This is a genomic window from Haemophilus haemolyticus (assembly GCF_001679045.1).
In the GTDB taxonomy this organism is placed as follows: domain Bacteria; phylum Pseudomonadota; class Gammaproteobacteria; order Enterobacterales; family Pasteurellaceae; genus Haemophilus; species Haemophilus haemolyticus.
Genome location: NZ_LYCK01000013.1, coordinates 173,015 through 216,353 on the forward strand (window position 1 = coordinate 173,015; position 43,339 = coordinate 216,353).

Annotated in this window: 43 protein-coding genes and 6 tRNA genes (1 of these 49 only partly in view); 27 read left to right on the forward strand and 22 right to left on the reverse strand. The window is 37.2% G+C overall.

Annotated features, from left to right (window positions below; genetic code table 11):
• The 6 genes from A8M50_RS06505 to A8M50_RS06530 form a co-directional block, all read left to right on the forward strand.
• Window positions 1-9 carry the final stretch of a histidine-type phosphatase gene (locus A8M50_RS06505; protein WP_005644370.1) on the forward strand. The gene continues 1,257 nt to the left of window position 1, outside the view, so 9 of the gene's 1,266 nt are visible here — the last part of the coding sequence; the start codon falls outside the window, past its left edge; its stop codon occupies window positions 7-9.
• A 5-nt stretch (window positions 10-14) separates the two neighbouring features.
• Window positions 15-380, forward strand: coding sequence for an endonuclease domain-containing protein (locus A8M50_RS06510; protein WP_005644426.1), 366 nt, complete (start codon window positions 15-17; stop codon window positions 378-380).
• A gap of 244 nt (window positions 381-624) precedes the next feature.
• On the forward strand, window positions 625-1,191 hold the full coding sequence (locus tag A8M50_RS06515) for a hypothetical protein (protein WP_005644355.1): 567 nt from the start codon (window positions 625-627) through the stop codon (window positions 1,189-1,191).
• A 42-nt stretch (window positions 1,192-1,233) separates the two neighbouring features.
• Window positions 1,234-3,300: a glycine--tRNA ligase subunit beta gene (glyS, locus tag A8M50_RS06520; protein ID WP_005644524.1), complete on the forward strand. Its 2,067-nt coding sequence runs from the start codon at window positions 1,234-1,236 to the stop codon at window positions 3,298-3,300.
• 86 nt (window positions 3,301-3,386) lie between these two features.
• Window positions 3,387-3,463, forward strand: a tRNA-Ile gene (locus A8M50_RS06525).
• A 268-nt stretch (window positions 3,464-3,731) separates the two neighbouring features.
• Window positions 3,732-4,556, forward strand: coding sequence for a class II glutamine amidotransferase (locus A8M50_RS06530; protein ID WP_005644310.1), 825 nt, complete (start codon window positions 3,732-3,734; stop codon window positions 4,554-4,556).
• Window positions 4,557-4,613: 57 nt separating this feature from the next.
• On the opposite strand, the gene tolA is transcribed toward A8M50_RS06530, so the two are convergent.
• From tolA to bcp, 4 genes are all read right to left on the reverse strand, one after another.
• A complete protein-coding gene (gene tolA, locus A8M50_RS06535; protein ID WP_005644459.1) occupies window positions 4,614-5,387 on the reverse strand; it encodes a cell envelope integrity protein TolA in 774 nt (257 codons plus the stop codon).
• A gap of 9 nt (window positions 5,388-5,396) precedes the next feature.
• On the reverse strand, window positions 5,397-5,840 hold the full coding sequence (gene exbD / locus A8M50_RS06540; protein WP_005644614.1) for a TonB system transport protein ExbD: 444 nt from the start codon (window positions 5,838-5,840) through the stop codon (window positions 5,397-5,399).
• A gap of 3 nt (window positions 5,841-5,843) precedes the next feature.
• A complete protein-coding gene (gene exbB / locus A8M50_RS06545) occupies window positions 5,844-6,296 on the reverse strand; it encodes a TonB-system energizer ExbB (RefSeq protein ID WP_005627854.1) in 453 nt (150 codons plus the stop codon).
• A gap of 166 nt (window positions 6,297-6,462) precedes the next feature.
• A complete protein-coding gene (bcp, locus tag A8M50_RS06550; protein ID WP_005644595.1) occupies window positions 6,463-6,930 on the reverse strand; it encodes a thioredoxin-dependent thiol peroxidase in 468 nt (155 codons plus the stop codon).
• A 101-nt stretch (window positions 6,931-7,031) separates the two neighbouring features.
• Here bcp and dapA point away from each other — a divergent pair, with 101 nt between their 5' ends.
• Together dapA and bamC are read left to right on the forward strand one after the other, a co-directional pair.
• Entirely contained in the window at window positions 7,032-7,928 is an 897-nt protein-coding gene (gene dapA / locus A8M50_RS06555) for a 4-hydroxy-tetrahydrodipicolinate synthase (protein ID WP_005644398.1), read from the forward strand.
• Between the two features lie 98 nt (window positions 7,929-8,026).
• On the forward strand, window positions 8,027-9,031 hold the full coding sequence (gene bamC, locus A8M50_RS06560; protein ID WP_005644493.1) for an NlpB/DapX family lipoprotein: 1,005 nt from the start codon (window positions 8,027-8,029) through the stop codon (window positions 9,029-9,031).
• Between the two features lie 32 nt (window positions 9,032-9,063).
• Here the strand turns inward: bamC and A8M50_RS06565 are convergent, their stop codons facing one another.
• Complete coding sequence (locus tag A8M50_RS06565; RefSeq protein WP_005644570.1) at window positions 9,064-10,107, reverse strand: glycosyltransferase family 9 protein; 1,044 nt, start codon at window positions 10,105-10,107, stop codon at window positions 9,064-9,066.
• Between the two features lie 76 nt (window positions 10,108-10,183).
• Between A8M50_RS06565 and A8M50_RS06570 the strand changes: the two genes are divergently transcribed.
• Together A8M50_RS06570 and rdgB are read left to right on the forward strand one after the other, a co-directional pair.
• Entirely contained in the window at window positions 10,184-10,909 is a 726-nt protein-coding gene (locus A8M50_RS06570; RefSeq protein ID WP_032826470.1) for a 3-deoxy-D-manno-octulosonic acid kinase, read from the forward strand.
• 11 nt (window positions 10,910-10,920) lie between these two features.
• Window positions 10,921-11,508 carry an RdgB/HAM1 family non-canonical purine NTP pyrophosphatase gene (gene rdgB, locus A8M50_RS06575; protein WP_005644308.1) on the forward strand — a complete coding sequence of 196 codons (588 nt, stop codon included), beginning with the start codon at window positions 10,921-10,923 and terminating at the stop codon, window positions 11,506-11,508.
• 91 nt (window positions 11,509-11,599) lie between these two features.
• Here rdgB and A8M50_RS06580 read toward each other — a convergent pair whose 3' ends face one another.
• The gene (locus A8M50_RS06580) at window positions 11,600-13,444 is read right to left on the reverse strand and encodes an ABC transporter ATP-binding protein (protein WP_005644345.1); all 1,845 of its coding nucleotides are present in this window, start codon (window positions 13,442-13,444) and stop codon (window positions 11,600-11,602) included.
• 78 nt (window positions 13,445-13,522) lie between these two features.
• Window positions 13,523-14,419, reverse strand: coding sequence for a cupin domain-containing protein (locus A8M50_RS06585; RefSeq protein WP_005644358.1), 897 nt, complete (start codon window positions 14,417-14,419; stop codon window positions 13,523-13,525).
• Between the two features lie 111 nt (window positions 14,420-14,530).
• Here A8M50_RS06585 and A8M50_RS06590 point away from each other — a divergent pair, with 111 nt between their 5' ends.
• On the forward strand, window positions 14,531-14,872 hold the full coding sequence (locus tag A8M50_RS06590) for a carboxymuconolactone decarboxylase family protein (protein ID WP_005627672.1): 342 nt from the start codon (window positions 14,531-14,533) through the stop codon (window positions 14,870-14,872).
• A 117-nt stretch (window positions 14,873-14,989) separates the two neighbouring features.
• On the opposite strand, the gene rnhB is transcribed toward A8M50_RS06590, so the two are convergent.
• The 5 genes from rnhB to A8M50_RS06615 form a co-directional block, all read right to left on the reverse strand.
• Entirely contained in the window at window positions 14,990-15,583 is a 594-nt protein-coding gene (gene rnhB / locus A8M50_RS06595; protein ID WP_005644582.1) for a ribonuclease HII, read from the reverse strand.
• On the reverse strand, window positions 15,576-16,748 hold the full coding sequence (gene lpxB / locus A8M50_RS06600) for a lipid-A-disaccharide synthase (RefSeq protein ID WP_005644412.1): 1,173 nt from the start codon (window positions 16,746-16,748) through the stop codon (window positions 15,576-15,578). The genes rnhB and lpxB overlap by 8 nt, the downstream gene beginning before the upstream one ends.
• A 66-nt stretch (window positions 16,749-16,814) precedes the next feature.
• Window positions 16,815-17,603, reverse strand: a complete 789-nt coding sequence (gene lpxA / locus A8M50_RS06605) for an acyl-ACP--UDP-N-acetylglucosamine O-acyltransferase (protein ID WP_005642748.1) — start codon at window positions 17,601-17,603, stop codon at window positions 16,815-16,817.
• Between the two features lie 14 nt (window positions 17,604-17,617).
• Window positions 17,618-18,022 (reverse strand): 3-hydroxyacyl-ACP dehydratase FabZ, encoded by a 405-nt coding sequence (gene fabZ, locus A8M50_RS06610; protein WP_044233196.1) that lies wholly within the window; start codon window positions 18,020-18,022, stop codon window positions 17,618-17,620.
• Window positions 18,023-18,149: 127 nt separating this feature from the next.
• Window positions 18,150-19,709: a phosphoethanolamine transferase gene (locus tag A8M50_RS06615; protein ID WP_005644314.1), complete on the reverse strand. Its 1,560-nt coding sequence runs from the start codon at window positions 19,707-19,709 to the stop codon at window positions 18,150-18,152.
• A 130-nt stretch (window positions 19,710-19,839) separates the two neighbouring features.
• On the opposite strand from A8M50_RS06615, the gene pyrH reads away from it, so the two are divergent.
• Window positions 19,840-20,553: a UMP kinase gene (gene pyrH / locus A8M50_RS06620; protein ID WP_005628053.1), complete on the forward strand. Its 714-nt coding sequence runs from the start codon at window positions 19,840-19,842 to the stop codon at window positions 20,551-20,553.
• Between the two features lie 64 nt (window positions 20,554-20,617).
• On the opposite strand, the gene A8M50_RS06625 is transcribed toward pyrH, so the two are convergent.
• On the reverse strand, window positions 20,618-22,144 hold the full coding sequence (locus A8M50_RS06625; protein WP_005644481.1) for a catalase: 1,527 nt from the start codon (window positions 22,142-22,144) through the stop codon (window positions 20,618-20,620).
• Between the two features lie 737 nt (window positions 22,145-22,881).
• On the opposite strand from A8M50_RS06625, the gene A8M50_RS06630 reads away from it, so the two are divergent.
• From A8M50_RS06630 to A8M50_RS06640, 3 genes are read left to right on the forward strand one after another with little or no spacing between them, the layout of a single operon-like run.
• Window positions 22,882-23,094 carry a helix-turn-helix transcriptional regulator gene (locus A8M50_RS06630; protein WP_010129411.1) on the forward strand — a complete coding sequence of 71 codons (213 nt, stop codon included), beginning with the start codon at window positions 22,882-22,884 and terminating at the stop codon, window positions 23,092-23,094.
• Window positions 23,087-23,365: a hypothetical protein gene (locus A8M50_RS06635; RefSeq protein WP_010129410.1), complete on the forward strand. Its 279-nt coding sequence runs from the start codon at window positions 23,087-23,089 to the stop codon at window positions 23,363-23,365. The genes A8M50_RS06630 and A8M50_RS06635 overlap by 8 nt, the downstream gene beginning before the upstream one ends.
• Before the next feature lie 40 nt (window positions 23,366-23,405).
• Window positions 23,406-25,124 carry a hypothetical protein gene (locus A8M50_RS06640; RefSeq protein WP_005644504.1) on the forward strand — a complete coding sequence of 573 codons (1,719 nt, stop codon included), beginning with the start codon at window positions 23,406-23,408 and terminating at the stop codon, window positions 25,122-25,124.
• 42 nt (window positions 25,125-25,166) lie between these two features.
• Here the strand turns inward: A8M50_RS06640 and A8M50_RS06645 are convergent, their stop codons facing one another.
• The gene (locus A8M50_RS06645; protein ID WP_005644465.1) at window positions 25,167-25,754 is read right to left on the reverse strand and encodes a hypothetical protein; all 588 of its coding nucleotides are present in this window, start codon (window positions 25,752-25,754) and stop codon (window positions 25,167-25,169) included.
• A 229-nt stretch (window positions 25,755-25,983) separates the two neighbouring features.
• Between A8M50_RS06645 and merR the strand changes: the two genes are divergently transcribed.
• From merR to A8M50_RS09035, 4 genes are all read left to right on the forward strand, one after another.
• Window positions 25,984-26,376 carry a mercury resistance transcriptional regulator MerR gene (gene merR / locus A8M50_RS06650; RefSeq protein WP_005644354.1) on the forward strand — a complete coding sequence of 131 codons (393 nt, stop codon included), beginning with the start codon at window positions 25,984-25,986 and terminating at the stop codon, window positions 26,374-26,376.
• A 28-nt stretch (window positions 26,377-26,404) separates the two neighbouring features.
• A complete protein-coding gene (merA, locus tag A8M50_RS06655) occupies window positions 26,405-28,045 on the forward strand; it encodes a mercury(II) reductase (RefSeq protein ID WP_001031935.1) in 1,641 nt (546 codons plus the stop codon).
• 225 nt (window positions 28,046-28,270) lie between these two features.
• Window positions 28,271-29,194: an ISL3 family transposase gene (locus A8M50_RS06660; protein ID WP_005644441.1), complete on the forward strand. Its 924-nt coding sequence runs from the start codon at window positions 28,271-28,273 to the stop codon at window positions 29,192-29,194.
• A gap of 31 nt (window positions 29,195-29,225) precedes the next feature.
• Window positions 29,226-29,486, forward strand: a complete 261-nt coding sequence (locus tag A8M50_RS09035) for a hypothetical protein (protein WP_005644566.1) — start codon at window positions 29,226-29,228, stop codon at window positions 29,484-29,486.
• Window positions 29,487-30,008: 522 nt separating this feature from the next.
• Here the strand turns inward: A8M50_RS09035 and A8M50_RS06670 are convergent.
• The 3 genes from A8M50_RS06670 to gltX form a co-directional block, all read right to left on the reverse strand.
• Window positions 30,009-31,208, reverse strand: coding sequence for a tyrosine-type recombinase/integrase (locus A8M50_RS06670; RefSeq protein WP_005644386.1), 1,200 nt, complete (start codon window positions 31,206-31,208; stop codon window positions 30,009-30,011).
• Between the two features lie 239 nt (window positions 31,209-31,447).
• Window positions 31,448-31,523 (reverse strand) — tRNA-Ala (locus tag A8M50_RS06675).
• Between the two features lie 80 nt (window positions 31,524-31,603).
• Complete coding sequence (gltX, locus tag A8M50_RS06680) at window positions 31,604-33,046, reverse strand: glutamate--tRNA ligase (protein ID WP_005644447.1); 1,443 nt, start codon at window positions 33,044-33,046, stop codon at window positions 31,604-31,606.
• A 170-nt stretch (window positions 33,047-33,216) separates the two neighbouring features.
• Between gltX and A8M50_RS06685 the strand changes: the two genes are divergently transcribed.
• From A8M50_RS06685 to lpt6, 5 genes are all read left to right on the forward strand, one after another.
• Window positions 33,217-33,292: transfer RNA gene (locus A8M50_RS06685), tRNA-Val, on the forward strand.
• Between the two features lie 43 nt (window positions 33,293-33,335).
• Window positions 33,336-33,411 (forward strand) — tRNA-Val (locus tag A8M50_RS06690).
• A gap of 58 nt (window positions 33,412-33,469) precedes the next feature.
• Window positions 33,470-33,545: transfer RNA gene (locus tag A8M50_RS06695), tRNA-Val, on the forward strand.
• A 52-nt stretch (window positions 33,546-33,597) separates the two neighbouring features.
• Window positions 33,598-33,673: transfer RNA gene (locus A8M50_RS06700), tRNA-Val, on the forward strand.
• A gap of 121 nt (window positions 33,674-33,794) precedes the next feature.
• Window positions 33,795-35,450 carry a phosphoethanolamine transferase Lpt6 gene (gene lpt6 / locus A8M50_RS06705; protein ID WP_005644285.1) on the forward strand — a complete coding sequence of 552 codons (1,656 nt, stop codon included), beginning with the start codon at window positions 33,795-33,797 and terminating at the stop codon, window positions 35,448-35,450.
• 43 nt (window positions 35,451-35,493) lie between these two features.
• Here lpt6 and A8M50_RS06710 read toward each other — a convergent pair whose 3' ends face one another.
• The 3 genes from A8M50_RS06710 to A8M50_RS06720 are packed head-to-tail and all read right to left on the reverse strand — an operon-like array spanning window position 35,494 to window position 37,435.
• Entirely contained in the window at window positions 35,494-36,291 is a 798-nt protein-coding gene (locus tag A8M50_RS06710) for a virulence factor BrkB family protein (RefSeq protein WP_005644271.1), read from the reverse strand.
• On the reverse strand, window positions 36,288-36,770 hold the full coding sequence (locus A8M50_RS06715; RefSeq protein WP_005644286.1) for a YchJ family protein: 483 nt from the start codon (window positions 36,768-36,770) through the stop codon (window positions 36,288-36,290). The genes A8M50_RS06710 and A8M50_RS06715 overlap by 4 nt, the downstream gene beginning before the upstream one ends.
• 8 nt (window positions 36,771-36,778) lie before the next feature.
• Window positions 36,779-37,435, reverse strand: a complete 657-nt coding sequence (locus tag A8M50_RS06720) for an MOSC domain-containing protein (protein ID WP_005644279.1) — start codon at window positions 37,433-37,435, stop codon at window positions 36,779-36,781.
• A gap of 123 nt (window positions 37,436-37,558) precedes the next feature.
• Here A8M50_RS06720 and A8M50_RS06725 point away from each other — a divergent pair, with 123 nt between their 5' ends.
• Complete coding sequence (locus tag A8M50_RS06725) at window positions 37,559-39,058, forward strand: helicase HerA-like C-terminal domain-containing protein (protein ID WP_005644273.1); 1,500 nt, start codon at window positions 37,559-37,561, stop codon at window positions 39,056-39,058.
• Between the two features lie 102 nt (window positions 39,059-39,160).
• On the forward strand, window positions 39,161-39,919 hold the full coding sequence (gene udp / locus A8M50_RS06730) for a uridine phosphorylase (RefSeq protein ID WP_005644288.1): 759 nt from the start codon (window positions 39,161-39,163) through the stop codon (window positions 39,917-39,919).
• A gap of 74 nt (window positions 39,920-39,993) precedes the next feature.
• Here the strand turns inward: udp and pssA are convergent, their stop codons facing one another.
• Window positions 39,994-41,361, reverse strand: a complete 1,368-nt coding sequence (gene pssA / locus A8M50_RS06735) for a CDP-diacylglycerol--serine O-phosphatidyltransferase (protein ID WP_005644278.1) — start codon at window positions 41,359-41,361, stop codon at window positions 39,994-39,996.
• A gap of 146 nt (window positions 41,362-41,507) precedes the next feature.
• On the opposite strand from pssA, the gene A8M50_RS06740 reads away from it, so the two are divergent.
• On the forward strand, window positions 41,508-42,563 hold the full coding sequence (locus A8M50_RS06740) for a tRNA/rRNA methyltransferase (RefSeq protein WP_005644287.1): 1,056 nt from the start codon (window positions 41,508-41,510) through the stop codon (window positions 42,561-42,563).
• Between the two features lie 31 nt (window positions 42,564-42,594).
• On the opposite strand, the gene A8M50_RS06745 is transcribed toward A8M50_RS06740, so the two are convergent.
• On the reverse strand, window positions 42,595-43,293 hold the full coding sequence (locus tag A8M50_RS06745; RefSeq protein ID WP_032826467.1) for a tRNA1(Val) (adenine(37)-N6)-methyltransferase: 699 nt from the start codon (window positions 43,291-43,293) through the stop codon (window positions 42,595-42,597).
• Between the last annotated feature and the right edge of the window lie 46 nt (window positions 43,294-43,339).

Here is a 43,339-nt window from a genome sequence, read left to right on the forward strand (position 1 = left end):
AAAAAGTAGCTTTTATGCAACCCTATGAAAAATACTTAAAAGAGAATTCGCAGAAATTGCGAGTGGATCAAACGGATGCGGAAAGAAAACTATGGCAACGCATCAATCGAGATCAATTATTAGGATTTCGATTTAATCGACAAAAGCCACTTTTAAGTTATATCGTTGATTTTTATTGTGCAAAAGCAAAGCTGATTATCGAATTAGACGGTAGTCAGCACTATGAACCTGATTATCAGGAAAAAGACGCATTGCGAGATGCAGAATTAAATTCACTTGGTTTTACGGTGATGAGATTTAGCAATGATGAAGTAATGCGTGAAATTGAAGCGGTAGTAGAGAAGATTTATTTGTTTTTAGAGAATGTAAGGGCTGATTGAGTATGAGGTTGGATTAACTTGTGCCAAATCTCCCCTACCCCTCTTTGCTAAAGAGGGGGATTTCTTGAGTAAATTGATAGTAACTGACTCATTTACATTTTAATTTCAATAGAGATTAAATTATCTGCTTTCAAAAAACGTTAAAGTAGAACATAAATATTTAATTCTCCAAAGATCCAATCCCCTCTTTAGCAAAGAGGGGTAGGGGAGATTTGGCAGAAGTGAAAACAGAGAAATATAAAAGATGATTAAGAAACCATATTCAATAATTTTTATTTGCGTATTGTTAATAATAGGTTGTACGAATAGTAATTCCGTTGTTCAAAAACAAATAACACATATACGTTTTTTTGATAATTCTATTCATGTTCAGATAAATGAAAAACTGTATCATTTAAAGAGCAAAGATAAGAAAACAATACAACAATTTAAAGAATTTTATGATAGTTACCATTATAAAGTATCTAAACAAGCTTTAAACCTGCAAATACTAACGCAAAGTTCTAATGAGTTTATATACTCACTTTTTATTGATAAAAATCTATTAAGTGATGATGACTTAATCAAATTAAAAAAAGTATATCAATCTGAAGCTTATGAAAAACAATATATAAAAGTAACATTCTTAGCTGATGCTGAGACTTTTTATGGTTTAAATAATTTAACTGATGAATATAAATTAGATACCCCACTACCAATAGTAGTAACTGACAAAAGACCTTTTTTTGAAACTGGTAACGGTCAATTGTTATTTATTTTAACAATGCCAGTTTGGGTACCATTTGCATTAGTATTTGGTTTAAAGCCTTAATATTTATAATGATATAAATTATGTTTACATAGAGACTCCAAAATGACAACCCAAAACTTCCTAGTAGAAATCGGCACAGAAGAGCTGCCACCAAAAGCTCTCAAAACATTAGCGACCTCTTTTGCGGATAACGTTGAAGCGGAATTGAACCAAGCGGGTTTAACCTTCGACAAGATCGAATGGTTTGCGGCGCCGCGTCGTTTGGCGGTAAAAGTATTAAACTTAGCAACACAGCAACCGAGCAAAGAGATCGAAAAACGCGGGCCAGCAGTATCTGCAGCCTTTGATGCAGAAGGTAAACCAACTAAAGCGGCAGAAGGCTGGGCGCGTGGTTGTGGAATTACCGTTGATCAAGCAGAACGCATTGCAACTGATAAAGGCGAATGGTTAGTTCATCGTGCAAAAATTGAAGGTCAGCCGACCAAAAACTTGCTAAACGACATTGTGGCTAATGCCTTAGCAAAATTGCCAATTCCAAAACCAATGCGTTGGGCGGACAAAACCGTGCAATTTATTCGTCCAGTTCACACCGTGACTATGTTGTTAGGTGATGAGTTAATTGAAGGCGAAATTTTAGGTGTAGCAAGTGCGCGTACTATTCGAGGTCACCGTTTCTTAGGCGAGAAAGAATTTGAAATTCAACATGCCGATCAATATCCGCAATTATTACGTGAAAAAGGGTCTGTGGTAGCGGACTTCAACGAGCGTAAAGCAGAAATTCTTGCAAAATCTCAAGCAAAAGCGACCGCACTTGGCGGCGTGGCTGATATTGAAGAAAGATTACTTGAAGAAGTGACTTCGTTGGTGGAATATCCAAACGTATTAGCGGCAAAATTCGAGGAACGTTTCTTAGCAGTGCCTGCGGAAGCACTGGTTTACACTATGAAAGGCGACCAAAAATATTTCCCAATTTATGACAAAGACTGCAAATTATTACCGCACTTTATTTTCGTATCGAACATCAACCCAGAAGATCCAACCGCGATTATCGAAGGGAACGAAAAAGTGGTTCGTCCTCGTTTAACCGATGCGGAATTCTTCTTCAAAACCGACTTAAAACAAAAACTGGTTGATCGTTTACCACGTTTAGAAACCGTGTTGTTCCAACAACAATTGGGTACATTGAAAGATAAAACTGATCGCATTGAGCAACTTGCAGGCGAAATTGCAAAACAAATCGGTGCAGATGAAGCGAAAGCAAAACGTGCGGGCTTACTATCAAAATGTGACTTGATGACCAACATGGTATTCGAATTCACCGATACGCAAGGCGTAATGGGCATGCACTATGCTCGTCATGATGGTGAAGATGAAGAAGTGGCAGTAGCATTAAATGAGCAATATATGCCACGCTTTGCGGGTGATGAATTACCTAAATCTTTGGTAGCAAGTGCGGTCGCTTTAGCGGATAAATTTGACACCTTAACGGGGATCTTTGGCATTGGGCAAGCTCCGAAAGGCAGTGCAGACCCGTTCGCATTACGCCGTGCAGCATTAGGTGCATTGCGTATTATCGTTGAGAAAAACTTACCGCTGGATTTGGAAGATTTAGTGAAAAAATCAGCCGCACTTTTCGGTGATAAACTCACCAATCAAAATGTGGTTGCTGATGTGGTGGACTTCATGCTAGGCCGTTTCCGTGCATGGTATCAAGATGAAGGCATTGCGGTAGATGTGATTCAAGCCGTATTAGCGCGTCGTCCAACTCGTCCGGCTGATTTTGATGCGCGCGTGCGTGCGGTATCACACTTCCGTACTTTAGATTCAGCAGAAGCGCTAGCAGCAGCAAACAAACGTGTAAGCAACATCTTAGCGAAAGCGGATGCTGCAATTGGCGAAATCAATTTGACCGCTTGCGTAGAACCAGCAGAAAAAGTCCTTGCTGAAGCAGTACTTACATTACGCACTGAAGTACAACCGCTTATCGCACAAGGTGATTACACAGCAGTATTAGATAAATTAGCGAACTTACGCGCACCGGTAGACAGTTTCTTTGATAACGTAATGGTAAATGCTGAAGATCCAGCATTACGCCAAAACCGTTTGGCGATATTGAACACACTTCAAGGGTTATTCTTACAAGTAGCTGATATTTCAGTGCTTCAATAATGATAAAAAGGGATGATTGATTTTTCATCAATCATCCCTTCTTTTATAGACTTCAAGTGATTATTTCTCTATAATCACCGCACTTTCCCCCCTTAGCTCAGTCGGTTAGAGCAGGCGACTCATAATCGCTTGGTCGCTGGTTCAAGTCCGGCAGGGGGGACCATTTTCCCTTTCTATACCCTTTAAATTTCCTTAGATTAATTTCTTTTATCAATATTTATTACTTTAATTATAAATCTTATTTTTTGAATAGGACTCTCATTAGAAATAATCGGTAATGATTTCTGGAAAATACTGTGTTAACTAAAAGAATTATTTCGGAGAGATCTAATACCTACATAACATGAAAAATCCATAGAATCTCTATTGATATTCCTTTCATAATGGTGTTAAATCACTCATATATTGTGAGGTTATATCTTATTTAAATTATGTGTCAATTACTCGGAATGAATTGTAATACGCCGACGGATATTGTCTTTTCTTTTGAAGGTTTTCGTCGTCGTGCTGGTTTAACTGATTGTCATTCAGATGGCTTTGGAATCGCTTTTTTTGAAGGGCGTGGAGTACGTATTTTTCGCGACAATCAAGCTGCTAGCCTTTCTCCCATCGCTGATTGTGTGAAGCAATATAAAATCAAGTCTTTGAATGTCATTGCACATATTCGTAAGGCGACTCAGGGTGAAGTGAATATTGAAAATACTCACCCATTTATTCGTGAAATTTGGGGGCAAAACTGGGTTTTTGCGCATAATGGTAATTTGAAAAACCTACCAGATATGACAGAACATTTTTTGCAGCCAATAGGTTCTACAGATTCTGAAGCTGCTTTTTGTTATATGGCGGAATATCTTAAAAATACTTTTCGTAAAAAACCGAGTGAAATGGAAATTTTTGAGGCTATTCAAAAAGTAACAAAAGAGCTTGCTCAACACGGCACATTCAATTTTATTCTGTCTAATGGCGAATGGATGATAGCTCATTGCTCAACGAATTTACATTATGTCATGCGACAAGCCCCTTTTGGTAAAGCGCACAGAATTGATGATGATGGTGTCATTGATTTTAGTGATTATGCAAAGGAAGGCGATAAAGTGAATATCATTACAACCTTTCCATTAACCAAAGATGAAAATTGGACAAAAATGGAAAATGGTGGATTTGTATTTTTCAAGAACGGGGACAAAATTGCTGAAGTGGTAGGTACTCCGAAAGAAGCGATTGATGATGGTACCTTAGGTAATCGAGTAGCTTAATTAAATCTAGCCAAAGAAAAGTGCGGTTAAACTCAAAGAGAATTAACCGCACTTTTTTTATTGAAGTGTGAAACTAATCGGCACATTTAACCCAGAAGGGAACCCTGAAGGTCTTGCACCGACAGGTCTTGCGCTGTTAACTGCTTCTAATGCTGCATTATCTAGGCTTTCATCACCTGATGATTGAGTGACGCGAGCACCACTTAGTGAGCCATCAGGACCTACATTGAAGGATACGCTGACTTTACCTTGCTTACGCATCATTTTTGCGCGAGTAGGGTAACGTTTATGACGTTCAATTTCACGACGAATTGCGGAGCGATAGGCTGCCATTTCGCTCGTGTCTGTTCCACTACCTGCTACTTGTGCATTGCTATTGGTGGCGCCAGTTGTGGTCGCTTTAGCATTCACGTTTGCACTTGAATCAATGTTTTTATCACCTTTTGGTAGATCTTTATTGATTGGTTTTTCCTGTGGTTTAACGTCTTTTTTCGGTTTATCCTTTGGCTTTTCTTTAGGTTTTTCTTTTGGTTTTGGCTTTTCTTTTTCCGGTTCTTTGATTTTTTGTGGCTCAGGTTTCACCGTTGGATCTTCCACAACCTCTTGTTTTTCTGGTTCTGGCTCTTTTTGTACATTTTCTGGCTCAGTAGCAGGTTCTTCCATCACCATGCCTTGCACCATTTCCATGGAAATACTTGTGGATATGTCGCCTGGAGCGTTATTGGCGCTATCACTTGGCTTATTCCAACTCCATAAGATTAACCCTACAACAATGCTGTGCACGATCAAAGAAATAAGCAAACCTAATAGCGAACGTTTTGTTTGCTGCATAATTATTCCTTAAGGCGTCGTTGGCACAGATTGAGCGGGTACAGATTCTTGAGGATTTTTACCCGCACTTTTACCCTTATCTTTCATAGAAACAATAGCTACATTTTTGATCTCATTTTTAGAGAGCATATCTGTAATGGTCACAAAATCTTGGAAAGAGGCTTCAGCATCAATTTTTAATGTGACTTTTTGATCTTTATTCCATTGGGCAATTTCTGCTTCTAGGGCTTCTTGTGTAATAGGTCTATCATTGAAATAGAGTTGTTTATCTGCTGTCACAGTCAATAATTTAGCAAGCTCATCAGCTTTAAATGCAACGGCTGTACTGGCTTTAGGCACGTTAACTTGAATTTTACCTTGAGAGATAAAAGACGCAGTGATAAGTACCACAGCAAGTAACACCAACATAATATCAATGAAAGGGATAATGTTGATTTCATCGAATTTTTTCACGGACTATTCCTTATCTTTTTGTTCGTTTAACACTTTCCATTTCAAACGATTAACTTCAACTTTACGACCTAAACCGTTATAAAACACCATCGATGGAATAGCCACAAGAATACCTAATGCTGTCGCTTTTAATGCTAAAGATAAGTGCATCATAATGACGCCAGTGTCAATTTCGCCACCGCCATGACCGATTTGATAAAACGTTAATAAAATCCCGATAACTGTACCAAGCAAACCAACATATGGTGCATTTGCGCCAATGGTGGAGATTACGGTCATATTGCGATTTAAATCGATATCTAATGCGTGAATGGTGGAATAATGTGCGACGTTTACCTTTCTTAAGAAAAGATAACGTTCAATTACCATGGCTAGCATAATAATGCTCATCAGTAATAATAAACCGATGATAAAGTAGTCACTATACTGTTGTAAAAAATCAAAAAGCTGCATCATTTTTTTCTGTCCTTATTATTTGAGAAATATCTTGGGAATATAATTGAGAATGAATTTCAATCAAGATAAATTCTAGCAAAGGCGGAATAATGCGTAAATATCGAACTGAAAAAATAATGAATTTTTACCGCACTTTATATAGAAAAGTGCGGTAATTTTTGAAGGGTTATAGGGATCGAAGATAATCTACGATAACTTGATGATGTTCTGTTGTTTTGAATTTATCAAATACGTGAATAATTTTTCCGTTTTCATCAATTAAAAAACTAATTCGGTGAATACCATTGTAAGTTTTACCCATGAATTTTTTCTCCCCCCATACACCAAATTGTTCTGCAATTTCGTGATCAGGATCGGAAAGTAGTGTGAAATTAAGGGCTTTTTTCTCAATAAACTGAGCTAATTTTTTCGGTGTATCAGGGCTAATGCCAAGTACAACTAAGCCTAATTCATCTAATTCTGATTTACTATCACGCAATCCGCATGCTTGCGTTGTGCAGCCAGGCGTGAGTGCTTTCGGGTAAAAATAGACTAACACTTTTTTACCGCGAAAATCATTTAAAGAAACAGGTTGTTCTTGCTGATTTAATAACGTAAAAATGGGTGCTTGGCTACCAACGGATAATGGATTCATAAAAAGCTCCTTTGATGAAAAAATATTTGCAAATTCAAGTCATTTTAGCGACTATAACGAGCTATACCAAATAATAAAATTAAAAAACTAACGGAGGTTTTATGTCAGCACAAAATCCTTTATTTTCAGGCAGTATTGTTGCACTTGTTACACCGATGAATAATTACGGCGAAGTAGATTTCGCTTGTTTAGAAAAATTGGTGGAATATCACATTGAGGCAGGCTCTAATGCGCTTGTTTCTGTGGGAACAACAGGTGAATCAGCAACATTAAGTATTGAAGAAAATGTAAAGGTTATTGAGAAGACGGTTGAATTTGCCAAAGGTCGTATTCCTGTGATTGCTGGTGCAGGCGCAAATGCGACGAGCGAAGCAATTACAATGACAAAATTATTACGCGATAGCGGCGTTGCGGGTTGTTTATCCGTTGTACCTTACTACAATAAACCAACTCAAGAAGGAATCTTCCAGCATTTTAAAGCCATTGCCGAATGTACAGATTTACCGCAAATTCTTTATAACGTACCAGGTCGTACCGGTAGCGATATGAAGCCAGAAACGGTTGCTCGTTTAGCAAAAATCAACAACATTGTTGGTATTAAAGAAGCAACTGGAGATATCAGTCGTGTAACTAAAATTAAAGAACTAGCAGGCAAGGATTTCATCGTTTTAAGTGGTGATGATGCAACGAGTTTGGATGCGATGAAACTTGGCGCAGAAGGCGTGATTTCTGTAACGAATAACTTAGCACCAAAAGATATGGCTGATATGTGTCGCTATGCCCTTGTGGGAGATTTTGCTAAAGCCGAAGAAATTAATGCTCGCTTAATGCGTTTACATCATGATCTATTTATCGAATCGAACCCAATTCCTGTGAAATGGGCGGCTTATCGTTTAGGTTTAATTAAGTCAGCACACTTACGCTTGCCATTGACGGTGTTAAGCGAAGAGGTTCAACCAAAAGTAGAAGAAGCATTGAAAATCGCAGGATTATTATAAAAATCAGGGGTAAGTCATTACCCCTAAACTTTTTACATTATAGGCTGTCGAAGTGCGGTCAAAATTCATAAAGTTTTCAATTTAGTTAAGGTTCAAATATGAAAAAAATAATGTTGAGTTTAGCAGCGGTTATCGTATTGGCTGGCTGTTCGTCTGATCCTGAAGCATTAAAGACTGCTAATGATTCTTTCCAAAAATCAGAGGCTTCTATCCCTGGATTTTCACCGTTGGCGAGTGGTGGCGTAATGCTACCAAAAGCAGACGATACTTATGCGTTGCCTAATATTGCTGTGAAAAAGGGAGAAAATATTGATATTCGTCCTCCATCAACACCATTAGCGATTATTGAAAATTCATTAACACAATTCGATGGTGAACGAGCATTGATCGTGTATCCAGAACAGCAAGCAAGTGTATATAACCTTCAACAAGTTGAACGCTTATTAAAAGAAGACGGTATTTCATCAACGACGAATGGTGCGATTTTAACGACGGACTGGGCGCCAACAGGACGAATTGGTGATAAATCGGGCACTGAGATTAAATATCAAGTAGAACAAGTTATGGCTCAAGATGCGAGTGCACTAGCAGTATCTGTTTTGCAAATGCGTCGTGATGGCGTGATTTTCACTCCAAGTGTATCTGATAAGCAACGTTATACGTCTGAACGCTTAAACCGCATTGTGTCTGCATTAACTTCTGCTTACAACAAACAGCAACAAGATTTATCTAGTGCATCTGTGGGAGCGGTAGCTTCGCAAATTATTCAGGATTTGAATGGGCAAACTGCATTAGCGATGAATGTTAATTTTGGTCAGGCATGGGAAAAATTAGGTGGAGCTTTACCTAAAGTAGGTTTTGCAATCAAATCTGAAACTGCAGGTAAAGGGTATCGTGAATTAAAATATTCAGCATTAAAAAAAGAAGATTGGTTGCGTATGGGTACTGAACTTCCAGAACTTGAAAACGGTACTTACCAAATGCAAATTTCTGATCATGGCAGACAAAGCTCCGTTGTCATTTCTGATGAAAAAGGCAAAGCATTGTCTGGCGATTCAGCAACGAGAATTTACCAAGCAATTAGTAACTTGATTGCAAGATAAATAAAAGCTCAGCATTAGCTGAGCTTTTTTCTTTAGAATAATCCCAATTTTTTCATTTGTTCAATGACGGGTTCGACTTGAATCTGTGCCATCAAATTTTTCCCTTTTAGTTTCGTTGCCCAAGGTAGTTCAGAAGACGGTTTGTCAAATTCTTTTTGGGCATTTTCTTCATATATAGATACCACGTTATTTAAATTATTATAAGGTGCAGTCCGAAAAGGATTGTGATAGGCATACAAGCCAATAACAGGTGTTCCTTGTGTTGTCGCAATATGGGCAGGGCCAGAATCTGGCGAAAGCACCAGATCAACCTTAGAAATTAAAGCAGTAAGCTGTTTTAGGTTTGTTTTTCCTGCAACATTGGTTGGCGTGAAATGGCAAAGAGCGGTAATTTTTTCGACTATTTCTAATTCACGTTTGGCTGGCGAACTGCAGAAAATTACATTGATATTATGCTGATAGGCAATATTGGCAACCTCTGCATAACGTTCGATTAGCCAATCTTTTTCTGCTTTGCTAGAACAAGGGGAAATTAATAAATTTTTACGAGAAAAATCAATAAATTGATCGGCAAATTTATAATCATCTTCTGAGATAGCTAATTCCCATTTCGGTTCTGATTTCGGCACGCCAATATATTCAGCGAAAGCCATAAATCCATCTAATACGTGGGGCGATGAGGGATCTGTGATACGACGATTTACAAATAGCCATTGTCCTTCTCGAGAACGTTTTTCTCCAAATCCAATTTTGAATTTTGCTTTAATTCCTAAAGAAAGGATTGATGCACGAAATGCTGTTTGCATATTTAATAGGGCATCAAACTGTTTGTTTTTTAGTTTTTTCCAGAGTGATAAAACGCCTTTCCATCCCGCTTTTTTATCGTAAGGAATGAGCGTAATATGAGGAATACCTGAAAGAAAACCCATTTCGGTTTTGCCTACAATCCAAGTAATTTCTGTTTGGGGATAATATGCCTGAATGCGCTGAACCACAGCTAAGGCATGACAGACATCGCCTACAGCTGACAATCGGAGAATACAAAGGGATTTTGGAGCTTCGGTAAAAAGTGGCATTGGCATTCCTTTCTCATTTAACTTGCGCCTATTTTAAAGTAGAATGAGTCCATTTTCTATTCATAACAACATTCCCATGCACCAATTCCAACAAGATAACCAATATTTTATCTTTAATTTTGACCGCACTTTTGAGCAAGCAAACGAGTTTTTCCAAGTGGAATTTTGGCAAAAACAAGAACGAGTGATAGGCAGTGCAAAAGGTCGAGGCACCACTTATTTCTTGCAAACTGAAGATTGGTTTGGCGTAAATTGTGCGTTGCGTCATTATTATCGCGGTGGACTTTGGGGTAAACTGAACAAAGATCGTTATCGTTTTTCTGCTCTTGAAACTACCCGTAGTTTTGCTGAGTTTCATTTGTTGCAACATTTGTATGAAGCGGGTTTACCTGTGCCTAAACCGATTGCCGCACGTATTCAAAAAGGCAAGTTAGGTATTTGCTATCAAGCGGATATTTTGACGGAAAAAATCGAAAATGCGCAGGATTTAACTGTACTTTTACAAACACAAACATTGCCAAAAGAAACTTGGATGCAAATTGGTCGTTTGATTCGAAAACTACATGATTTACAGATTTGCCATACGGACTTGAATGCACACAATATTTTGCTTCAACAAACTGAACAGGGGCAAAAATGTTGGTTACTCGATTTTGATAAGTGCGGTGAAAAATCTGGAGATTTTTGGAAAGCACAAAATCTGAACCGTTTAAAACGTTCCTTCGAAAAAGAAGTTGGACGAATGAATATTCAATTTACCAAGCAAAACTGGGCTGATTTAACGGCAGCTTATTATCAATAAAAGGATTGATTATGAAACAAAAAATCGTACTTGCTACAGGCAATAAAGGCAAAGTGAAAGAAATGGCTGATGTCTTGTCTGATTTTGGTTTTGAAGTGATTGCGCAAACAGATTTAGACATTGAAAGCCCAGAAGAAACAGGCTTAACTTTTGTTGAGAATGCGTTATTAAAAGCGCGCTATGCCTCAGAAAAATCGGGTTTACCTGCTATTGCGGATGATTCAGGCTTGGTGGTTTCCGCACTTAATGGTGCGCCAGGACTGTATTCTGCACGTTATGCTGGTGAAGAGGGAAATGATGCTAAAAACCGTGAGAAATTATTGGCAGAGCTTGCTCATGTTGCACAAGATAAACGCCAAGCCAAATTTGTGAGCTGTATCGTGTTTTTACAGCATCCAACGGATCCATCGCCAATTATTGCCGAAGGTGAGTGTCATGGTGTGATTGGTTTTGAAGAAAAAGGTGAAAATGGTTTTGGTTATGACAGTTTATTCTTTAGCCCAGAACAAGGTTGCACATTTGCTGAATTAGAAACAGCTGAGAAGAAAAAAATTTCTCATCGTGCACGAGCATTGAAAGTATTAAAAAGTAAGTTATAAATCTAGTTAAAAGTATGATGATAAAAGGCACGCATATTTTTTATACGCGTGCCTTTTTATATGGATTTTATCTCATAGCGGAAAAGTAATATTATTCAGCATGTTCACTTAAAAATCCGCCACTTTGATGATTCCAAAGTTTAGCGTACAGACCATTACGCGCCAGTAATTCAGCATGGGTACCTTGTTCAACAATTTGTCCTTTATCAAGCACAATCAGGCGATCCATCGCTGCGATGGTGGATAAACGATGAGCAATGGCAATCACTGTTTTATTTTCCATCATCTTATCGAGACTTTCTTGTATCGCCACTTCCACTTCCGAATCCAATGCGCTTGTGGCTTCATCTAACAATAGAATTGGTGCATCTTTTAACATGACACGAGCAATAGCAATGCGCTGACGCTGACCACCTGAAAGTTTGACACCTCTTTCACCCACATGGGCATCGTAGCCTTTTCTGCCTTGAGCATCAGTGAGAAATGGAATGAAATCAGCGGCTTCCGCCCGTTCAGCAGCTAAAATCATCTCTTCATCTGTGGCATTAGGGCGGCCATAAATAATATTGTCACGAACAGATCGATGCAGCAGTGAAGTGTCTTGAGTCACTAAACCGATTTGGCGGCGTAGGCTTTCTTGTTGCACATCTAGAACATCTTGCCCATCAATGGTAATCGCGCCTTGTTGTGCTTCATAGAAGCGAAGCAATAAGTTTACAATCGTAGATTTTCCTGCACCAGAACGGCCGATCAGTCCGACTTTTTCACCAGGTTTGATGGTGAGATTGAAATGATTGAGTAATGGTTTTGTCGGATCATAAGCAAAGGTAATGTCGTTAAACTTAATTTCCCCTTGTGTCACTTGTAACGGCGATGCTTGAGGTTTATCTACAATAGTGTGAGGTTTGGTTAAAGTATTCATTCCATCGTTTACGGTTCCGATATTCTCAAACAAACGGGCAGACTCCCACATAATCCATCGAGACAGCCCATTGACTCGTAATGCCATTGCGGTTGCTGTTGCTATTGCACCCACGCCAACTTGACCACTTTTCCATAAAATAATTCCGAGTAAGGCTGTGCTTAGTGTAAGTAAAATATTAGCTGCATAAGTGAGCGTGTCCAGTGATGTTGCTAGGCGCATTTGAGCGTGTACTGTGACCATAAAATCTTCCATAGAACGTTTGGCATAAGCGGCCTCACGCGAACCATGAGAGAATAATTTTACTGTGGCAATATTGGAATAAGCATCTGTAATGCGTCCTGTCATTAAAGAACGAGCATCCGCTTGTCGTTGAGCTGTCTTTGATAATTTAGGAATGAGGGTTCGTAGGATAAAAACAAAAATCGTAATCCAAGCAATAAATGGCAGTAAGAACCAAGAATCTAATGCTGCGAGAACTAATCCTGATGTAATAAAATATACGATGACATATACAAACATATCCGCAAGTGTGAGCACTGTATCACGAACAGCAAGTGCGGTTTGCATTACTTTGGCAGACACTCTGCCGGCAAATTCATCTTGATAAAAACTCAAACTTTGCCCAAGCATTAAACGATGGAAATTCCAACGTAATCGCATTGGAAATACGCCTTGTAGGGTTTGTAAACGTACGGTAGAGGCTAAAAATCCCCACACGATGCTAACAAGTAATAGAGCAGCCATGCCAATTAATAAATGGCCTTTTTCTTGCCATAATGTCTCAGGCGTAAATGTCCCTAACCAATCTACAAGCGTTCCCATAAATTGGAATAATACGGCTTCCATTACACCAGTACCAACCGTTAGCACTGTCAGTAAGAGAATCCAGCCTTTCATTCCTTCAATGCTAGACCAAATAAAGCGCAATAAACCTTTTTTAGGTGTTGTTGGATTACCTTCCGGATAAGGATTTAAACGGTTCTCAAACCACGAAAAAATTTTGTTAAACATATCTTTTCCTTAAAAAGAAAAGGCAACAGATGTTGCCTTTCAAAAAACTTGGCGATTATAGCGCAAAAATTCTCCAATTTATAGGCTGGCAGATTTTCTGTATTGGCTTGGTGAAAGTTGGTAGTAATTCTTGAAGGCTTTACTAAAATGCGCTTCCGATTGATACCCTACCTCTAAAGCAATGGCAAGCACAGATTGTTGGGATTGCTTTAATAAAAATGCTGCCGATTGTAACCGCACTTGAGTAATAAAACGCCCTGGCGACATACCCAGTTGTTGTTGAAAAACACGAATAAAGTTTGCTCGAGACATTGCCGAAAGTTCGGCTAATTGTTCAATTCGCCAATCTTCTTGAGGTCGTTGTAATATCGCACCTAGCACCGCATTTAATCGCTTGTCTTGCAACGCGAGTAGCACACCGCCTGTAATTAAGTTCTCTTGAATCGCATGGCGTAAAATATAAATTAAAAGCACATTCGAAAGTGCATCGACGACTGATTTTGTTCCTGCATCGTTTTTTTGTGCTTCTTGTAGAAAAAGCTGAACCAACGGATGAATCGGTGTATCACATAAATTGAGATGCAAATATTCAGGCATAGAAGCAGTGAGGAGTGCATCTTGCTGATAATAAAACGCCCCGCAGAACATTTTTAAATCTGGTGTACCTTGCCCTACTTGATATAATTCAAATGCACCTTGCCAGCTTTTTTTCAATGATGCGTCTTTTGTTTGATTGGACGAATGACGCATAAAGTGAGGTTGATTTTGGGGAAGGAAAAAGATATCGCCTTCCTTTAAATGAAATTGCTTTTGCCCGAGTGTAAGCCAGCATTCGCCTTGTTCAATAAGATGGAATACGCCTTTTCCTGCATCTTTTTCTTGATGGGCAACTTGCCATTCACCTTGAAATTCACAGCGAATATTAATTTCCCCACGCACTTGTGCTAAATGGGTGAGTTTATCTAAATAATCCATAATGAGATGTTAGCGATAAAAATTGAGATAAATAAGCAAGTATCATAATCCAATCTGCCTATAATTTGCCACACCAGTTCGTTATTAATTAAATATATTTAGGAGAACATTATGTTTGCAGATTGGAAAGAAGAAACATCACACGTTAAAAAATCATTTGGTGCGTTAGGTAAACAATATCCAAAAATGTTACAAGCTTACCAAGCATTAGGCGCAGCAGCGGCAGAAGGCAATGTGCTTGATGCTAAAACTCGTGAACTTATCGCATTAGCAGTTGCTGTAACAACTCGTTGCGAAAGCTGCATTAGCGTACACGCAGAAGAAGCTGTAAAAGCGGGCGCGAGCGAAGCTGAAGTGGCTGCAGCATTAGCAATGTCTATCGCATTAAATGCAGGCGCTGCTTATACTTATTCTTTACGTGCATTGGAAGCATATAACGTACAGAAAGGTTAATTACCTGTCATTCCATAGAGTTAAGTTGATTAAAGAAAAGGGAGTATTAAAAATACTCCCTTTGTTTTATCGATATTTTACTGCCTAACAAAATAAAAGAATTTCTCGATTAAGATCCTAACGATTTTCTAGCGCTTTTTTCACTGGGGCAAAGCTACGACGATGTTGCGGTAATGCGCCAAGTTCAGCTAGTTTTTCCAAATGTAATTTGGTTGGATAGCCTTTATGCTGGGCGAAAGCGTATTCTGGATATTGCTTGTCTAATTCTTCCATTTCTTGGTCTCGTGCCACTTTCGCCAAAATAGAGGCTGCACTGATTTCCGCCACAAGGCTATCGCCTTTTACGACGGCTTGCGCTGGAATATTTAAATCTTTTGGGATCTTATTGCCATCAACCAACACAAAGTGCGGTTGAATTTTTAAAGATTTTATCGCTCGAGTCATTGCCAGCAAGGAGGCTTGCAGGATATTTATCTCGTCAATTTCGTTAGCTTCAGCTCGTCCTAATGCCCAAGCAAGAGCTTTTTCTTTGATTTCTTCAGCAAGTGCTAAACGTTTTTTCTCAGAAAGTTTTTTAGAATCAGCGAGGCCTTCAATTGGGTTATTCGGATCTAAAATGACGGCTGCTGTTACAACGGCTCCAACTAGAGGGCCTAGCCCAACTTCATCAACGCCAGCGATCAATTCATAGCCTTGTGGATATTCAAACATTTTCTGTTCCCTCTAATAAATCAATAACCGCTTGAGCTGCTTGCTTATCGGCATTGCATTGAATTTTTTGGTGTAAATCCGTGAAGTGCTGAATTAAAACATGGCGATTTTTTACCGCACTTTCATCATCAGAAAGATAAACTGATAGTTTTTCAGCGAGCAATTCTGGTGTGCATTCTTCTTGAATCATTTCAGGAACGAGCATTTCATTCGCAAGCAAGTTCGGTAAAGAAATATAATCGGTTTTCACTAAACGTTTTGCTAAGAAATAGGTCAGTGGTTTCATTCGATAGCCAACTACCATGGGTGATTTACAAAGCATTGCTTCAAGCGCTGCTGTTCCTGAAGCAAGAAGCGTTGCATTAGCTGCGATCATTGCTTGTCGTGCATTGCCATCAATTAAATGCAGGTCTAGATTTGGCGCAATTTTAGCTTTAATGGCTTCAAATTGAATTCGTCGTTTTTCGTTCACCAAAGGCACAAGGAATTGTAAATCAGGGAATTGTTCTTTTAACAATAAAGCGGTTTTCAAGAAAGGATCAGCCAGAAATTCCACTTCTGATCCACGGCTTCCAACTAAGATAGCTAAATAGCGTTGTGTGGGATCAATCTGTAGTATTTGGCAGGCTTCGGCACGGTTTGGTTTGAGCGGAATAGCATCTGCCATTGTGTGTCCAATAAAACGGCAAGGAACGTTAAATTTATCGTAAAAGGCTTTCTCAAAAGGCAAAAAGGCAAGCACTTGATGAGTTGCTTTGGCAATTTTGTGAATGCGATTTTGACGCCATGCCCATACAGAGGGGCTCACGTAATGAATAGTTTTAATTCCGTTTGCTTTGAGCTTGAGTTCTACATCCAAATTAAAATCAGGCGCATCAATGCCGATGTAAACATCAGGTTTTTCTTGCAACATGGTTTGAATGACATTTTTGCGAATTTTCAACAGACGAGGAAGATGTTTCAAAATTTCAGCCAAGCCCATGACTGAAAGCTCTTCCATATCGACAAGCGTTTCACAGCCTTCAGCCAACATTCTTGGGCCAGCAATGCCAATAAAGCGAGCGTTAGGATAATGACCTTTGAGCTGGCGAATTAAACCAGCACCGAGAATATCACCAGATACTTCTCCAGCAACAAGAGCAATGGTTGGATTTGTTTTGTTCATCAAATTTATCCTAAAAAATAACCGCACTTTGGTGTGCAAAGTGCGGTTGAAAACAGAGATACTTTATTAACGAATAATACCGCGAGTTGAACGTTTGAAAAATTCAACAAAGAAACTGATCGCTGAATCGGTTTCTGCAATCTGCTCAATTTCTGGTAACACTTCTTCGAGCGTTTTACCGCTACGATAGATCATTTTATAAACGTTACGGATTGCGTGCATGGTTGGTTTATCAAAACCACGACGTTTTAAACCTTCTAAGTTTACGCCAAATGGACGGGCGTGGTTGCCTTGTGCCATAACGTAAGGTGGTACATCTTGACTTACCATAGAACCGCCGCCTAACATGACGTGTGCACCAACGATCACAAATTGGTGAATTGCTGACATACCACCAACAATGACGAAATCATCTAATTCTACGTGACCTGCAAGCGTTGCATTGTTTGCCAAAATACAGTTGTTTTTAATTTGGCAATCATGTGCAACGTGAACATTTACCATTAATAAATTGTTATTGCCAATAGAGGTTACGCCACCGCCTTGAATCGTGCCACGATGGATTGTCACATGTTCACGAATTCGGTTGCCATTACCAATAATCGTTTTGGTTGCTTCGCCGTTATATTTTAAATCTTGGTTTACTTCACCAATGCTAGCGAATTGATAGATTTCATTATCTTCGCCAATAACTGTATCGCCACGTACGACAACGTGAGATTTCAATACAGTGCGAGCTTTAATTTCAACAGTGCCTTCAACAATACAGAAAGGCCCAATAACAACACCCTCACCAATAACTGCGCCTTCTTCAACTAAGGCTGTAGGATGGATTTTTGCATTTGGGTGGATCATATTTACCCCCTTAATTAACGACGAGCGCACATTAGTTTTGCTTCACAAGCAATTTCACCGTTTACGGTTGCAACACCCGTAAATGCAGTGATACCGCGGCGTTCTTTAATCACTTGAACGTTTAATTCCATTTGATCTCCAGGTAACACTGGGCGTTTAAAGCGAGCTTCATCAATACCTGCGAAATAGAATAATTCACCGCCTTTTAATTCGTGAGTTTTAAAGGCTAAAATGCCCATTGCTTGTGCCAAAGCTTCTAAAATTAAAACGCCCGGTAAAATAGGTTCGCCAGGGAAGTGACCTGTGAAACAAGGCTCATTGACGCTAATATTTTTAATCGCTTTTAACCATTCGCCTTCTTTAAAATCCAATACACGATCCACTAATAAAAATGGATAGCGATGTGGTAATAAAGTCATAATTTCTTTTGATTCGATCACTCTTGGTTGTTGTTCTGACACGTTGACACCTTACAAAAAATAAACAAATAAAATCTCTCGGATTATACGATATTTACGGCTAAAAATAAAACGCACTCAATATAGCTTAGTGTTTAGGACGAATATCAATGGCTGGATCGTCATCTTTACGATATTTTTCATCAATTCGTTTTTGCAATCCAAAGTCATTTTTATCCGATTCGTTAGAAAATAAATCTTCTGTTTGCGTTAATTGAGGATTTTTAATCCCTATCCAATTTGCGATTCCTTCTAAGAAGTTCAAACCTGATTTAAACACCTTATATTCTTTGCGTTCGGTGTCATCTGACGAAATTTTGAATAGCGGAATATTATGATGTTCTCGGCTGAAACAGTTTTGATTGAACAAAAGTATATTGTTTTTTTCATCTTGTTGGTGGCATAAACCGTGATCTGAGAAATAAATCATTGAGAAAGTGCGGTGATTTTTCTTCGCGTTTTCTTCAAGCTGATCATATACACGTTTTAAAAATTCATCAGTTTTCTTAATAGACGACACATAGCAATTTAAGTACCCATATCTCGGATTAAGATCTTTATCGTCAAAGATTTTTGGATAATCTTCGACACGGTCGCAAGCCATTGGGTGTGAGCCATAAATATGCAACACAATAAAACGTTTTCCTTGAACAGGATCTTCTAATACTTGGGCGAATTTTGGTAATAAATCAAAATCACTAAAGTTAGTAGAATTAAAGCTCCCGCCTTTTTTCAAGAAAAAGGTTTCATCAGATTTTGATGCAAGGGATGAAACTGGCGTATCAAATTCACCGAGCATACCTTGATTAGAAAGCCAATAAGTTTTCACGCCTGCAGATTTGATGAGATCCACTAAACTCAAACTGTAATTTGGTTCCCATTTTTCTTTGTTAGGAAGGGTTAACATAAGTCGAAGTGAGGCGACGGTATTGGTTCCCGCTGAACGGAAACCATCAATCAATGTGCCTTTAGCGTTAGACATAAAGGGCGTGTTTTCAATCGGATAACCATAGGCATGGTGATAATCTTTACGCGCACTTTCACCAAGAACAATCACATAATCATCATAGCGTGAATTTTCTAATGTTGATTTTCCCCAGTTATCAGATTGGGACATTTGTTTTAGTTTTTGTACTTCATCTACAATTTTTAATGTGGAACTTACCGTTTCTTTAATCGGTTCAGCAAGCGGCATGTTGTAGGCAAAGAGCAATGTCGCCAAGGCAATAAATGTTTTATTACGATAAAATTTTATGCCAAATTTCACCGCACTTTTGTATTGAAGAAAAATCAAAATAGGAATAGCGAAAGCAATTAAGTAACTACTCACTGGGATTTGCAATAGAAATTCCTTCGTTTCCAACATATCTGTCGCGAAAAGCGAGGCGATATATTGATAGCTTGGCGGGCCAAAACTTAGCCCTGTAGGCGTATAAAAAGCATGCAGTAATGCAAGCGGTAGCAAAATAAAATAGAAGGATTTTTTACTGCTACTTAATAAGAGAATAGTTGTTGTCGTAAGCAGAATAAGATCTACACTTGGTTCTGTAAACATCCCAGAACCGATTAAAATAAAATAACCCGCTAATGCGGCACAAATCATCGCAAAAAGTGCGGGCAAAATTTGGCTTGTTTTTTTCGTGTTCATAATTGTCTTCCCTGAAAAGAAAATGTCTCTATTATCCACCTTTCACTCAGAATTTCCATATTTAACTTCTTCACTCTTGAGCGGTTATTTTATAGAATAAGCCAATTTTTTAAGCCAGAGGGAAAAAACAATGAGCCAACCAATTTATAAACGTATTTTATTGAAATTAAGCGGTGAAGCATTACAAGGAGAAGATGGTTTTGGTATCGATCCTGCGATTCTCGATCGTATGGCTGTTGAAATTAAAGAATTAGTGGAAATGGGCGTGGAAGTCGGCGTCGTTCTTGGTGGTGGCAACTTATTCCGTGGCGCAAAACTAGCAAAAGCGGGGATGAATCGCGTGGTGGGCGACCATATGGGAATGCTTGCTACGGTGATGAATGGTTTGGCAATGCGTGATTCTTTATTCCGTGCTGATGTGAATGCTAAATTAATGTCCGCTTTCCAATTAAATGGTATTTGCGATACTTATAACTGGTCTGAAGCAATTAAAATGTTACGCGAAAAACGCGTAGTCATTTTCTCTGCGGGAACAGGAAGTCCATTCTTTACCACTGATTCTGCCGCTTGTTTGCGTGGTATTGAAATTGAAGCTGATGTTGTGTTGAAAGCGACTAAAGTTGATGGCGTGTATGATTGTGATCCAGCGAAAAATCCTGATGCAAAACTTTATAAAAATTTAAGTTATGCAGAAGTGATCGATAAAGAATTACAAGTGATGGACTTAGCTGCCTTTACTTTAGCTCGCGATCATGGCATGCCGATCCGAGTGTTCAATATGGGTAAACCTGGTGCATTACGTCAAGTAGTGACTGGTACTGAAGAAGGCACCACTATTTGTTAGTGAATGTTGAAACGTAAAACGGTAGGAAAATTCCTACCGTTTTTGTTTGGCTACAGCCTAGAGATTATAACAATCCACCTTGACCTAACGCTGGGTCAGTTTCACGTGCTTTTAATGCATTTTCAACTGTTAAGCCCAATGCTTTTGCAACGCCTTCACCATATGCAGGATCACACCAGTGACAGTTACGGATATGACGGTATTTGATGAACTCAGGTGCATCACCCATTGCAGCTGCAGTATTGTTGAACAATGCTTGTTTTTGCTCTGGATTCATTAAGTTAAATAATGCACGCGGTTGGCTGAAGTAATCATTATCATCATTACGGAAATCCCAGTGTGCTGCATCTCCGTTGATACGAAGTGGTGGTTCAGCAAAGTCTTGTTGTTGTTGCCATTGGCTGAAGCTGTTTGGTTCATAGTGCGGTAAGCTTCCGTAGTTGCCATCTACACGGCCTTGGCCATCACGTTGGTTGCTATGAACAGGGCAACGTGGACGGTTTACTGGAATTTGACGGTAATTCACACCTAAACGGTAACGTTGTGCATCCGCATAGTTGAATAAACGAGCTTGTAACATTTTATCAGGGCTTGCGCCGATACCTGGAACTAAATTGCTTGGTGCAAATGCAGATTGTTCTACATCAGCAAAGAAGTTTTCTGGGTTACGGTTAAGTTCAAACTCACCCACTTCAATTAACGGATAATCTTTTTTCGGCCATACTTTTGTTAAGTCGAATGGATGATAAGGTACTTTTTCCGCATCTGCTTCAGGCATAATTTGCACATATAATGTCCATTTAGGGAAATCACCACGTTCGATTGCTTCATATAAATCACGTTGATGGCTTTCACGATCATTTGCGATTACAGCTGCCGCTTCCGCATCGGTTAAGTTTTTGATGCCTTGTTGTGTGTGGAAGTGGAATTTTACCCAGAAACGCTCGCCCGCTTCGTTCCAGAAACTGTAAGTATGTGAACCATAACCATGCATATGACGATAGCTTGCAGGAATACCACGATCACTCATTACAACGGTTACTTGATGTAATGCTTCTGGTAATAATGTCCAGAAATCCCAGTTATTTGTTGCTGAACGCATATTAGTGCGAGGATCACGTTTTACCGCTTTGTTTAAGTCTGGGAATTTACGTGGATCACGTAAGAAGAACACTGGGGTATTGTTACCCACTAAGTCCCAGTTACCTTCTTCGGTATAGAATTTTAATGCGAAACCACGGATATCACGTTCAGCATCAGCTGCGCCACGTTCACCTGCAACAGTGGTAAAGCGTGCGAACATTTCTGTTTTTTTACCTACTTCACTGAAAATTTTTGCGCGAGTATATTTAGTAATATCGTGTGTGACAGTAAAGGTACCAAATGCACCAGAACCTTTCGCGTGCATACGACGCTCTGGAATAACTTCGCGTACGAAATCAGCTAATTTTTCGTTAAGCCACAAATCTTGTGAAAGTAATGGACCACGCGGACCAGCTGTTAAACTGTTTTGGTTGTCTGCAACAGGGGCTCCATTTCCCATAGTTAGGTTAGTAGACGATAAATGCGAAAAAGGGCATTGAGAACTCATTATTAACTCCTTGTATGTATGAAATAAGTAGGGTTGAAATAAATTTCGTGAACATCATACAAAAAGGTTTTAACGATTGAAATCTATCAAATCAATCAAAAAAAACTATGTAAGGTGATAGGATTTTGATATTAGATGTATTTTTATTGGTTTTATAATGCAACAAAAAAGCCTTGAAATTTAAAATTCCAAGGCTTTCTTATAAAGTGGTGGGATAATCTCACCTGAACTAGCAATATAAGACTTTGATTTATAATAACTTTATTTGTTGGGTTTGTGTTCAGTGTTACTATTGGTGTTACTAAAAAATGAAGTGATAGATTATCTATAATAATTAAAGCACTGGTATGCTACCTTGTGAGTTAATGGTAGCACAACAATAGGAAAATATCTAAAAAAGTAAAATAGTATTATTCGACTATTTTTTAGACAGAAATTTTTAAAAATTTTCTTAATGAAAACATTAGTTATATATGAGAATGAATAAGATAAGTTTCCTATGTTGGAAAGCAGAAAATTTGTTCAAAAAATGCTTGCAAGCAATCTGGAGGAAGTATAGGATGGTCTCAAGTTGATTTTAGTTAGACCATACAACAGTAAGGATTTCTTATTAATATATGAAATAGAGGCTATACGCCTTATCAAAAGTGATATTACAGATCATTTTTTTAAACGCAATAATATAAGGGTATTACTAACTAAAGAGTAATACCCTTTTTATATATAGGGGTTTTACCATGGATAGAATAATCAGGGTAAAAGAATTTTTAACGATATTAGGAATATCTAAAAGTACATTCTACACTTGGCAGGATAAAAGTTCTGCTTATTATAAGCCTAATTTTCCTAAAAAAGTTAGCCTAGGAGCTAACTCCGTAGGCTACTTTGAATCTGATGTAAATCGGTACTTAAACAACATTAAAAACCTAAATGAGGTGATCTATGCTTAAAACAGTAGATGATAAGATTTTTTCAATTATTAATAGGAAATTGCCATTAGAGAAACGTTTTAAGAAGTTAACTAGCAATGCTAGAAATGTCTTATACACATTAATCATAAAAAGTAAAAATGAAAATAAAGAAATAACGTTAACTACTTTCAACTCGGAATCTGTTTTTAACTTAAAAAGAGATTTATTCATTAAAGCTATAAATGAATTGATAAAAGTAGATTATTTAAAAAGAACTGAAATAGATAATATCTATATGCTAAAAATTTAAATCCAAGCCACTATTTAGTGGCTTTTTTATGGAGATTATTATGAAGAAAGAAAATGTAAGTTTTCCAGATAAATGGAAGGGATGGAGATTAAAAAATAATGAGATTGATTACAATGTAGATGATAATAACTATCTACTTTCTAGGCGTAACTATTTACTAGATAAAGTAGATGATAGCAGTTACAAACTTAAGAATAGCATAGATAGCTATTCAAATAGGCAAGTCTTAGCTTGGGGTTGCGGCTCAGGGAAAACCACAAATTTAAAGGTTCTTTGTGCTAATACTGATAAGTCTACTTTGATTATTGTAAAAACAAATGAAGAAATTAAAAGGCTTGTATTTGATGTTAAAGCATTAAATCCTAAACAGTCCATTTGTGGAATTTATAAAGGAAGCGATACATTAAAAGAATTAGAATGTAATATTTATGCTTTGTCAAAATATAGAATAGTAGTAACTAATAACTGGAGGGCTTTATATGAATCAAGCAATATATTTATTAACTATGATGATCCCATAAAGAAAGAGATAACAAAGAGAGAATTAGTTATCTTTGATGAATTCCAGACCCCTTATACGGATATAGTAGTAAAACATGAGAAATTATTAGTAGAACTTTATAAGAGAGAGTTGATATACGGAAAAGAGATAAGGCTAAATAAGGAGACAATTAAGAATATAATAAATTTTGACAAAAATATATTTAATGAATTATTTAATGATTTACCTGATATAAAAAATGAAAAACTATATCATGAAAGAGTTAGCTGGCTATTCAATAAACTTATAGTATCTTTAGGAGATCTATCTAATACAGATATATCATCAGATATTATCATACACCAAGATATTAATGACTTTATAGATGAAGATACAAAATTAATTATTTTAGATGCCACAGCAGAATTTTTATTTGAAGGTAGTAATAATTGGAATATAGAAAGATATAATCAAAGTAAAGTAGTTATAAATAATAATATTTATTATGATACATTGTTATCAACACGAAGGACAAGAAAAAGTAATGAGAAACATAAAAAAGATATTGTTGAAGACATAAGAAAACTTGAGAAATATATTTCTATGAATAATGGAAATAAACATCTTGTTATTACATGGAATAATACATTTCATATAGAGAATCTACCTAACTTCATTAAAGAAAATATTAGTAAAGATTTGCGAGATAAATATGAGGTTATTCATTATAATTCAGGAAAGTGTAGAGCTACAAATGAGTATATAAAATATGATTCAATAATATTTTTTGGTGAGTGGTTTAATAATTCATTTCATGCAGAGAGACTTTCTGAAGTATTAAATACTAAAATAGAATCTAAAGATCTAGTAAAATCAGAAATAGTTCAAGCAATTTTTAGAACTCAAGCAAGAATAGGAAAGTCAGTATCTATCGCATTTTTTTACAATTATAATGAGAAATTATTGGATGGATACGATTCATTTGAAGAAAGTATTAATAGTATATTGAATATAGAAGATAATGATTTTAAAAGAATGGTTAAAATGAGAAGAATATTAAATATAATGGAAAATGAATTGAATAAGAATACACTAAAAAAAGTAAAAAACTTCATTCGTAAAATGAATATTTTAGATTTAAAAAATGAAATTATGGAAATTAAAACCAGCCTTAAAGAATTAAATGATATTGTTGATCATAAATTTAAATCTAGGAGAGATGTTATACCACTTCAAAATGCTCTCATGGAATACCTTAATATAAATTTAACTTTATAAAATAAAAGCCTAATAGGGAGTTAATCTATTAGGCTTTATTTTTTATTGAATAGTTACATAAAAATCTTTTCCATTATCACTACTTTCAATTTTATAACGTATAGGTGCTTTTATGCCACTGTTATATTGATTTCTATAAACTTCTATTGCTTGTTCATGTTCTCTAACCATTTTATCTAACTGTTCTTTAGTTTCAGATAAATATTTATCCCTTTCTTGTTGATAATAAATTTTTACTCTATTAATATCTTGAGGATAAGATTCTTCTAAAATCCTAAGATTATCTTCAATATTCTTAACCTTATCATCCCTTTCTTGATTGAATCTATTTTTATGATGATTGTAATTATTAGAAAGTTCCTTTTTGTTACGTTCTAAAGACTCAGACACTTCTTTATCACTTGCTCCTGCTCTTTTATAGTTTTTAGCATCTAATTCGATTTGGCTAGACATTCTTTTATAATGATTTTCATTTTCTAGTAATTTTTGTTCTGAATCAGAAATAGCTTTATTTTTATCTGAAGAAAGACTGTTCTTTTTACTAGAATATTTATTTTCTAATTCAGATAACTGTTCTTTTTCTCTTTTATCCATTTTTAATGAAAATTCATTAAATGCATTTTTTAGCATTATTTCTTTTTTTGGGTCTTCGGAATATATAATGGAATTACTTTCTTAATAGTTTAAAAACAACTGGTGTTTAAATTGGATTTTCTGGTGGGATGTTAGGATAATCAATAGTATTATATAAAAGTATCAATCACATACGAGTGATACTTTGGGAAAAAAATAAAATAGTCCAATTTACTTGACCGTGTACTATGGTACATGGTTTATAATATTCAGGGGGTGAAATAAGATGATTTATCGCATTAGTGAGTTTGCAGATAAATGTGGAGTTAATAAAGAAACGATCAGATATTACGAGCGAAAAAATTTATTACAAGAACCTCACCGAACGGAAGCTGGTTATCGGATATATTCATATGATGACGTTAAGCGTGTTGGGTTTATTAAACGAATACAGGAACTTGGTTTCTCTTTAAGCGAGATTTATAAATTACTTGCTGTTGTAGATAAAGATGAAGTTCGTTGTCAAGATATGTTCGAATTTGTTTCTAAAAAACAAAAGGAAGTGCAAAAACAAATAGAGGATTTAAAACGAATTGAAACTATGTTAGACGACTTAAAACAACGATGTCCAGCTGAAAAGCAATTACATTCGTGTCCAATAATAGAAACATTAACATGAGAGATTAATTAACGAAAGGAGCTTTTTTATGAATAAATTTAAGGTAAACATTTCAGGAATGACCTGTACGGGTTGTGAAAAACACGTAGAATCAGCACTTGAAAAGATAGGTGCTAAAAATATTGAGTCTAGTTATCGTCGTGGTGAAGCAGTATTTGAACTGCCCGATGATATTGAGGTTGAAAGTGCAATAAAGGCGATTGATGAAGCAAATTACCAAGCCGGAGAAATTGAAGAAGTATCATCACTAGAAAACGTGGCGTTAATTAATGAAGACAATTATGACCTTCTTATTATTGGTTCTGGTGCTGCTGCCTTTTCTTCGGCAATTAAAGCTATAGAATACGGTGCAAAAGTTGGAATGATTGAGCGTGGAACGGTTGGGGGAACCTGTGTGAATATTGGCTGTGTTCCGTCAAAAACTCTTCTTAGGGCAGGGGAAATCAATCATTTATCAAAAGACAATCCGTTTATAGGTTTACAAACATCCGCTGGAGAAGTGGATTTAGCTAGTTTAATCACGCAAAAGGATAAATTGGTGAGCGAACTTCGGAATCAAAAATATATGGATTTAATTGATGAATATAATTTTGATTTAATTAAAGGTGAAGCAAAATTCGTTGATGCTAGTACGGTTGAGGTCAATGGGGCAAAGTTATCTGCAAAACGCTTTTTAATTGCAACAGGTGCATCGCCTTCGTTGCCCCAAATTTCAGGACTTGAAAAAATGGACTATTTAACTAGTACAACACTTCTTGAGTTAAAGAAAATACCAAAACGATTAACTGTAATTGGTTCAGGATACATTGGAATGGAGCTTGGACAACTATTTCATCATTTAGGTTCAGAAATAACGCTTATGCAAAGAAGTGAGCGACTTTTAAAGGAGTATGATCCTGAGATTTCAGAGTCAGTTGAAAAAGCGTTAATTGAACAGGGTATAAACCTTGTCAAAGGGGCAACTTTTGAGCGTGTTGAACAAAGTGGAGAGATAAAAAGGGTTTACGTAACAGTAAATGGCAGTAGAGAAGTCATTGAATCAGATCAGTTACTTGTTGCCACTGGAAGAAAACCAAATACGGATTCTTTAAATTTAAGTGCAGCAGGTGTTGAAACTGGAAAAAATAATGAAATCCTGATCAATGATTTTGGTCAAACAAGTAATGAAAAGATTTATGCAGCAGGAGATGTGACTTTAGGACCACAATTTGTATATGTAGCAGCCTATGAAGGTGGAATTATTACTGATAATGCTATTGGTGGATTAAACAAAAAAATAGATTTATCGGTAGTTCCTGCTGTTACGTTTACGAATCCGACGGTTGCAACGGTTGGTTTAACAGAAGAACAAGCAAAAGAGAAAGGGTATGATGTGAAGACATCTGTATTACCTTTAGATGCTGTTCCAAGAGCAATTGTAAACCGTGAAACAACCGGTGTATTTAAACTAGTAGCAGATGCAGAAACACTAAAAGTATTAGGGGTTCATATTGTATCTGAAAATGCAGGAGATGTCATCTATGCAGCATCATTAGCTGTTAAATTTGGCTTAACGATAGAAGATTTAACAGAAACCCTAGCACCATATTTAACAATGGCTGAAGGGCTAAAATTAGTTGCACTTACGTTCGATAAAGATATTTCGAAATTATCTTGTTGTGCAGGCTAAGGGAACTTTTTTACAACTCCCTATTCAAGTGAACCAGCTAATGCTTTAAGGGATTTTCTAAGTGCATTTGTGGTCACAAAAATAATTTAACACTGATGATTTCGACATCAAATCTATAATTGATACCTTAACACCGCAGAGTAATAAAGGATGAATAATATGTCAGACTTATTATCCCTACCAGACATTAAAACAATAGAACCGCCACAATAAAATGAAACCGATATGATGTTTAAAGTTGAAGCAGTCGGACCACCTGAACGTTGTCCTGAATGTGGTTTTGACAAGTTGTACAAACACAGTTCAAGAAATCAACTAATTATGGATTTGCCCATTCGTTTAAAGCGAGTGGGCTTACAATTGAACCGTAGACGATACAAGTGTCGTGAATGCGGATCTACCTTCTGGGAACGCCTAATATCTGTAGATGAAAAGCGTAGTATGACCAAAAGGCTTTTAAAGTCCATTCAAGAGCAATCCATGTCTAAGACCTTTGTAGAAGTCGCAGAAAGCGTTGGTGTTGACGAGAAAACCATTAGGAACGTTTTTAAGGACTATGTGGCACTCAAAGAACGTGAATACCAGTTTGAAACTCCTAAGTGGCTTGGGATAGACGAGATACATATTATCCGTAGACCTCGGCTTGTATTGACTAATATTGAACGCAGGACTATTTATGACATCAAGCCTAACCGTAACAAGGAAACAGTCATCCAACGTCTTTCAGAAATCAGTGACAGGACTTACATTGAGTACGTCACAATGGATATGTGGAAGCCCTACAAAGACGCAGTGAACACTATCCTTCCACACGCTAAAGTTGTCGTAGATAAGTTTCATGTAGTTAGAATGGCTAATCAAGCCTTAGATAACGTCAGAAAGTCTTTGAAAGCCCATATGAGCCAAAAAGAAAGACGTACCCTTATGCGTGAAAGGTTTATCCTTCTAAAGCGTAAACACGATCTAAATGAACGTGAATCATTCCTCTTAGATACTTGGTTAGGTAATCTTCCTGCTTTAAAAGAAGCCTATGAACTCAAAGAAGAGTTTTACTGGATATGGGATACTCCTGATCCAGATGAAGGTCATCTTCGTTATAGTCAATGGAGACACCGTTGTATGTCCAGCAACTCTATATGCAAAAATTGAACGTGGAGAAACTAAGCTCAATCTTCATAAATTGGAGCAAATTGCCAATATCTTTAATATTGATGTTTTAGAACTAATCAAAAATGATGATAAGAATGTATTGTTCTTTATGAATGATCATAATACTAACTACTACGGTTCAAATGAGAATTTGACATCAGAAATCGATCGATTAAAACTAACTATTTCGCATAAAGATGAGCTATTGAAACAAAGAGATCTAGTGATTGAACAAAAAGATAGCGAGATTTCAGCATTGAAAGAGATTATTTCTTTGCTTAAATCGAAATAGACACTATCTATAATATACTTATTTTATCTAAATTATTTAACTATCAGAAAACGCTGTATAACCTATCTAAATCACTGCTAGCAGCATTATTTAGGGATAGATGAATTGCCCTACGTGTTTTTTTATCTTTCCTGCCATAAGCGTCTCTCGCATTATATTGACTATATATTCTATATCTAAGCGATTTTCTATTTTTAAGATCCCATATTATTAGAATTCTATTAATTAATAAAAATTATAGATCAAGGGCTGATGATTCTCATCATCAGCCTTAGCTCTCTATATAGATCTATAATGATAATCTTCTTCAAAAATAAACGTAGCTAAGAGATCTTAATATATAGTAAAAGCTACAATTTGTATTTGTAGCTTTTACATAGGTAAGTAATCATATCTATCAAGATAGATACTCATTAAGTGTTTTTAACTAATTTATAAATAAATTTAGTTGTTTTTTTTATTATTAATAGAGGCAGGTCAAAAAAAAACAACTCCGTTTAATGGTAATTTCTCCTAAAAAATTTAAGATTGAGAACATTTCTCAATATAATCTCCCCACATTTGCATAATATCCCTTCTTTTCTCCAAATAATTAGCATGATTATAAGCTAGGCTAACTTGGCTTCCTGTTTTATGTGCTAGACAAGCTTCAGCATGCTCATGTTGAACGCCTTGTTCTGCTAAAAAAGTTCTAGCCAATCCCCTTAATCCGTGTGCAGTCTGTTTATCTTTGTAACCCATCCTTTTTAATGCCATATTAACAGTAGATGAACTCATTGCTTTCTTTAAATCACTTCTATGAGTAAACAAATATTTATTATGACCCGTCATTGGTCTTAGCTGTTCTATCAAAGCCATTACTTGGGATGATAATGGTACTGTATGTAGAAACCTCACTTTCATTCTTTCAGCAGGAATATTCCATTCTTTTTTATCAAAATCAAATTCGCTCCATGAAGCGTTACTTGCTTCACTAGGTCGAACCATTGTTAATAATTGAAATAAGATTAATAATTGAGTTTTCTTTTCAATCTTAGCACTATGTATTGATTTTATAAGGGTAGGAATTTCTTCAATACTTACTCTAGGGTTATTTCTTTGACGAACAGACTTGAATGTAGAGCTAATTTTTAGGCAAGTATTACTTTCAATTAACCCACTATTAACCGCAAAATTTAAGATTTCATTTAGATGACCGCATAGTCTATGAACCATATCTGGAGATCCATTTTCCTCCACTTTCTTTAACATTTGGACTACTAAAGAAGGCTTAATTTCTTTAATAGAATATCGACCTATCAAAGGAAAAAGATGAAGCTCTAAGTTTCGCCAATATTTATTGATCGTTTTCTCTTCAACTTCTGAACTTTTTTTCTCTTTCCAAAGTTCTGCAACTTTCTCAAAGGAACTTTGAGTATCCATAAGCTGCTTTCTTTCTAGTTCTTCTCTATGTTTTTTAGGATCAATTTGTTGAGCTAATAATTTACGACAGTCATCTCTTAACATTCTAGCTTCAGCTAAGCTAACTATCGGATATGTACCTAGCCCTAAATTAGTCCTTGTACCAAGAATAGGTCGTATATAATTAAATAGCCATAATTTAGAGCCGTTAGGCTTAATTCTTAATAAAAGCCCATAACCATCACATAAGCTATACTCTTTTTCTTTTGGCTTAGCTTTTTTTATCTCCGTATCTGTTAAGGGAGTTGTTCTTCTTGCCATTAGATACCTCCAAAATGAAGTAACACTAAAAACTTTATAAATTTATTTTATAAATCATAAAGTTATAATTAATTTAGTAACACTATATGATCCTATCATAGCATGGTGTTACTATTAGTGTTACTAGAATTTGTGGATTTGGTTGGTTTCTATCGGACTTGTTAGAACAACAAAAAAGCCTTGATATGCTATATATCAAGGCTTTATCGGACTATATCATACTATATAAAATTAGAATTTGGTGGAGATAATCGGGATCGAACCGACGACCTCTTGAATGCCATTCAAGCGCTCTCCCAACTGAGCTATATCCCCATAAAAGATAGCGACATGATAAAATTTGACTATGTGGCTGTCAATACGATTTTATTCAGGGCTTGTTATCCGGTTAAATATTAAGCATTTTGTGCATTAATAAAATCAATAGCACGCTGAATACGCGCAAGTACGCGATCTCTGCCGATACCGACTAGGGTAACATCCATTGATGGCGATTGACCAGAACCTGTCACAGCGACACGTAATGGCATGCCAACTTTACCCATGCCCACTTCTAGTTCAGCAGCCGTTTGCTCAATCGCTTCGTGAGTAGAATGTAAATCCCAGCTAGAAAGTGCGGTTAATTTTTCTTTTACTTTTGCTAGTGCTTCGGCAGCGTTGCCTTTGAAATGTTTTTTTGCTGCTGCTTCATCAAAGGTTTCAAATTCTTCAAAGAAGTAGCGGCTTGAACTAGCCATTTCTTTTAAGGTTTTGCAACGTTCCGCAAGCATGGTGACTATTTCAGTTAATGCTGGGCCATTGCTTGTATCAATACCTTGATCCTTGTAATGCCATTCAAGGTGTTTAGCCACGTATTCTGGCGGTAATTCACGGATATAATGTTGATTTAACCACTGTAATTTTTCAGTATTAAATGCGCTAGCTGATTTGCTGACGTGATCTAATTCGAAATAGTTGATCATTTCTTCGCGACTGAAAATTTCTTGGTCGCCATGTCCCCAACCTAAACGAACAAGATAGTTGATTAAAGCTTCTGGTAAGTAGCCATCATCTCGATATTGCATTACGCTCACTGCGCCATGTCGTTTAGAGAGTTTTTGGCCATCCTCTCCATTAATCATGGAAACGTGCGCATAGGTTGGAATTGGAGCACCAATCGCTTCTAAAATATTGATTTGACGTGGTGTGTTGTTGATATGATCTTCGCCACGTACCACATGAGTAATGCCCATGTCCCAGTCATCCACAACTACGCAGAAGTTATAAGTTGGTGAACCGTCTGTGCGACGAATAATAAGATCATCAAGCTCACTGTTGCTGATTTCAATACGGCCACGCACTGCATCATCAAATACTACTGAGCCTTCAGTTGGATTTTTAAAACGTACAACGTGGGGTTCATCTGGTGAATGGCTGTGATCGTGTAAGCAGTGACGGTCATAACGTGGTTTTTCTTTATTTTGTTCTTGAGTATGACGAAGTTCTTCTAGGCGATCTTTAGTACAGTAACAACGATATGCTAATCCTTGTTCAATCATTTCATCGATCACTTGGTTATAACGATCAAAGCGTTTAGTTTGGTAATAAGGACCATGTTCCCACGGAAGATTTAACCATTCCATGCCTTCAATAATAGCAGCCGTTGCTTCTGGTGTTGAACGCTCTAAATCAGTGTCTTCAATTCGTAATACAAATTCGCCGTTATTATGTTTTGCGTATAACCAAGAATAAAGTGCGGTACGTGCGCCCCCTACATGTAAATAACCTGTAGGACTAGGAGCAAAACGAGTACGCACTTTTACATTTGGATCTAAATTAAAAGGAGCATCTAGTTTCATTTTTATAACCTATCTTCAATAAAATATTAGTCGTTATTCTACTACGACTTGTTTGACTTCTAAATAAAAAAGCGGATTTTATGCTTATTTTTACGACAATTAAACAAAATTTAATAAAAAGGTATTGACTGAAAATGCATTCTCCCTATAATGCCAACCCACAACATTAAGGGCGATTAGCTCAGTTGGGAGAGCACCTCCCTTACAAGGAGGGGGTCACTGGTTCGAGACCGGTATCGCCCACCACTTCTCTAAAAAGTGTTCTTAATGTTACTAAGTTTGACCAAGCGGGCGATTAGCTCAGTTGGGAGAGCACCTCCCTTACAAGGAGGGGGTCACTGGTTCGAGACCGGTATCGCCCACCACTTTTCTAAAGTGTCCTTTCCGCTCAAACTTTCCCTTTATATTTAAACGCTTTCTAGTGGGCGATTAGCTCAGTTGGGAGAGCACCTCCCTTACAAGGAGGGGGTCACTGGTTCGAGACCGGTATCGCCCACCACTTAAAAGTGTTTAAATAAACCGAAAATTTAGGGTTTTACCTTAATATTATCGGGCGATTAGCTCAGTTGGGAGAGCACCTCCCTTACAAGGAGGGGGTCACTGGTTCGAGACCGGTATCGCCCACCACTTTATTTTCAAATTATCTAAATAATTTTCTTTTCCCGTTCAATCTATTACGTTTACGTGATAAAGTGCGCAGACATTTTCATGTCTCATTTTAGTCTGTTATGCATCATAGGGAAAATTCATGATCGCTTATATTTTCTTAGCTTTATTCACGATTGCGGCAGTGATTTTTATCGTAAACTCTCATTATCGTTGGACTTATTTCTTTGCTATTACGCTTTTTACTTTTTTATTTGGCGGCATGCTTATGGTTTCTGGCCAATGGCAACGTGCTTTAAATTTTTCATCTGTGCTTTTTGTGGTACTGATGTTATTTCACCGTTTAAAAATTCATTATTACAAACAGCCTTTGTTAATTTCAGATTTCTTTCTTGTAGTGGATTGGCGAAATTGGGAAACCTTAATTCATTATAAAGGTGCGTTATTTGGCATTATTGGGCTACTTGCGTTATTAGGTTATGCGATTTTTGGTTTTAATGATGTCGAGTCTTTAGGACTATTAGGTCACAACATTGGAGCGTTATTGTTTATCGTTAGCTTTAGCTTGATGTGGCATTATTCTAAAAAGCCAAGTGCGGTGCAAGTTTGGTTAGATTCTTTGCCCGATGATGGTCGTGATGTGTTTTTAAATTTACCAATGTCTTGCCGCGGTATTTTTTTCAAGGTGCCAAGTTTTGATGGCAATAGCCAAAATTTTATTGAAAAAATGACCGCACTTTCATCTGATACAAACAAGGTATCTGAAACAAACCCCGATATTGTAGTGACATTAATGGAATCCACGCTGAACCCTCATCAATTTGCTTTTAGTCAGCAATCTATTCCACCACTTTCCATGTTTGAACCCCAAAATGATACGGTATTTGCTTCTCCGTTGCGTGTACATACTTTTGCTGGCGCAACGTGGAAATCAGAATTTGCTTTTTTAGCCGGTGTGCCTTCGACTGATTTTGGCGCGTTAGCAAGTGGTGTTTTTTATTCTGTTGTACCGCACTTGCAATCAGGCTTAGTGAAAAATCTAAAAGCTCAAGGATATTTTTGTGTTGCTTTGTCGCCTTTTACAAAAGGCAACTACAATGCAAAATCAGCTTATGATCATTTCGGTTTTGATTTAATGTTACAGCCACAAGATCTTGGTTATCCTGCACCTATTAGTAAAAATCTTTGGGATATTAGTAGTGAAGAAATGATGAAGTACACCCGAATGATTTTGGAAAAGCAGCATCCTGAATTAGAAAATGTAGATCAGCCGATGTTTGTTTATGTGTTGACTATGCGAGAACATGGTCCATATGAATTGGGCATGGAAAATACATTTAATCTTCAAATGCCTAATTTAGGTGCTAAAAGTATTTCTGCATTGAATGACTATGCTCAACGTATTGTCGCATTGAATGATGCGATTGAAGGAATGAATAACTATTTACATGAACGTAAAAAGCCTTTTGTTCTAGGTTATTTCGGTGATCACCAAGTAGCATTTGATAATGTTATCCCACTGAAGAAAGGAGATTATGCACAGCCTGATTATGTGACTCAATTTGTTGTAAGAAGTAATTGTGCGAGTCAATTTAAGCAAGAGCAACGTTTTTTAGATCTCGCTTTTGCCGGGGGTGTCTTGATGAATGTAGCTGGATTATCAGCAGAAGATGAATTTATGAAAGCGAATATCGCAATGTGTAAACTAAGTCACGGAAAATTGGAAGATTCCTCTAATCCTGCATTTGTGAATGACTATCGTCATTACCTCTATCAAACCTTAAAGATTGCAAAATAGCTAAATAAAAAAGACCGATGTTGATAAATCGGTCTTTCCATTTTTATTCTTTTAACTCACCTAATACTTCAGATAATTGTGCCCCGACCAACACAACTAGCCAGCTAATTTGAATCCACAATAGCATAATCGGTAATGTTGCCATTGCGCCATAGATTAGTTGATAAGAAGGGAATGTGGTGATATACCAAGTAAAGGCTTGTTTACCGAGTGTAAAGAAAATGGCGGCAATAAGCGCACCACAAGCAGAATATCTTATATCCACTTTCTTATTTGGCACGATGGTATAAATCAATGTGAAAATAAACCATGTGAAAAAGAACGGGAGTAAACTGAGCAATTTTACGCCGAGTGAAAGCGTTTCTGATTGTTCAAACACCACTTTTATATAAGAGCTAATCCCTATACTTGTACCTATAACGAGAGGTCCAAAAGTCAGAATCATCCAGTAAATCGCGAAAGAGGTAAAAATAGGGCGAATACTGGTATCATGCCAAATGCTGTTGAGAGTTCGGTCGATGTTATTAATTAGCATCAAGGCAACGGCAATTAAACTCACAATTCCCACCGCACTCATTTTCTTTGAGTTCGAGACGAATTGATCGATATATTCACCTACCATATCACTCGCTGATGGCGCAAAATTGGTGAAAATCATTTCTTTCAATTCTCCCGTCACTTCATTGAATACAGGAAAGGCAGAGAATATAGAAAAAATCACCATCACCATTGGCACGATAGCAAGCATCGTGCTGTAAGTTAGTGCGCCAGCAGCTTGGTTGAGTTTATTTTCTGAAAAACGTTTCCAAAAGAGCTGGCTAAATTGTTTCAATGAAATCATAAAAATTCCCCACAGCAATGTTTAAATTTTTTACCAGAACCACATACACAAGGTTGTTTCATTGTAGGCAAGGATACGGTCGGATCCACAAAATACCAACGGTTTTCAATTTTCACAAAAATTGACCGTTCTTGATGGGCAAGTTCTCCCTCTTCGCCTTGAAAAATCGCTTTAAATTCCACCGCACTTTGAGTTTTTGTGAGGTTTTCTGTTTTTAGGATTTCTAATCCTAGCCATGTAGTGTTGTCAGACCATTCTTGCAATAGATGAGTCTCTAATAAACTTTGTTGGTTTGGCACAGTTGTTGCAACAATATAAGGTATATTTTTTAAAACATAAGCGGTATAACGTGAACGCATGAGTTGTTCTGCCGTTTCGGGAAATGCTTCTCTCAAATGAAATTTGCCACAACAATCTGCGTACTGATGACCAGATTGGCATGGACAGTCTTCTGAAAGTGCGGTTGAAATTTCTGACATATTTATCCCTATTGTTTGAATTTCGATACTTGCGATCGAATTGAGCGTTTAAAGGCTTCAGCTAATACTTCAATATCTAATGCCGCTTCTAGTTCAGCTTCATTTTCGGGTGCGGATAACAAGCGATTTAAATGGCGAATTGTTACTTGCGGATAAGGGCGCGCGAGCAATTTTAATTCATCACCTTGTCTAATTTCTCCTGTTTCAATGACGCGAACATACCATCCACTGAGCCCGGTTTTATAAACAATATCGCGAGTCTCTTCATTTTCCGTATTTTTTGATAAACGCTCACAAGGCTTGCGTGGTTGAGACACTTCTAAAATGGTTGAGCCGATTTGATAACGATCGCCAATGCAGACATTGTCTTCATTCAAGCCTGACACGACAAAATTTTCTCCGTAGGTGGCGGTTTCCATGTAAGAAAAATCTTTATTTAATAAAGCATTTAATTCATTAAAAGAATCTGCCGACATAAAAAAGAGAGATTTATCTACACCACCATGATGTTTTTTTAAACCCACATCGTTTCCTTCTGCACCAAGAGAATGAATTTTTACCGATGGCACTGTTTTCTTACGAATTGCGCTTTCGTATACGCTTCCATCTGAAAAGGTTAGGGTTTGAACTTCCCCCACTTTTATGACTAAAATTTTTGCATCCATTTTGCTTTTTTATTGTTCTAGAAAAAATTTCATGGAATTATAACCGAAAACGTTTAACTTTTTGACCGCACTTCTTTTTTTACTTATTATTCGTTACAACAAAAAACAAAAGGATATTCATTTATGCAATACGCTCTCTCTCGCACAGAACAAGGTAAAATCCTAGGCATCACGGCCAAAATGGCTAACCGCCATGGCCTTATTGCTGGCGCAACAGGTACGGGTAAAACTGTCACATTACGTAAAATGGCAGAAGCCTTCAGTGATGATGGGGTTCCGGTATTTTTAGTAGACGTAAAAGGCGATCTTTCTGGCTTAGTAAAGAGCGGTCAATTTCAGGGCAAAATTGCGGAACGAATTGAGCAGTTCGGGTTAGGCAATGAAAGTTATCTTAATGGCTATCCTGTTTCTTTTTGGGATGTTTTTGGACAAACGGGCATTCCTCTTAGAACAACCATTTCTGAAATGGGCCCGTTGTTGCTTTCTCGTTTATTGAATCTAAATGCTACGCAAGAAGGATTATTAAACCTGGTATTTCGTGTGGCAGATGATAAAGGTTTATTGCTCATTGATTTAAAAGATCTGCGTGCAATGCTGAAATATGTTGCAGAGAATGCGAGAACCTTCCAAGTTGAGTATGGCAATGTTTCGACCGCAAGTGTTGGTGCAATCCAACGAGCATTACTGACACTTGAAAATGAAGGCGCTACAAATTTATTTGGTGAGCCAGCATTGAATCTAGATGACTGGATGCAAACTCGCGATGGGCGAGGGGTGATTAATGTACTCAATTCTGAAAAATTGATTAATTCCCCAAGAATGTATAGCGCATTTCTATTATGGTTGATGGCAGAACTCTTTGAACAACTGCCAGAAGTGGGGGATCCTGAGAAACCTAAATTTGTTATGTTTTTTGATGAAGCACACTTATTGTTTGATGGTGCGCCGAGCGTACTCGTGGAAAAAGTAGAACAAGTTGTGCGTTTGATTCGTTCTAAAGGTGTGGGAATCTATTTTGTCACGCAGAACCCACTTGATTTGCCAGATACAGTATTAGGCCAGTTAGGTAACCGTGTTCAACACGCTCTTCGCGCATTTACTCCACGCGATCAAAAAGCTGTAAAATCAGCTGCAGAAACTTTCCGAGCAAACCCTTTAGTGAATGTTGTCGAGACTATTTCAACCCTTGGAGTGGGCCAAGCATTGGTATCATTTTTAGATGAAAAAGGCATGCCTACGCCAGTTGAAATTGCCTATATCTATCCGCCAAAAAGTCAGCTTTCACCATTAACCACAGACGAACGTAACGCTTGGGTGAAAGATGATGATCTTTATGCGTATTATAAAGAATACGTAGATAATGAATCTGCCTTTGAAGTATTAACTGCTCAAGCGGATTTAGCTGCGGTACAACAAAAACAAGCGGAGCAAGCTCAAGCGGAAGAAGAAAACGGCTTCTTAGGTAGTTTGAGCCGAATGATTTTTGGTACACAAAAGCGCGGTGAAAAATTATCGCCAACTGAGCAAATTGTAAATAGTGTTGCGCAGTCTGTAGGGCGAAATATTCGAAATCAAATTACTAAGCAAATTATGAGAGGCATAATGGGCGCGCTTAAGAGATAAAGTTGTATTTTCAAAAAATACTTGCGTGCTTTTATTTATTCAAAAATCTGATTTCGCCTCAGGGTGAAATCATCACGTTAAATGGCAATAAGGAGATTTATTATGTCAGACGTATTCCACCTAAACCTCACAAAATCCCAATTGAAAGGGGCTATACTCGCTATTGTTCCTGGCGATCCTGCGCGTAGTGAGCGTATTGCTAAACAACTTGATAATCCAGAGTTCCTTGCTAGCACACGTGAATTTACTTCATGGTTAGGTTACCTTAATGGACAACCTGTTGTGGTATGTTCTACGGGTATTGGTGGGCCATCAACATCAATTTGTGTGGAAGAACTTGCTCAACTTGGTGTTCGCACTTTCTTGCGTATTGGTACAACGGGTGCAATTCAACCACATATTAATGTAGGCGATGTTCTTATCACAACCGCTTCTGTTCGCTTAGATGGTGCAAGCCGTCATTTCGCACCATTAGAATATCCTGCTGTGGCAAATTTTGAATGTACAACCGCACTTTATAATGCAGCGAAAGCAAAAGGTATCGAGCCTTATGTAGGTGTAACCGCATCATCTGATACATTCTATCCAGGTCAAGAACGTTATGATACCTATAGCGGTAAAGTATATCGTGATTACCAAGGGTTACTTAAACAATGGCAAGATTTGAATGTGATGAACTACGAAATGGAATCGTCAACATTGTTTACCATGTGTAGCGCATTAGGTTTACGTGCAGGGATGGTTGCGGGCGTGATTGTAAACCGCACTCAACAAGAAATTCCAAATGAAGCAACAATGAAACAAACGGAAGAAAAAGCAGTGTCTGTTGTGATCGCAGCTGCGCAGGCGCTGTTAAGTTAATCTCTTTTAATTGAAAGAATAAAGCCTTGTTTTCACAAGGCTTTATTATTAGATCTAAAAAGTATTATTCAGCATTACAGAATCATTTTCACCAATTTATCCGCTTTAATTCGTGCAAATTTTTTCAAAAGTTTTTGCACTGGTTCTGGGTATTGATTCAATTCTTCTAATTCAGTGTAATGTTTTAATACTTTTGTATGTTGGCGAATTTGTTTTTGCTCTTTTTCCACTTGGGATAAAAGCTGTTGTTGAGGATCGTAAATTAATAAGCCATTTTCTGCATCCAAACGCCATGCTCGAGGGTTAAGATTATTGCCCGTAAGTAAAATATAACGGTCATCTACCCACACACCTTTTAAGTGGTAGGTATTATCGCCATCACGCCATAAACGCACCACAAGCTGACCATTTTCAATTTGTGACTCAAATTTTTCACAGAAACGACGAAGATTACTTTCATAAAGATAAGGTAACGCTCCCGCCATTTTGAATGGTTGTTCTGGTGGAATATAAAAATCGTTTGCGACTTTATCGCCAACAATAATTTCTACTCGTTTACCATTTTCTAATAACGTTGCTATTTTATGTTGCAATGTACGTGGGAAATTAAAATATGGCGTACAAATCACTAATTTTTCTTGTACTTGCAAGAATAAATCTTCAATCACTTGATTTAATTCGTTGCCCGATGCGCCTAAGCCAAACAGTGGCGATACGCTTAAAACATTCGGTAATTTTACCGCACTTTTTAATGAATATTCACCATTTTGAGCAAGGTCTTTACGATAAACGCGAATATTGCCGCGGATCTCTTTGGTACGAGGGCGGTTGGTCACATCAAGTGGATAAACTGCACTGAAATCTAACAAGTAATCATTGATGAAATTCACCATCGAATCAGCTAATTCGGCATGAGTGATTTTTTGATAGCGGTCGTAACGATATTTTTCAAATTGATGAAGATAGACATTATTTATGCTTGCACCGCTATAAAGCACCGTATCATCAAATACAAAGCCTTTAACGTGCAATACACCAAAAACTTCGCGCGTATTAATTGGCACGCCAAAGAACATATTCGGATCATCAGGCAACTGATAAGTTTGGCGTTGCTCGCAATACCAATCTGCATTGGTGGCCGATTTTTCCGCGCCTAATAAATTGCGTTGTGCGCGATGCCAATCTATGAGAATTTTTACATCCAAGTGTGGATTTTCTTGCTTCACGCGATAAATTTCATCGAGGATTTCCTGCCCCGCTTCATCTTTTTGCCAATAAAGTGCGGTGACATAAATACGTTTTTTTGCGTTTCTGATTAATTCAATAATTTGAGTTTTAAATTCAGCCGGGCTACCCAAAAATTCAATTTGCTCAGCTTGCAAAGCAAGGAATGGCAAATTATTTAAATTTTGTTCAGCTCGTTTGGTTTTATTGATTAACATAATCCATCTCGTGATTAAAGACTAGTGCGTTAGTTTACAATATTTCACGCGCTTATTAATAGAAAAAAGGCTTTTTTTCGTTATAATGCTCAAAAATTTTAGCATTTTTTGGCTAAAAAATATTCATTTTTATTCAGGGAAACCCTATGAACGACAAACGCAAACCGTTTTTTCAATCCGCCGGCAGATCCTTTCAAGAACGCTCAGTAGGTGAAAAATACAGAGAAAAACCAACTCAAAATCGACCGCACTCTAATGATAAATTTAATGGAAATAGAAACGAAAAATCTCGTTTTTCTCGTGATAAACAAGAAGTGAAAGAAACTAAAATTACGCAACTTTCTTTATCTCGTGCACCATCAAATAAAAATGTAGAACAACCTAAGGTTCAAGTGACGATAAAAAGTACGGGTACGGTTTATAAAACAAAAGAAAAGAAAACGGGGGCGCTTTCTCCTCGAGCACCTGAAAAAATTAAGAAAAACCGTGCGGAAGAAATGAAAGTTTACGGTGAAAATGCCTGTTTAGCTTTATTTGCAGAACGCCCTGAAAGTATTGTTCGATTGTGGGCAACCGTACAAATGTCACACAAAATTGGCGAGGTATTGAGTTATTTAGCCGAAAACAAGAAGGCTTATCATGTTGTAGATAGAGAAGAATTAGCTCGAGTGAGTGGAACAGAACATCATGGTGGCATTTGCTTATTGGTGAAGAAACCTCGTGCTTTCACGTTGCAAGGTTATTTAGATATTCCTCGTGAAGAGGATTGTTTAGTGCTACTAGATAACGTGAATAATGCGCAAAATATTGGTGGCGTATTGCGTACTTGTGCGTATTTTGGTGTGAAAAATATTGTTTCCGATAATGTGGAAAATCTGTATTCGGCAGCCTCAATGCGCGTAGCAGAAGGTGGTGCGGAATATATTCGTGTGTTAGAAACAGATTATATTGATTCGGCTTTGATGCAATTGCGAAAATCAGGCTATCAAATTATTCACGTATCGCATAATAAACAAGGCGAACCGTTGGATAAAGTGCGGTTAAAAAATAAAGTGGTTTTTGTGCTAAGTGAAAGTTCTACGGAAAGTTTAGCGACGCCAGAAGATACACAAGTGCGTTTAACGCTCGCAAGTCCAATTAAATCAGGCTTAAACATTGCAGTGAATGCGGGTGTGTTGTTAGCGAAGTGGTATTTTAGATAGTGTATGATTAAAGGGGAAAATGATTTCCCCTTTAAAATTTCAAATAAAAGTCTTTAGTCAATTCAATAAACGCCTCAGTGTATTGGTTGTCCTCATCATAAATCACTAATTGATCTTGTATTGAAACTTGGGGTTGTTTAGAAAACGTGAGTAGCATTCTTTGGGGCGTTTTTCCCACTTTAGTAATGACATTCGTCTGTTTGATGCAAAAAAGTGCCGTGGATTTTATGAGTGTTTTCCCTGCATCATAAGGCAAAACAAAACTTATTCTCCCATTTTCCGATAAGCGCGTGGCAGCCCATTCTAACCAATTTAAGTGGTTTTGCTTGGTATAACGAGCCAATTCTCGTTCCTCATTTTTGCAAGCAATACCTTGTTCGAAATAAGGTGGATTTGCCACAATTAAATCAAAGGTTTGTTCAGTGGTTTGTAAAAAATGTTGTATATCTGTTTGAATAAGTTGAATGCGATTTTTCCAGACAGAATCATTGATGTTTTCTTGTGCTTGTTTTGCTGCAATGGGATCCAGCTCAACCGCTTGAATTTGGCAGTTTTCTTCAGTTCGTTGTGCCAACATTAGAGCCAATAATCCTGTGCCACTGCCCATATCTAAAATATTTTTACAATGTTTTACATCAGCCCAAGCACCTAGCAAAATGCCATCAGTGCCGACTTTCATCGCACAAGAATCTTGATTGATATGGAATTGTTTAAAGGTAAATCTGCTCATAAATTTTTCGTAAATTGACCGCACTTGGGGCTGTTGATAACTCATT

What these genes read in the sequence shown, in the direction of transcription:
- A8M50_RS06510 (WP_005644426.1), top strand. Translation starts at nt 15, where the DNA reads ATGCAACCCTATGAAAAATACTTAAAAGAGAATTCGCAGAAATTGCGA.
- A8M50_RS06515 (WP_005644355.1), top strand. Translation starts at nt 625, where the DNA reads ATGATTAAGAAACCATATTCAATAATTTTTATTTGCGTATTGTTAATA.
- glyS (WP_005644524.1), top strand. Translation starts at nt 1,234, where the DNA reads ATGACAACCCAAAACTTCCTAGTAGAAATCGGCACAGAAGAGCTGCCA.
- A8M50_RS06530 (WP_005644310.1), top strand. Translation starts at nt 3,732, where the DNA reads ATGTGTCAATTACTCGGAATGAATTGTAATACGCCGACGGATATTGTC.
- tolA (WP_005644459.1), bottom strand. Translation starts at nt 5,387, where the DNA reads ATGCAGCAAACAAAACGTTCGCTATTAGGTTTGCTTATTTCTTTGATC.
- exbB (WP_005627854.1), bottom strand. Translation starts at nt 6,296, where the DNA reads ATGATGCAGCTTTTTGATTTTTTACAACAGTATAGTGACTACTTTATC.
- bcp (WP_005644595.1), bottom strand. Translation starts at nt 6,930, where the DNA reads ATGAATCCATTATCCGTTGGTAGCCAAGCACCCATTTTTACGTTATTA.
- dapA (WP_005644398.1), top strand. Translation starts at nt 7,032, where the DNA reads ATGTCAGCACAAAATCCTTTATTTTCAGGCAGTATTGTTGCACTTGTT.
- bamC (WP_005644493.1), top strand. Translation starts at nt 8,027, where the DNA reads ATGAAAAAAATAATGTTGAGTTTAGCAGCGGTTATCGTATTGGCTGGC.
- A8M50_RS06565 (WP_005644570.1), bottom strand. Translation starts at nt 10,107, where the DNA reads ATGCCACTTTTTACCGAAGCTCCAAAATCCCTTTGTATTCTCCGATTG.
- A8M50_RS06570 (WP_032826470.1), top strand. Translation starts at nt 10,184, where the DNA reads ATGCACCAATTCCAACAAGATAACCAATATTTTATCTTTAATTTTGAC.
- rdgB (WP_005644308.1), top strand. Translation starts at nt 10,921, where the DNA reads ATGAAACAAAAAATCGTACTTGCTACAGGCAATAAAGGCAAAGTGAAA.
- A8M50_RS06580 (WP_005644345.1), bottom strand. Translation starts at nt 13,444, where the DNA reads ATGTTTAACAAAATTTTTTCGTGGTTTGAGAACCGTTTAAATCCTTAT.
- A8M50_RS06585 (WP_005644358.1), bottom strand. Translation starts at nt 14,419, where the DNA reads ATGGATTATTTAGATAAACTCACCCATTTAGCACAAGTGCGTGGGGAA.
- A8M50_RS06590 (WP_005627672.1), top strand. Translation starts at nt 14,531, where the DNA reads ATGTTTGCAGATTGGAAAGAAGAAACATCACACGTTAAAAAATCATTT.
- rnhB (WP_005644582.1), bottom strand. Translation starts at nt 15,583, where the DNA reads ATGTTTGAATATCCACAAGGCTATGAATTGATCGCTGGCGTTGATGAA.
- lpxB (WP_005644412.1), bottom strand. Translation starts at nt 16,748, where the DNA reads ATGAACAAAACAAATCCAACCATTGCTCTTGTTGCTGGAGAAGTATCT.
- lpxA (WP_005642748.1), bottom strand. Translation starts at nt 17,603, where the DNA reads ATGATCCACCCAAATGCAAAAATCCATCCTACAGCCTTAGTTGAAGAA.
- fabZ (WP_044233196.1), bottom strand. Translation starts at nt 18,022, where the DNA reads ATGACTTTATTACCACATCGCTATCCATTTTTATTAGTGGATCGTGTA.
- A8M50_RS06615 (WP_005644314.1), bottom strand. Translation starts at nt 19,709, where the DNA reads ATGAACACGAAAAAAACAAGCCAAATTTTGCCCGCACTTTTTGCGATG.
- pyrH (WP_005628053.1), top strand. Translation starts at nt 19,840, where the DNA reads ATGAGCCAACCAATTTATAAACGTATTTTATTGAAATTAAGCGGTGAA.
- A8M50_RS06625 (WP_005644481.1), bottom strand. Translation starts at nt 22,144, where the DNA reads ATGAGTTCTCAATGCCCTTTTTCGCATTTATCGTCTACTAACCTAACT.
- A8M50_RS06630 (WP_010129411.1), top strand. Translation starts at nt 22,882, where the DNA reads ATGGATAGAATAATCAGGGTAAAAGAATTTTTAACGATATTAGGAATA.
- A8M50_RS06635 (WP_010129410.1), top strand. Translation starts at nt 23,087, where the DNA reads ATGCTTAAAACAGTAGATGATAAGATTTTTTCAATTATTAATAGGAAA.
- A8M50_RS06640 (WP_005644504.1), top strand. Translation starts at nt 23,406, where the DNA reads ATGAAGAAAGAAAATGTAAGTTTTCCAGATAAATGGAAGGGATGGAGA.
- A8M50_RS06645 (WP_005644465.1), bottom strand. Translation starts at nt 25,754, where the DNA reads ATGCTAAAAAATGCATTTAATGAATTTTCATTAAAAATGGATAAAAGA.
- merR (WP_005644354.1), top strand. Translation starts at nt 25,984, where the DNA reads ATGATTTATCGCATTAGTGAGTTTGCAGATAAATGTGGAGTTAATAAA.
- merA (WP_001031935.1), top strand. Translation starts at nt 26,405, where the DNA reads ATGAATAAATTTAAGGTAAACATTTCAGGAATGACCTGTACGGGTTGT.
- A8M50_RS06660 (WP_005644441.1), top strand. Translation starts at nt 28,271, where the DNA reads ATGATGTTTAAAGTTGAAGCAGTCGGACCACCTGAACGTTGTCCTGAA.
- A8M50_RS06670 (WP_005644386.1), bottom strand. Translation starts at nt 31,208, where the DNA reads ATGGCAAGAAGAACAACTCCCTTAACAGATACGGAGATAAAAAAAGCT.
- gltX (WP_005644447.1), bottom strand. Translation starts at nt 33,046, where the DNA reads ATGAAACTAGATGCTCCTTTTAATTTAGATCCAAATGTAAAAGTGCGT.
- lpt6 (WP_005644285.1), top strand. Translation starts at nt 33,795, where the DNA reads ATGATCGCTTATATTTTCTTAGCTTTATTCACGATTGCGGCAGTGATT.
- A8M50_RS06710 (WP_005644271.1), bottom strand. Translation starts at nt 36,291, where the DNA reads ATGATTTCATTGAAACAATTTAGCCAGCTCTTTTGGAAACGTTTTTCA.
- A8M50_RS06715 (WP_005644286.1), bottom strand. Translation starts at nt 36,770, where the DNA reads ATGTCAGAAATTTCAACCGCACTTTCAGAAGACTGTCCATGCCAATCT.
- A8M50_RS06720 (WP_005644279.1), bottom strand. Translation starts at nt 37,435, where the DNA reads ATGGATGCAAAAATTTTAGTCATAAAAGTGGGGGAAGTTCAAACCCTA.
- A8M50_RS06725 (WP_005644273.1), top strand. Translation starts at nt 37,559, where the DNA reads ATGCAATACGCTCTCTCTCGCACAGAACAAGGTAAAATCCTAGGCATC.
- udp (WP_005644288.1), top strand. Translation starts at nt 39,161, where the DNA reads ATGTCAGACGTATTCCACCTAAACCTCACAAAATCCCAATTGAAAGGG.
- pssA (WP_005644278.1), bottom strand. Translation starts at nt 41,361, where the DNA reads ATGTTAATCAATAAAACCAAACGAGCTGAACAAAATTTAAATAATTTG.
- A8M50_RS06740 (WP_005644287.1), top strand. Translation starts at nt 41,508, where the DNA reads ATGAACGACAAACGCAAACCGTTTTTTCAATCCGCCGGCAGATCCTTT.
- A8M50_RS06745 (WP_032826467.1), bottom strand. Translation starts at nt 43,293, where the DNA reads ATGAGCAGATTTACCTTTAAACAATTCCATATCAATCAAGATTCTTGT.